This window comes from Arthrobacter sp. K5 (genome assembly GCF_040448525.1).
In the GTDB taxonomy this organism is placed as follows: domain Bacteria; phylum Actinomycetota; class Actinomycetes; order Actinomycetales; family Micrococcaceae; genus Arthrobacter; species Arthrobacter globiformis.
The window spans coordinates 460813-518483 of record NZ_CP159279.1 but is presented as its reverse complement, the minus strand read 5'-3'; the positions used below and the strand labels follow the sequence as shown (position 1 = coordinate 518483).

49 protein-coding genes (2 of these 49 only partly in view) are annotated in these 57671 nt (G+C 66.4%); 27 read left to right on the top strand and 22 right to left on the bottom strand.

Annotation, left to right across the window (positions count from 1 at the left end; translation table 11 throughout):
• A protein-coding gene (locus ABRP34_RS02185) for an amino acid transporter (protein ID WP_353712097.1) crosses the window boundary here: on the top strand, window positions 1-658 show its end. Its footprint begins 1319 nt before the window's first position; only the last 658 of its 1977 coding nucleotides appear in the window; its start codon lies off the left edge, out of view; its stop codon occupies window positions 656-658.
• Between the two features lie 80 nt (window positions 659-738).
• Window positions 739-1359, top strand: coding sequence for an L-threonylcarbamoyladenylate synthase (locus ABRP34_RS02180; protein ID WP_353712096.1), 621 nt, complete (start codon window positions 739-741; stop codon window positions 1357-1359).
• 127 nt (window positions 1360-1486) lie between these two features.
• On the opposite strand, the gene ligD is transcribed toward ABRP34_RS02180, so the two are convergent.
• Complete coding sequence (ligD, locus tag ABRP34_RS02175) at window positions 1487-2509, bottom strand: non-homologous end-joining DNA ligase (RefSeq protein WP_353712095.1); 1023 nt, start codon at window positions 2507-2509, stop codon at window positions 1487-1489.
• A gap of 229 nt (window positions 2510-2738) precedes the next feature.
• Between ligD and ABRP34_RS02170 the strand changes: the two genes are divergently transcribed.
• The gene (locus ABRP34_RS02170; protein WP_353712094.1) at window positions 2739-4712 is read left to right on the top strand and encodes an alpha-amylase family protein; all 1974 of its coding nucleotides are present in this window, start codon (window positions 2739-2741) and stop codon (window positions 4710-4712) included.
• Between the two features lie 12 nt (window positions 4713-4724).
• Here ABRP34_RS02170 and ABRP34_RS02165 read toward each other — a convergent pair whose 3' ends face one another.
• Entirely contained in the window at window positions 4725-4847 is a 123-nt protein-coding gene (locus ABRP34_RS02165) for a hypothetical protein (protein WP_353712093.1), read from the bottom strand.
• Entirely contained in the window at window positions 4844-5017 is a 174-nt protein-coding gene (locus ABRP34_RS02160) for a hypothetical protein (protein WP_353712092.1), read from the bottom strand. The genes ABRP34_RS02165 and ABRP34_RS02160 overlap by 4 nt, the downstream gene beginning before the upstream one ends.
• A gap of 193 nt (window positions 5018-5210) precedes the next feature.
• Here ABRP34_RS02160 and ABRP34_RS02155 point away from each other — a divergent pair, with 193 nt between their 5' ends.
• The gene (locus ABRP34_RS02155) at window positions 5211-5897 is read left to right on the top strand and encodes an alpha/beta family hydrolase (RefSeq protein ID WP_353712091.1); all 687 of its coding nucleotides are present in this window, start codon (window positions 5211-5213) and stop codon (window positions 5895-5897) included.
• A gap of 5 nt (window positions 5898-5902) precedes the next feature.
• Here ABRP34_RS02155 and ABRP34_RS02150 read toward each other — a convergent pair whose 3' ends face one another.
• Window positions 5903-8083 (bottom strand): elongation factor G-like protein EF-G2, encoded by a 2181-nt coding sequence (locus ABRP34_RS02150; RefSeq protein ID WP_353712090.1) that lies wholly within the window; start codon window positions 8081-8083, stop codon window positions 5903-5905.
• Between the two features lie 250 nt (window positions 8084-8333).
• Between ABRP34_RS02150 and ABRP34_RS02145 the strand changes: the two genes are divergently transcribed.
• Window positions 8334-10463, top strand: coding sequence for a glycogen debranching N-terminal domain-containing protein (locus tag ABRP34_RS02145; protein ID WP_353712089.1), 2130 nt, complete (start codon window positions 8334-8336; stop codon window positions 10461-10463).
• Window positions 10464-10548: 85 nt separating this feature from the next.
• Window positions 10549-11580 (top strand): glycosyltransferase family 4 protein, encoded by a 1032-nt coding sequence (locus tag ABRP34_RS02140; RefSeq protein WP_353712088.1) that lies wholly within the window; start codon window positions 10549-10551, stop codon window positions 11578-11580.
• Between the two features lie 17 nt (window positions 11581-11597).
• Here the strand turns inward: ABRP34_RS02140 and hrpB are convergent, their stop codons facing one another.
• The 3 genes from hrpB to ABRP34_RS02125 all read right to left on the bottom strand — a co-directional run bounded on the left by hrpB (window position 11598) and on the right by ABRP34_RS02125 (window position 17038).
• Window positions 11598-14381: an ATP-dependent helicase HrpB gene (hrpB, locus tag ABRP34_RS02135; RefSeq protein ID WP_353712087.1), complete on the bottom strand. Its 2784-nt coding sequence runs from the start codon at window positions 14379-14381 to the stop codon at window positions 11598-11600.
• A gap of 97 nt (window positions 14382-14478) precedes the next feature.
• Window positions 14479-16068: a DUF222 domain-containing protein gene (locus tag ABRP34_RS02130; RefSeq protein ID WP_353712086.1), complete on the bottom strand. Its 1590-nt coding sequence runs from the start codon at window positions 16066-16068 to the stop codon at window positions 14479-14481.
• A 238-nt stretch (window positions 16069-16306) separates the two neighbouring features.
• Window positions 16307-17038, bottom strand: coding sequence for a hypothetical protein (locus ABRP34_RS02125; RefSeq protein WP_353712085.1), 732 nt, complete (start codon window positions 17036-17038; stop codon window positions 16307-16309).
• 167 nt (window positions 17039-17205) lie between these two features.
• On the opposite strand from ABRP34_RS02125, the gene ABRP34_RS02120 reads away from it, so the two are divergent.
• Window positions 17206-17829, top strand: coding sequence for a hypothetical protein (locus ABRP34_RS02120; RefSeq protein ID WP_353712084.1), 624 nt, complete (start codon window positions 17206-17208; stop codon window positions 17827-17829).
• Between the two features lie 48 nt (window positions 17830-17877).
• On the opposite strand, the gene ggt is transcribed toward ABRP34_RS02120, so the two are convergent.
• Complete coding sequence (gene ggt / locus ABRP34_RS02115) at window positions 17878-19704, bottom strand: gamma-glutamyltransferase (protein ID WP_353712083.1); 1827 nt, start codon at window positions 19702-19704, stop codon at window positions 17878-17880.
• A gap of 67 nt (window positions 19705-19771) precedes the next feature.
• The gene (locus tag ABRP34_RS02110) at window positions 19772-21013 is read right to left on the bottom strand and encodes an MFS transporter (RefSeq protein ID WP_083839699.1); all 1242 of its coding nucleotides are present in this window, start codon (window positions 21011-21013) and stop codon (window positions 19772-19774) included.
• A gap of 194 nt (window positions 21014-21207) precedes the next feature.
• On the opposite strand from ABRP34_RS02110, the gene ABRP34_RS02105 reads away from it, so the two are divergent.
• Window positions 21208-23364 (top strand): glycogen debranching N-terminal domain-containing protein, encoded by a 2157-nt coding sequence (locus tag ABRP34_RS02105; protein ID WP_353712082.1) that lies wholly within the window; start codon window positions 21208-21210, stop codon window positions 23362-23364.
• Window positions 23365-23371: 7 nt separating this feature from the next.
• Here the strand turns inward: ABRP34_RS02105 and ABRP34_RS02100 are convergent, their stop codons facing one another.
• Complete coding sequence (locus ABRP34_RS02100) at window positions 23372-24310, bottom strand: 5'-3' exonuclease (RefSeq protein ID WP_353712081.1); 939 nt, start codon at window positions 24308-24310, stop codon at window positions 23372-23374.
• Between the two features lie 67 nt (window positions 24311-24377).
• On the opposite strand from ABRP34_RS02100, the gene ABRP34_RS02095 reads away from it, so the two are divergent.
• Window positions 24378-24965 (top strand): HhH-GPD-type base excision DNA repair protein, encoded by a 588-nt coding sequence (locus tag ABRP34_RS02095; RefSeq protein WP_003805435.1) that lies wholly within the window; start codon window positions 24378-24380, stop codon window positions 24963-24965.
• Window positions 24966-25020: 55 nt separating this feature from the next.
• Here ABRP34_RS02095 and ABRP34_RS02090 read toward each other — a convergent pair whose 3' ends face one another.
• The 4 genes from ABRP34_RS02090 to ABRP34_RS02075 all read right to left on the bottom strand — a co-directional run bounded on the left by ABRP34_RS02090 (window position 25021) and on the right by ABRP34_RS02075 (window position 27615).
• Window positions 25021-25485: a phage tail protein gene (locus ABRP34_RS02090; protein WP_353712080.1), complete on the bottom strand. Its 465-nt coding sequence runs from the start codon at window positions 25483-25485 to the stop codon at window positions 25021-25023.
• 84 nt (window positions 25486-25569) lie between these two features.
• A complete protein-coding gene (locus tag ABRP34_RS02085) occupies window positions 25570-26985 on the bottom strand; it encodes a cytosine permease (protein WP_353712079.1) in 1416 nt (471 codons plus the stop codon).
• Window positions 26982-27146 carry a hypothetical protein gene (locus tag ABRP34_RS02080; RefSeq protein ID WP_003805428.1) on the bottom strand — a complete coding sequence of 55 codons (165 nt, stop codon included), beginning with the start codon at window positions 27144-27146 and terminating at the stop codon, window positions 26982-26984. Before ABRP34_RS02080 ends, ABRP34_RS02085 begins: the two co-directional genes overlap by 4 nt.
• Before the next feature lie 58 nt (window positions 27147-27204).
• Window positions 27205-27615, bottom strand: a complete 411-nt coding sequence (locus ABRP34_RS02075) for a cupin domain-containing protein (RefSeq protein WP_353712078.1) — start codon at window positions 27613-27615, stop codon at window positions 27205-27207.
• A 481-nt stretch (window positions 27616-28096) separates the two neighbouring features.
• Between ABRP34_RS02075 and ABRP34_RS02070 the strand changes: the two genes are divergently transcribed.
• From ABRP34_RS02070 to ABRP34_RS02060, 3 genes are all read left to right on the top strand, one after another.
• Entirely contained in the window at window positions 28097-28474 is a 378-nt protein-coding gene (locus ABRP34_RS02070) for a cupin domain-containing protein (protein ID WP_314195918.1), read from the top strand.
• A gap of 120 nt (window positions 28475-28594) precedes the next feature.
• Window positions 28595-29989, top strand: coding sequence for an NAD(P)/FAD-dependent oxidoreductase (locus ABRP34_RS02065; protein WP_353712077.1), 1395 nt, complete (start codon window positions 28595-28597; stop codon window positions 29987-29989).
• 332 nt (window positions 29990-30321) lie between these two features.
• On the top strand, window positions 30322-30822 hold the full coding sequence (locus ABRP34_RS02060; protein ID WP_353712076.1) for a TetR/AcrR family transcriptional regulator: 501 nt from the start codon (window positions 30322-30324) through the stop codon (window positions 30820-30822).
• Window positions 30823-30898: 76 nt separating this feature from the next.
• Here ABRP34_RS02060 and ABRP34_RS02055 read toward each other — a convergent pair whose 3' ends face one another.
• From ABRP34_RS02055 to ABRP34_RS02045, 3 genes are all read right to left on the bottom strand, one after another.
• Window positions 30899-32152 carry a glutamine synthetase family protein gene (locus ABRP34_RS02055; RefSeq protein WP_353712075.1) on the bottom strand — a complete coding sequence of 418 codons (1254 nt, stop codon included), beginning with the start codon at window positions 32150-32152 and terminating at the stop codon, window positions 30899-30901.
• Window positions 32153-32284: 132 nt separating this feature from the next.
• Window positions 32285-33418, bottom strand: coding sequence for an amidohydrolase family protein (locus ABRP34_RS02050; RefSeq protein ID WP_353712074.1), 1134 nt, complete (start codon window positions 33416-33418; stop codon window positions 32285-32287).
• An 83-nt stretch (window positions 33419-33501) separates the two neighbouring features.
• Window positions 33502-34086, bottom strand: a complete 585-nt coding sequence (locus ABRP34_RS02045; RefSeq protein WP_353712073.1) for a TetR family transcriptional regulator — start codon at window positions 34084-34086, stop codon at window positions 33502-33504.
• A gap of 117 nt (window positions 34087-34203) precedes the next feature.
• Here ABRP34_RS02045 and ABRP34_RS02040 point away from each other — a divergent pair, with 117 nt between their 5' ends.
• Window positions 34204-34557 carry a cupin domain-containing protein gene (locus ABRP34_RS02040; protein ID WP_003805412.1) on the top strand — a complete coding sequence of 118 codons (354 nt, stop codon included), beginning with the start codon at window positions 34204-34206 and terminating at the stop codon, window positions 34555-34557.
• Between the two features lie 32 nt (window positions 34558-34589).
• Window positions 34590-35897 carry an NAD(P)/FAD-dependent oxidoreductase gene (locus ABRP34_RS02035; protein ID WP_353712072.1) on the top strand — a complete coding sequence of 436 codons (1308 nt, stop codon included), beginning with the start codon at window positions 34590-34592 and terminating at the stop codon, window positions 35895-35897.
• 48 nt (window positions 35898-35945) lie between these two features.
• On the opposite strand, the gene ABRP34_RS02030 is transcribed toward ABRP34_RS02035, so the two are convergent.
• Entirely contained in the window at window positions 35946-36554 is a 609-nt protein-coding gene (locus ABRP34_RS02030) for a TetR family transcriptional regulator (RefSeq protein WP_353712071.1), read from the bottom strand.
• 216 nt (window positions 36555-36770) lie between these two features.
• Between ABRP34_RS02030 and ABRP34_RS02025 the strand changes: the two genes are divergently transcribed.
• From ABRP34_RS02025 to ABRP34_RS01990, 8 genes are all read left to right on the top strand, one after another.
• On the top strand, window positions 36771-38210 hold the full coding sequence (locus tag ABRP34_RS02025) for an APC family permease (RefSeq protein WP_353712070.1): 1440 nt from the start codon (window positions 36771-36773) through the stop codon (window positions 38208-38210).
• A 55-nt stretch (window positions 38211-38265) separates the two neighbouring features.
• A complete protein-coding gene (locus tag ABRP34_RS02020) occupies window positions 38266-39081 on the top strand; it encodes a MoaF C-terminal domain-containing protein (RefSeq protein WP_353712069.1) in 816 nt (271 codons plus the stop codon).
• Between the two features lie 30 nt (window positions 39082-39111).
• Window positions 39112-40521 carry an aldehyde dehydrogenase family protein gene (locus tag ABRP34_RS02015; protein WP_353712068.1) on the top strand — a complete coding sequence of 470 codons (1410 nt, stop codon included), beginning with the start codon at window positions 39112-39114 and terminating at the stop codon, window positions 40519-40521.
• A gap of 193 nt (window positions 40522-40714) precedes the next feature.
• A complete protein-coding gene (gene bioB / locus ABRP34_RS02010; RefSeq protein ID WP_353712067.1) occupies window positions 40715-41764 on the top strand; it encodes a biotin synthase BioB in 1050 nt (349 codons plus the stop codon).
• Window positions 41765-42116: 352 nt separating this feature from the next.
• Window positions 42117-43532, top strand: a complete 1416-nt coding sequence (locus ABRP34_RS02005; RefSeq protein WP_353712066.1) for an adenosylmethionine--8-amino-7-oxononanoate transaminase — start codon at window positions 42117-42119, stop codon at window positions 43530-43532.
• Between the two features lie 8 nt (window positions 43533-43540).
• Window positions 43541-44716 (top strand): 8-amino-7-oxononanoate synthase, encoded by a 1176-nt coding sequence (locus ABRP34_RS02000; RefSeq protein WP_353712065.1) that lies wholly within the window; start codon window positions 43541-43543, stop codon window positions 44714-44716.
• The gene (gene bioD / locus ABRP34_RS01995) at window positions 44713-45411 is read left to right on the top strand and encodes a dethiobiotin synthase (protein WP_353712064.1); all 699 of its coding nucleotides are present in this window, start codon (window positions 44713-44715) and stop codon (window positions 45409-45411) included. The genes ABRP34_RS02000 and bioD overlap by 4 nt, the downstream gene beginning before the upstream one ends.
• Complete coding sequence (locus ABRP34_RS01990) at window positions 45408-46625, top strand: cytochrome P450 (RefSeq protein WP_353712063.1); 1218 nt, start codon at window positions 45408-45410, stop codon at window positions 46623-46625. Before bioD ends, ABRP34_RS01990 begins: the two co-directional genes overlap by 4 nt.
• Here ABRP34_RS01990 and ribA read toward each other — a convergent pair.
• Entirely contained in the window at window positions 46622-48493 is a 1872-nt protein-coding gene (gene ribA / locus ABRP34_RS01985) for a GTP cyclohydrolase II RibA (RefSeq protein WP_353712062.1), read from the bottom strand. The two genes, ABRP34_RS01990 and ribA, sit on opposite strands and share 4 nt — an antisense overlap.
• 103 nt (window positions 48494-48596) lie before the next feature.
• Window positions 48597-49472, bottom strand: coding sequence for a LysR substrate-binding domain-containing protein (locus ABRP34_RS01980; RefSeq protein ID WP_353712061.1), 876 nt, complete (start codon window positions 49470-49472; stop codon window positions 48597-48599).
• A 129-nt stretch (window positions 49473-49601) separates the two neighbouring features.
• Between ABRP34_RS01980 and ABRP34_RS01975 the strand changes: the two genes are divergently transcribed.
• On the top strand, window positions 49602-50747 hold the full coding sequence (locus ABRP34_RS01975) for an FAD-dependent oxidoreductase (RefSeq protein WP_353712060.1): 1146 nt from the start codon (window positions 49602-49604) through the stop codon (window positions 50745-50747).
• A 36-nt stretch (window positions 50748-50783) separates the two neighbouring features.
• Here the strand turns inward: ABRP34_RS01975 and ABRP34_RS01970 are convergent, their stop codons facing one another.
• Window positions 50784-51794, bottom strand: a complete 1011-nt coding sequence (locus tag ABRP34_RS01970) for a substrate-binding domain-containing protein (RefSeq protein WP_353712059.1) — start codon at window positions 51792-51794, stop codon at window positions 50784-50786.
• Window positions 51795-51986: 192 nt separating this feature from the next.
• Between ABRP34_RS01970 and ABRP34_RS01965 the strand changes: the two genes are divergently transcribed.
• Genes ABRP34_RS01965 through rhaS form a run of 4 tightly spaced genes read left to right on the top strand, consistent with a single transcriptional unit; the run spans window position 51987 to window position 56721 of the window.
• Window positions 51987-53552 carry a sugar ABC transporter ATP-binding protein gene (locus tag ABRP34_RS01965; RefSeq protein ID WP_353712058.1) on the top strand — a complete coding sequence of 522 codons (1566 nt, stop codon included), beginning with the start codon at window positions 51987-51989 and terminating at the stop codon, window positions 53550-53552.
• Window positions 53549-54571: an ABC transporter permease gene (locus ABRP34_RS01960; RefSeq protein ID WP_353712057.1), complete on the top strand. Its 1023-nt coding sequence runs from the start codon at window positions 53549-53551 to the stop codon at window positions 54569-54571. Before ABRP34_RS01965 ends, ABRP34_RS01960 begins: the two co-directional genes overlap by 4 nt.
• Window positions 54561-55574, top strand: a complete 1014-nt coding sequence (locus tag ABRP34_RS01955) for an ABC transporter permease (RefSeq protein WP_353712056.1) — start codon at window positions 54561-54563, stop codon at window positions 55572-55574. Before ABRP34_RS01960 ends, ABRP34_RS01955 begins: the two co-directional genes overlap by 11 nt.
• Before the next feature lie 49 nt (window positions 55575-55623).
• Entirely contained in the window at window positions 55624-56721 is a 1098-nt protein-coding gene (gene rhaS / locus ABRP34_RS01950) for a rhamnose ABC transporter substrate-binding protein (RefSeq protein WP_353712055.1), read from the top strand.
• Window positions 56722-56775: 54 nt separating this feature from the next.
• Here rhaS and ABRP34_RS01945 read toward each other — a convergent pair whose 3' ends face one another.
• Window positions 56776-57671 carry the final stretch of a bifunctional polysaccharide deacetylase/glycosyltransferase family 2 protein gene (locus tag ABRP34_RS01945; RefSeq protein ID WP_353712054.1) on the bottom strand. It continues 1273 nt past the right edge of the window, so only the last 896 of its 2169 coding nucleotides appear in the window; its start codon lies off the right edge, out of view; its stop codon occupies window positions 56776-56778.

The following is a 57671-nucleotide window of genomic DNA, read 5'->3' as shown; positions in this document are numbered from 1 at the left end:
GCAGCGGAAGCGCACCGCCGGCTTCGGGCTGATCGCCCTGGTGTTCATTTACACGACGGTCGCGAACGTCATTGAGCGGCCCGAGGGTATCCGCATTGCGGCGTTCTTCATCGCCGGCATCATCGTCATTTCGCTGCTGTCCAGGATCGGGCGGTCCTTCGAGCTGCACGCTACCCACGTCCGCCTCGACCGGACGGCCCTGGAATTCGTTGCCGCGGACGAGAGCGGCCCGATCGGGATCATCGCGCACGAGCCGCGCAGGCTGACCGCGGAGGCGTACCGGCAGAAATTGACATCCGCCATCGAGGTCAGCCACCTGCCGGTCCATTACGAGGCGCTGTTCCTTGAGGTGATTGTTGACGACTCCTCGGACTTCGAAACCGAGCTGCAGGTGCACGGGGTGGTGCGGCACGGCTACCGGGTGCTGGAGGTGCACGGGCCCGTCGTTCCGAACACCATCGCGTCCGTGCTCCTGCACATCCGGGACGTCACCGGCCTCATGCCGCACATCTACTTCCGCTGGACGGAGGGCAATCCCGTGGTGAACCTGCTGCGCTTCCTGTTCCTCGGGGAGGGTGAGATCGCGCCGGTCACGCGCGAGGTGCTGCGCGAAGCCGAACCGGAGGTCACCAGGCGGCCGTGGGTGCACGTGGGGTAAGGGCCGGGACTGGGGGCGCGGCTGTGATCGCGCGCGCGCGGGTGCGTGCGTGGACGGCGGCCGGGCCGTAGGCTCAACGCATGGCGAAATTCTTTGATGTCCACCCCGAGGACCCCCAGCCCCGCGCGATCTCGCAGATCGCGGAGCTCCTTCGATCGGGCGGGCTGATCGCCTACCCCACGGACTCCTGCTACGCCCTCGGCGCGCAACTGGGGAACAAGGAGGCGCTGGACCGGATCCGTTCCATTCGGCAGCTGGACGACAAGCACCATTTCACGCTGGTCTGCCGGGATTTCGCCCAGCTGGGGCAGTTCGTGAACATCGGCAACGATGTGTTCCGCAGCATCAAGTCCGTCACGCCCGGCAGCTACACGTTCATCCTGCCGGCCACCAAGGAGGTCCCCCGCCGGCTGCTGCATCCGAAGAAGAAGACGGTGGGTGTGCGCATTCCGCGGCACAATTTCGTCCAGGCGCTGCTGGCGGAGCTTGGCGAACCTTTGCTGTCCAGCACGCTGCTGCTGCCGGACGAGGAGGACCCGCTGACCCAGGGCTGGGAGATCAAGGAGCGGCTGGACCATGTGGTGGACGCGGTGATCGAGTCCGGTGACACCGGCTCCGAACCGACCACCGTCGTCGACTTCTCCGGCGGCACTGCCGAGGTGGTGCGCCGCGGCACCGGCGACCCGTCCCGGTTTGAGTAGGACAGGTTTGAGTTGGGCGCGGTTGAGTAGGGATTGGTTTCAGTTGGGGCGCGGGTTAAGTAGGGACTGGTTTAAGTTGCGCGGGGTTCGGGCCTAGGCACCGCCCCGGGCGGGGCGGTGTGCCCGGCTACTCGGCCTTCTTCGCCCTGCTGGGCTGGACCCGGGGCGGTTCGCCCGGCATCTTGGGGTAGTCCGGCGGGAACGGCAGTTCCCCCAGCCCGTTCTCGCGGTCGCGCTCCCACCACCCCAGCAGTGTGTCGATGGTGCCCGGGTTGGCATGCATCTCCGCCCATGGGTCCCCCACCGTCTTCAGCCTGTCCGGCACGGTGAGGATGGTGAAGTCCTTTGGATTCACGCTCTCCAGTTCGTCCCAGCTGATGGGACAGGACACGGAAGCGTGCGGGAGCGCCCGCGGGCTGTAGGCGCCGGCGATGGTGCGGTCACGGTTGGCCTGGTTGAAATCGAGGAAGATTCGCTCCCCGCGTTCCTCCTTCCACCAGTTCGTGGTCACCTTGTCCGGCATCCGCCGCTCAAGCTCCCGGGCGGCGCCGATCACGGCATGGCGGACGTCCAGGAACTCGCGGGTTGGCTCAATGGGCGCGTACACGTGCAGGCCACGGTTCCCCGATGTCTTGATAAAAGCGTTCAGCCCGGCCTCCGACAGCACTTTTCTCAACTCCAGGGCCGCAGGAACTGCGTCGTCGAAGTCCGTGCCCGGCTGCGGGTCAAGGTCGATGCGCAGCTGGTCCGGGTTATCCGAATTTCCGGCGCGCGAGGGCCACGGGTGGAAGACGACGGTGTTCATCTGCACCGCCCATACCGCGGCCGCAGGCTCGTCCAAAACCAGCTGGGGGTGCGAGCGCGCGCTCGGATAGACCACCTTAACCGAACGGATGAAGTCCGGCGTCCCTTTGGGCGGATTCTTGGAGAAGAACTGCTCGCCGTCGACGTTGTCTGAAAACCGCTGGAGGGACACCGGCCGGTCGCCGTTCGCCCTGATGAAGGCCTCACCCACATCCACGACGTATCGTGCGAGATCCAGTTTGGTCAGTCCCAGCTCGGGCCACAGCACACGGCTCGGGCTGGAGAGGCGCATTTCCCGGGGGCCGTTCGGTCCGTCGACACTGATGGTGGTCTGTTCACTGGCCATGGGGACAACCTACCCCGCGCGGCCCGCCGCGTCAGCAGCATGCCTGCGGCGATTCCTGCCTACGATCGGTGACAGGCAGTTCCATCAGGCAGGTTGCGCCGTCGGCCCCGAAGAAACACCTGCCCGGTCTCTGGGCAGCGGCGGGGCCATCTGTAAGGATGAAACCCACCGGAGGGATGAAACCACCGGGCGCCGCCGGGCGCAGAGTTTCGTCGAAGGAGACCCGTTCATGGTTGAACCCGCGAGTCTGGACGCTGCCCAGGGAGCATTCGCCGCCCGGGGATCCGGTTCGCCGCAGCCGTCCGGGGCATCCCTGGCAGGCAGCCGCCAGCTGTTCAGCACAGTGGCCGGGCTGGCCGGGTTGGAGCCGGGCAGCCAGGACTGGATCGCACTGGAGCAGCGCTTCGACCGCCATTTCCCCGACCTGTCCAGGCTGTTCCGAGCGCTGTACGGATCGCGGCCGGACATCGAGGAGCAGCTGGCGGCCCTCGCCCTGGAGGCCGCCCGTTCCTGGAAGGAGCGGGCCGCAGACCTGAAAAAACTCGACGCCGGCCGCGAAGGCAATACCGAATGGTTCCAGTCCAACCGCATGCTTGGTGGTGTCTGTTACGTGGACCGCTATGCGGCAGACCTGGAGGGCGTCCGGGCCCGCATTCCGTATTTCAAGGAACTCGGCCTCACCTACCTACACCTGATGCCGCTGTTCCTGGCTCCGGAGCCCCTGTCCGACGGCGGCTATGCCGTGTCCAGCTACCGCGAGGTCAACCCGAAGCTCGGCACCATGGACCAGCTGCGGGCGCTTGCCGCCGAACTGCGCGCGAACGGCATCAGCCTGGTGGTGGACTTCATCTTCAACCACACCTCGAACGAGCACGAGTGGGCACAGCGGGCCGCCGAGGGCGACCCGCGCTACAGCGGCTATTACTGGATCTTCCCGGACCGCGCCATGCCCGATGCGTTCGAACAGAACGTGCGCGAAATTTTCCCGGAGGACCACCCCGGCTCCTTTGTGCAGCTGCCGGACGGCCGGTGGGTCTGGGCCACCTTCCACACCTTCCAGTGGGACCTGAACTACTCCAACCCCGAGGTGTTCCGCGCCATGACGGGAGAAATGCTGTTCCTGGCCAACCTGGGCGTGGACATCCTGCGGATGGACGCTGTGGCCTTCATCTGGAAGCAGCTGGGGACACCGTGCGAAAGCCTGCCTGAGGCGCACACCCTGCTGCAGGCCTTCAACGCGGTCTGCCGGCTCGCCGCGCCGTCGCTGCTGTTCAAGTCCGAGGCGATCGTGCACCCGGATGAGGTGGCCCTGTACATCGATCCCGCCGAGTGCCAGCTCTCCTACAACCCGCTGCAGATGGCGCTCACGTGGGAAGCCCTCGCCACGCGGAACGTGTCGCTGCTCGCCCAGGCCCTCGAGCGGCGGCATAGCATTGCGCCGGGAACATCCTGGGTGAACTATGTGCGGAGCCACGACGACATCGGCTGGACGTTCGCCGATGAAGACGCCGCCGAGTTCGGCATCAACGGCTTCGACCACCGCCGGTTCCTGAATTCGTTCTACGTCAACCGTTTCCCGGGCAGCTTCGCCCGCGGCGTGCCGTTCCAGGACAACCCGCGGACGGGCGACTGCCGCATCTCCGGCACCACGGCGTCGCTGTGCGGCCTGGAGGACGGTTCGGCCGAGGCCATCCGCCGTATTCTGCTCACCCACTCGGTGGCCTTCAGCACCGGCGGCATCCCGCTGCTCTACCTCGGCGACGAGGTGGGCCAGCTCAATGACTACGACTACACGCTGGAGGACGGCCACGAGACCGACAGCCGGTGGGTTCACCGGCCGCAGTTCCCAGCAGAAAAGTACGCCAAGCGCCTGGACCCGGCCACGCCCGAGGGCGCCGTGTTTGCCGGTCTGAGGCGGCTGGCGGAGGTCCGCGCGGCCACCCCCGAACTGGCCGGCACCCGCCTCGTTCCGTTCACTACCAACAACCCCGCCGTGCTGGGGTACCAGCGGCCGGGCGAGGGAACGGTGGTCCTGGCCCTGGCCAACTTCGGTGACGGCCCGCAGGTGGTGTCGGCGGAAACGCTGTCCGGATTCGCGGCCGAAGCTTTGGATCTGTTTTCCGAGGAACCGGTCCGGGTCGACGAGGGGCTCGTGCTGCGGCCGCTGGATTACGCCTGGCTCAGGGTGGTGCCGGCCTCGTAGCCAACCGGCCGGCTAGGCATTCACCTTGCTGCGCGCTTTCCTGATCCTTCCGGCGATGAACGCGGTCGCCAGGACGGCGCACCCGGCGATCCCGTCGAGGCCAGCGGCGTCAGCAGTTGCCGCCAGGACCGTCACTGCGTGCCCTGCTGGGTCTGTAAGCCCTGCTGGGTCTGTGAGCTGGCGCCGGCTTCATCGAGGCTGAACGCCGCCGTGCCGCAAAAGGCCGCGACGACCATCGCAACAAGGGCTGCGCCGAGCCTGCCACTGCCGACGGTCAAGGGAGCAATGGGCCTGTACGCGATCATGATGGTTCCTCCTGGCGGATGATGGGCTGTGTCCGGCGTAGCCGGCTTCTGCATCCACTGTCCGGTCCGGAGCTGGCTGGAGACTTTCGCCTGCCTGTGCCCGGGCTGTGCATCACGAACCGGGCATCACGACGCCGGCACCCGGACCGGGGGCCGTCCGGATCAGGGAGCCCAAGTCAGGCATGATGGAGTCATGCCTATCGCTGATTCCCCCGTCACCATCGCCGTCGGCGAAGGCCACGTTTCCGGCGCCTACGCACGGCCAGCCAATCCGTTCGCAACGCTCGTGCTGGCCCACGGCGCCGGCGCGGGCATGGAGCATCCGCTCATGCGCGGGTTTACCGATGCACTGAACGACGACGGCGTCGCCACCTTGCGCTTCAACTTCCCCTACCGTGAGGCGGGCCGGAAGTTCCCCGACCGGCCGCCGGCGGCGATTGCCACCTGGCGGGCGGCCATGGCCGAAGCGGCGGCCCGGGCGAAGTCCGCAGGAGAAGCCGAGCCGCTGTGGGCGGCAGGGAAGTCGTTCGGCGGCCGGATGGCCTCCATGGCCGTGGCAGAAGGAATGCCGGCCGCTGGCCTCATCTACCTCGGCTACCCGCTGCACCCGCCGGGCAAGCCGGAGAAGCTCCGCGACGAGCACCTCTACGGGCTGGAAACCCCCATGCTTTTCCTGCAGGGAACGCGCGACACGTTCGCCACCCGGGAGCTGCTGGAAGGCGTGGTGTCACGGATCGGACCGACGGCCACACTCCAGTGGTGCGAAGGCGGCGACCACTCATTTGCGGTCGCCGGAAACAAACGCAGCGCCGAGGACATCGGCGCCTCGCTCGCTGCGCCGGTCACCGCGTTCCTGCGTGCTAACAACCCTGCCGGCTAAGGATTTCAGGCGTGCGCCGCCGCCGGCGCCACGTTGCCTGGAACCGGTTCGTGCCGCAGGTAGCTGCGGCGGAACCGGCCCGTGCCCGCGGTCAGCGCCCGCAGCTGGACCGCATACCGGAGGAGTTCTCCGTCCGGTACCTCGGCGGTGACCTCCGTGGCATCCCCGCCGGACGACGTCGTGCCCGTGAGCCGGCCACGGCGTGAGGAAAGGTCGCTCATGACCGCCCCGACGTACTCGTCCGGGATGCTGATGGTGACGGCGGAGACGGGCTCCAGCAGCTGGATGCGGCCGGCGGCTGCAGCCTCGCGCAGTGCCAGCGCGCCGGCAGACTGGAACGCGGCGTCGGAGGAGTCAACGCTGTGGGCCTTGCCGCCCACGAGCGTCACCCGGATGTCAACCACCGGGAACCCTGCGGAAACGCCCTTCTGCATCTGCGCCCGCACACCCTTCTCCACCGAGCCGATGAACTGGTTCGGCACTACCCCGCCCACGGTCTTATCCACGAATTCGAAGCCTGCCCCGCGTTCGAGCGCCTCCACCTCAATGTCGCAGATGGCGTACTGGCCGTGGCCGCCGGACTGCTTGACGTAGCGCCCGTGCCCGGCGGCCGGCGCGGCGAAGGTCTCGCGCAGCGGCGTCACCACCGGCACGGTCTGCAGCTTCACCCCCTGGTCCCGCAGCCGGTCCAGGATCACCTCGCCGTGCGCCTCGCCCATGCACCACAGGATGAGCTGGTGGGTTTCGGAGTTGCGTTCCACCCGGAGGGTCGGGTCACCGGCGGCCACCTTGCCCAGGCTCTTGGCGAGGGCGTCCTCGTCGCTGCGGGTGGCGGCCTCGACGGCTACCGGCATGAGCGGTTCGGGCATATCCCAGGCCGTGATCAGCAGCGGGGCATCCTTGGCTGACACGGTATCGCCCGTTTCCGCGCTGCCCAGCTTGGTGATGGCGCAGATGTCGCCAGCCACAGAGTACGGGACAGGCCGCAGGCTTGCCCCCATTGGGGAGTACAGGTGGGTGAGGCGCTCATCGCTGTCATGGTCCTCGTGCCCGCGTTCGGCCAGGCCGCGGCCGCTGACGTGCACTGCGGAATCCTCGCGCAGCGTGCCGGAAAAGACACGCACCAGGCAGACGCGTCCCAGGAACGGATCCATGGTGGTGCGCACCACCTCACCGGCCAGCGGTCCGTCGGGGTCGCAGGAAAGCGGCCCGGCCGGTTGGCCGGCAAGGTCAGTCACGTCCGGCACGGCACGCTCAAGGGGTGTCGGAAACGCCCGGGTCAGCATGTCCAGCAGCTCCGTGATCCCCAGACCCTTCTCAGCCGACGTCGCCAGGACGGGAAAGAACGATCCACGCGCCACAGCCGTTTCGAGGTCGCCCACCAGGACGTCGGCGTCGATGTCCTCGCCCCCAAGGTAGCGGTCCATCAGCGACTCGTCCTCGCTTTCGGAGATGATGCCTTCGATCAGCGCGCCGCGCTCGGACTCCGCGGCGGCGAGCTCATCAACACTCGCCTCACGGACCGCGGGCTCCGGGGACTCGCCGTCGTACTCCGAGACCTGCCCGGACAGCAGCCCGAGCAGTCCCGTGACCCTGCCGTTCGTGCGGACCGGGAGGTAGGCCGGCACCACCGACTGGCCAAAGGCTTGCTGGCAGGCGGCCAGGGCGGCGTCGAAATTGGCCCTCGGGTGATCGAGCCGGCTGATCACCACTGCCCGGGGCGTATCCAACTGGGCGCACTCCGCCCACAGGGCGGTGGTGGCGGCGTCGACGCCGTCCACGGCCGACACCACGAACAGTACCGCGTCCGCAGCGCGCAGCCCGGCGCGCAGCTCGCCGGTGAAATCCCCGTAGCCCGGTGTGTCCAGCAGGTTCACCTTGACGCCGTCGTAAATCAGCGGCGCCACGGACAGGACCACGGAGCGCTGCTGGTGGATCTCGGACGGTTCCGCATCGCTGACCGTGTTGCCGTCAACGATGGAGCCCATCCGCGGGATGGTCCCGGTGGCTGCGAGCAGTGCCTCGAGCAGCATGGTCTTGCCGGCCCCGGAGTGTCCCACCAGTGCGACGTTGCGTATGCCCTCCGGCCTGTCCACCGGTGCTCCGGCCGACGCGTCCGCCCGCCGGAGATCGGAACTGCCGCGGCCCGGACCCTTGCCCCGGCCATTAGTGCCCTTTACCGACATGACCATCTCCCGGCGTGCTAGTCGTGAGCCGCCAAGCGGCCTTGGTAAGAAGATTCGACACCCAAAGCTGCTGATCAGCAAGGGGTCCGGGTGCTGGACGCCAGTCCGACGGCGCGGCGGCGCGGCTTTCCGGAGCCGTCACCGCCGGCGGGCAATAACCCGTTGCGGCCTCATCCAGGTAGGGGGACGATGGATAACGTGGCCGCACGGGCCGGCCCATGCCATCCGACTAGTCACCAGGGAGCGGTCGATGAGTGCGTGGAATGAAAACATCGGTGCAGGATCATCCGGCCTGACAGCTGTGACCGTGGTGGAGGGCTCCTCCTTCTGCATCTCCGCCGAGAGCGGGGACGTGTTTCCCGGCCAGCCGCAGGGCGCCTTCTACCAGGACACCCGGATTCTCTCCTGCTGGCAGCTGACGGTCGATGGCGTTCCGCTGGAACCGCTGTCCGGCCAGACCCGGGAACCCTACCGGGCAGTGTTCGTCGGCAGGCCCCGCGGGGCCAACGGTGCGGTGGAAAGCCCGCTGGTGGTGGAGCACAGCCGGCAGGTCGGACCCGGCCTGCGTGACGACATCAAGGTGCACAACTATTCGGAACAGCCGCGGACCTGCCGGATCCAGATCAGGGTGGACGCGGACCTGAGCGACCTGTTCGACGTCAAGGGCGGAAAGGTGGTGCCGTCGGCCGAGCACAGCCGAAAGGTCCGGCCCGACGCCCTGCAGATTGACGCCATACGCAACGGAATCCACCGGGGCGTGGTCATCAGCGCCCCCGGTGCCGGGGTCACCGAGGACGCCCTGACGTTCGACGCCGTGTTGGCTCCCCGCGGTAACTGGACGGCCACCGTATTCACCACGCCCCTGGTTGACGGTGCCGGTCCGGAACAGCCCTTCACGCACGAGACGGCTCAGCACGTGGGCGCACAGCGCTACGCCGCCTGGGAGGAACATGTTCCCCGGCTCACCGTGACGGACAAGAACGTGGAAAAGGTCCTGACCCGCAGCCAGGAGGACCTGGGTGCCCTCCGGATCTTCGACCCCGACCACCCCGAGCGGGCCGCCGTCGCCGCCGGCGCCCCGTGGTTCATGGCGCTGTTCGGCAGGGATTCCATCCTGTCCTCCTACATGGCGCTCGCGGTGGACCCGAAGCTGGCGGCAGGGACCCTTCAGACCCTCGCCTCACTGCAGGGAGAGAAGGTTGATCCGGACACCGAGGAGGAACCGGGCAGGATCCTCCACGAGGTGAGGCTGGGCGTCACCGCCGGGCTGGCACTCGGTGGCAGCCAGGCGTACTACGGCACCGCCGATGCAACTCCGCTGTTCGTGGCACTGCTGGCGGAACTGGGACGCTGGGGGCTGGCGGGCGACCTGCTGGACTCGCTCCTGCCCCATGCGGACCGGGCCCTGGACTGGGTGCAGCACTATGGCGACCGCGACGGCGACGGGTTCGTGGAATACCAGCGCGCCAACGAGCACGGTCTGCTGAACCAGGGCTGGAAGGATTCCTGGGACGGCATCAACTTCGCCGACGGACGGATGGCGGAGGCACCCATAGCACTGTGTGAGGTGCAGGGCTACGTCTACGGCGCCTACCTGGGACGTGCCCTGCTCGCCCAGCAGCTGGGCGACGAGGAGACCGCGTCCAAGTGGAACCGACGGGCGGCCGACATCAAGGCCGAGTTCAACGAGAAATTCTGGCTTCCCCGGAAGGGGTACTTTGCCGTAGCCCTGGACAAGGACAAGCGTCCCGTGGATGCCTGCACCTCCAACATGGGGCACTGCCTGTGGTCAGCCATCGTCGACGCCGACAAGGCGGCTCTGGTGGCCGAACGGCTGATGTCGCCGGAGATGTTCACGGGTTGGGGAATCCGGACGCTCGCCGCGGACATGGGCGCCTACAACCCGGTCAGCTACCACAACGGGTCGGTGTGGCCGCACGATACGGCCCTGATAGCGGGCGGGCTGATGCGGTACGGCTTCATCGAGGAGGCCACGCGCATTGCCACCGGCCTCTTTGACGCCGCGGAAAAGTTCGACGGGCGGCTGCCGGAGCTCTTCTGCGGGTTTTCCCGGGACGAATTCCCCGACCCCGTCCCCTTCCCCACGTCCTGCTCGCCGCAGGCCTGGGCCTCAGCTGCGCCGGTGCATCTGATGCGGGTCCTCCTGCGCTTCGATCCCCTGCTTCCCCGCGAGGAGGTCTGCCTCGCCCCGGTACTTCCGGCTGAGTTCGGCAGCTTCCGGGCGGACCACGTCCAGATGGGCCCGTCCCGGATCACCGTGCACGCCGCCGGCACCGAAGGGTCCATTGACGGCCTAAGCCAGGGCCTGACCCTGCTGAACAAGCCGCGGCCGCCGCTGGAGCGTTTGATGGCACCCTAAGAGCGGACGCGTAGTCCCACATACAACTAAATGGTCTCAGTAGTTAAGACGGTCTCAGAACATCCGGACAACACGGGAGCTGCGGATGCGTATCGGTTTAATTGCGGGGCCCTGGTATCCGATTCCTCCGGCGGGATACGGAGGCATCGAACTGGTGGTCGACGCCCTGGCCAGGGGGTTTTCCAGAGCCGGTCATGAGGTGCTGCTCGCTGCCGCGGCAGACAGCACCTGCCCGGTGGAACGGCTGCCCGGGATGCACTCCTCCGAACCCGACCTCGTGGGATTCACCTCCTCGGAACTCAGCCACGTGATCAGCGCCTACGCCGGGATGGACGGCATGGTGGACCTGGTCCATGACCACACCCTCGCCGGCCCGCTCTACCGGGGCCGCCCCGATGGGCTGCCGGTGGTCACCACGATTCACAGCGACCTGAGCCCCTCGTTCGCCGCCGTCTATGGCGCGGCAGCCCGGGACACAACCCTGATCGCCATCTCCAAAAGCCAGGTCAGCAGCGTGCTCGCAGACCGGGTCGCTGCCATCATCCCCCACGGCATGGAGGTGGACGCGGTTCCGGTGGGGCACGGGCAGGGCGGCTATGCGTGTTTCCTTGGCCGGATGTGCCCCGACAAGGGCGTGGTGGAGGCCATCAGGGTGGCGCAGTTGGCCGGGGTTCCGCTCCGGATCGCGGCGAAGATGCGGGAACCGGCTGAAATGCAGTACTACCGCGATGTTGTAAAGCCGCTGCAGGGCCCGGACGTGGAGTTCCTGGGCGAGGTGGGCGGCGCAGAGAAGTACAAACTGCTCGGTGAAGCCACCGCCTTGCTCAATCCCATCCAGTGGATGGAGCCGTTCGGGCTGGTGATGATCGAAGCGATGGCTACAGGCACACCGGTGGTGGCCACGCCGATGGGGTCGGCGCCGGAAATCGTTGACGACGGCGTCAGCGGCTACTTGGCCTCGTCGCTGGAGGACCTGGCTGGGCTGCTGCTGCGCGCTGGGACCCTGGACCGCAGGTCAGTGCGCGCCCAGGCCGAAGACCGTTTCAGCACCGAGCGGATGGTCGAAGCCCATCTGGCCCTCTACTCACGCCTGACCGGCGTGGCTTCCACGCGGTAATCACATCCACGCGGTAATCACTTCCGCGTATTGGTCCGCGCGGTCGCCGTCGCGGTCCAGGGGTCCTCCGGCCAGGGGTGCTTGGGATAGCGGCCCCGCATCTCCGCTCGGACCTGTGCGTAGGGGCCGGACCAGAAGGAGGCAAGATCGTCGGTGACGGCCAGCGGCCGCCGGGCCGGCGACAGCAGATGGAACTGCACCGCCACCCGGCCGCCGGCGAGCAGCGGCGTCCGGTCCCAGCCAAAGCATTCCTGTAGCTTGACGGCGACCACCGGCCTGCCGCCGTCGTCCCCGGCCGCCGGATAGTCAATCCTGACGCGGGAACCGCTGGGCACCTCCAGAAACTCCGGCGCGAGCTCGCCCAGCCGGGCGGCGTCGGGCCACGGCAGCAGCCGCCGCAGCGGGTCCGCCAGGTCAATGCCGGAGGTCGCAGCCCCTCCGGCCAGCGCCTCCAGCTCCGGACCAAGCCAGTCGTCGAGCCGGGACAGCAAAGCAGGCTCGGACATGTCCGGCCAGGGGTCCCCCAGTTCCCGGTGCAGCAGGGCGAGACGGCGGCGCAGCGCATCCGCCGCCGTCGACCATCCGATGGTTCCCAGCCCCTGATCCTCCAACGCCCGGGCGACGGCGGCACGGCCGGCACCTGCCGACGCCCGCACCGGCGTGGAGGAGAGGGAGATGGCGCCAAGGCGCCGCTCCCTGCGGGCCGTCACACGGCCCTGGCCAAACGTTGCCTCCACCGAGTCGAGCAGCAGGTGCGCCGCGGCCCCCTCGGCTGTGCCAGCCGTCAGCGGCGCGGCAGAACGGATCACCGCGCCCGTCCCGGCGGCGTCCCGCCCGTCCGCCCGCGCAACTTCGGCCACCGCCAGCCACTCGTGTCCGGCAAGCGGACTGCCAGCGGGAAGTCCGGCCCGCGTGCCGGAGGTCAGCAGATAGCGTTCCGGCCCGTCTCCGGGGACGCGGCGGGCCACCCGGTCCGGGAACGCCAGGGCGACGACCAGACCGATCTGCTCCGCGGTTCCCGCCGGCACGTCGAGCACTGGCATATCGACGGAGGAAAACCCGACGCCGGACCCCGTCTGGCGCGCCAGGGTGTCCAGCCGTCGTGCCTCATCGGCCCACCGCCTGGAGGCGGGATCCTTGCCGGAGCGGAGGGCCGACACCAGCCGGGGCAGGTCGGCCCCGGTGGCGCGCTGGTCCCCGGCGACGGCGGCAACCACCTCCGCCGCCAGCCTGTTACGCGCAGCCCCGTTAGCCGCAGTCGCGTTCCCAGTAGTCCCAGACCCTGTGCGGCCGGCATTCGCTCCACCCAGCAGCGCCGAACCGACCAGGAGGGCGCGTCCCAGGCGGGGGTCGGCGGGAATGCGTGCCAGGGCCTTGCCCAAGTCCGTGGCGAGGCCATCCTCCCCCACGGCACCAAGTTCGCGCAGCACCTCGACGGCGTCGCCCATGGCAGCCTGCGGCGGGGCGTCAGGAAGGGCAAGCCCGCGGCCGCCGGGCGAGCCCCAGCACGCGAGGATCAGGGCTGCGCCCGTCAGGTCGGACACGGCGATCTCGGGCGTTTGGTGCGCCGGCGCTGCGCCGAGGGTCTTCTGGTCATAGCAGCGGATCACCTTCCCCCGCCCTTGCCGGGCCGCACGTCCGGCGCGCTGTTCCGCAGAGGCCCGGGAGCAGGAGACGGTGACCAGGCCGGTCATGCCGCGGCCGGCGTCGCGGCGGGGTTCGCGGGAGAGCCCGGCGTCGACCACCAGCCGGACGCCGGGCACTGTCAGCGACGATTCGGCGAGCCCCGTGGACACAATGATCCGGGCGGGATCCCCGGGCTTGCGGCCGGACACGGCGCGGTCCTGGGCCGCGGGGCTGACCTGGCCGTGCAGCTCCAGGATTTCGACGCCGGGACCCACCCGGGCGCGCAGCCGGCCGGCCACATGCGACACCTCCCACGCGCCCGGCAGGAACACCAGGGCGTCGATGCGGGGGTCGGCGGCGAGGGCATCGGCATATGACACGGCGGCGGTTTCGGCCACATGATCGAGGAAGAGGCGCGTCACTCCGCGTCCGTCCAGCCGCGCCACCGGCGCGGGCGTCCAGGCCGTTTCCAACGGGTGAAGAGCGGAGGGGCAGTCGACGACGGGAGCAGGCCCGCCGCCGTCGGCCCCCTGGGTTTGTTCCCCGCCGGGGTCCGTGCCGAGCAGCGCAGCGAACCGCGGCGCGTCCAGGGTCGCGGACATGGCGACAAGCATGAGGTCGCCGCGCAGCTGGCGCACCTCGGCGAGCAGGCCCAGCAGCAGATCGGTTTCCAGGCCGCGCTCGTGCACCTCATCAAGGATGACGGCGGCCGTGTCCTCCAGACCGGGATCGGCCAGCAGGCGGCGCAGCAGGATGCCCGGCGTCACAAACTCGATGAGGGTGGCCGGGCCCGCCTGGCGTTCACCGCGGACGGTGTAGCCCACCCTGTCCCCCAGCTTCGTCGCGTCGAGGTCAGCGAGGCGCCGTGCGGCCGAGCGCGCGGCCACCCGGCGGGGCTGGGTCACCACGATGCGCGGCTTGCGGTCGCCTGCGGCAGCCTGTGCCAAGTTTGCAACCAGCGGGGGAACCAAGGTCGTCTTGCCAGTGCCGGGCGGGGCCTGGACCACCGCGGCTCCGTCGGCGCCCTGCCCACGCAACACCCCGGCCAGCTCCCCGAGCGACTCCGCGAAGACCAGCCCGGAGCCGATGGCCTGCAGATCGAACGGGGCGGAACGGCCCAGGGCGTCGATTGGGGCGTCGATTGGGGCATCGTGCGGGCGGGGTGCGGAAGTCACCCTTCCATTGTGCCGGTGGCAGGCATGGGACCGGACACGGACAGGCTTGGACCGGGGCATGCCTGACGGCGGACGAACTTTCGGGGCAGACGGCTTCCTAGGCTGCTGTGGATGACGACCAGTATGGCCATGGATCCACTGGCAGCGGTGGTTCAACGCCGTCGAAAGCAATCTGGCTCCCAACTCCGTCTAGGTCGTCGGGAGATTCCGGAGGTTCGGGATCCTGGTCAAACCAGTCCGGCAGCCCCTGCCATTCCTGGCCGGGCGGCGGTTCCGGCCAGGTGGGTGGTTCCCAGTCTTGTTGTTCCGCTGGGTAGGACCGTCCGGTGGGTGAGATCCAGCCGGGCGGGCTCTCACGGGTCACGCCGACCGGTCTCCACGCTGTGGCGTGTTTGAGTCTGTGGTGTTTGGGGCAGGGCTGGCCGAGGTTGGTGACGCCGGTGGTCCCGCCGTCGGCCCAGGCGAGGATGTGGTCGGCGTCGTTGTCCAGGGAGTGGTTGTTGCAGCCCGGGAACGTGCACCGCGCGTCCCTAAGCCGCAGCCACTGGCGCATCGGCTTCGTGAGCCGGTAGCTGGTGCGTCCGATCTCCAGTGGTGCTCCGTCCCTCGGATCGGTGAGCACTCTCAGGAACGACGCAGCGCCGTCGGCGACGAGCCGGCGGGCCATCGACGGGGGGATCGGCCCGTACCCGTCGAGTGTGGCTGGTTCCTCGGTCAGGCCGAGCAGCGAGAACACCGGCACCGTGACCAGCACCTGGGCCCTGGGGGAAGGCACCTTACCGGGCGGGACGGATCCTGCCGGCGCAGAGCCTGCGGGCATGCGGTGAAGACGCTGGCCCGGGCCGAGCAGCCATGCGGCGGCCACGTCCGCGCGCAGTTGGGGGAGGGTCCGTGTTTCGGCAGGTCCCTGCAGGGTGCGGGCGGCGGCGGTGGTGCGGTCCCAGATCCCGGCCGCCTGGTCCGCGGGCAGGTACGCCGAGAGCCAGGCCATGCCGTCCCGGTCCGGGGCATACTCCAGCCGCCGGTCCGTCACACACTTGTGGTGCCGTTTTTCAATGCTGACCGGATGGTGCCGTTCCCGCCAATACCGGGCCTTGGCCCGGAACCTTGCCGGGGTCAGCTCCCCCGCCGCGCAACCCCGTGCCGGGTTTGGTGCGTCCGGGTCCAGGAAATGCGCCTCAAACGCCGCCGCCGCTTCCGGCGACAGACCCTCGGTCTCGTCACACATGATCCGCCCGTGCTGCCACGACAGCGTTCCCGCTCCGAGCGCGGCAAGGGTCAGCGGCAGATCCGTGCTCAGCCTGGCGGACTCTTCTAGAAAGCGTGCCGCCGCTCCTTCGCTCACGGTCAGCGCGCACGCGACCTCGGCGGTCACCGACATCTCCAGCGCGTCCCGCTCCGAGACAGACGCATCAGGAGCCGCCAAAGCCGCCGCGGCAGCAGCGAAACCAGCCGCGGCCTGGACCTTCAACGCAGCCACCCTGGCCTCTAGCCTGGCCGTCCCGGCCAGCACATCCAGCCACGCATCCGCCTCATCCCGCAACGGATCAGCAACGGTCAAACCCCCAGAACCGGTCACCGACACGGAACCCGCCACGGCGCCGGCCGCCTCATGGACAAAAACAGCCAGCACAGCAACAGAGGACCCGATGCCCTTCACCGTCTGCACCGCTGCCTTCGCATCCATACCCACAGCATGACAGGGGGCTATGACAATAAAGGGTCGAAAATGCACAATATACGGATCGGACCGAAAAGATTTTTTAGACTTCTTGAGAACGAAAACCCGGTAGCACATCAGGGCGTACCCAGCGCTCAGAACGCCCTGATCTGCCACCTACTTGGGCACTTAGAGAAAACGCAAAGCCCACGTCCTGACCTGCACGGCCTAGGAAAGCAGGCCGTGCAGGAGCTTGGGAATCCCGCTACCTCCGGACCACGACGTCGTCGATGTAGCTGTCGCCCATCTGGCGCGGGTGCTCGGCTCCGAACTGAACCTTGCTCAGGCTCGTGGCTCCGAGGACAAGCCGGTTATTGGAGTACACCCGGGCGCCGTCGAGCCAGATCTCAATGGAGGACTTGTCGCCTTCGGCCCGGACCTGCATCTGCACATGGTGCCAGGTATTCAGGGTCATGTTCCGGGCCAGGAGCTTGGTGTAGGAGAACGTCCCGTTGGGGTTGGTGGTCCGCAGCCAGGGCGTGCCCGTGGCATTGTCGCGGAAGACGTCGGCGATGCGCGTGCCGCCGGAGAAGAACCGCACGTAGGGAACGTTGTTCCCGCGGAGTCCGCCCGACACGATGTTGACCCAGGCTTCGGCGCTGGCCCTCTTCGTGCCGGCCTCGAGGCCGTACCCCATGTTCGCCACGGACCCGACGGTATCGGTCGCCCGCAACCGGACCGAACACGTGCCGGTGTGGGCCCTGGGGCTGGCCACGGCCACAATTCCGTTGCCTGACCGGGTGGCCACGAACGGCGCGATGGTATTGCCTTCAAAAGTTGTGGAGGTCAGCACCTTGCCCCCGAGGTTGCTCACCGGGACTGCCGTTCCGGGACGGCAGGTGGCCGCCAGTGCGGCCTGTGATGAACCGAAAATCAGGCTGCCCGACAGCAGCAGCCCAAGGCTTCCGATCGTGCCGAGTTTCCGTAGCTCGCCCATGGCATGTCCTCACTGTTGTTCGGTTTGGTCTCCGTAGCCATCCAGCTTGCACCCCGGGCCATGATCGGCTCCGGAGGTTGGGAAAACCTTGGGGCACCCTATGTGGCGCATAATTGCATGACCGAGAGGCAAGAATTCCGACGGCGGCCAGGGCAAAGGAGGTCCGGATGCTGAGGCTTCCGCGCATCACGGTGGAGGTTCCGGTCCTCAGCGTCGGCGCCAAACCCGCTGACTACGAACAGCTCGCTGCCTACGCGGACGGGCTGCGCAGGCCGCAGGGCCTTCACATGACCCTGCTCCACATCGGCATCCTGGAGGACTTCGCCGCCGACGTTGCCGACTGGACCAAGGGCGCCACTGACCCGGCCGCGGCCGCCGTCAAGACCGCGGACTGGCTGCGCGGCCTGCCCGTGCTGGAGGGCTTCTCCGGAACGGCCGAGCGGCTCGTTCTGTTCGGCGGCGGCCGGGTTTCCGGCCTCGAGGTGGAGGTGCCCCAGCACGTGAGGGATTTCCAGGTCGGGCTCGTCCAGGCCCTCCATGAGTTGCTGGACGACCTGCTGGTGGACAACCCCGATGACTTCATCCTCAGCTCCCGCGCCCTGGGCTTCAGATATCCGCGGTGGCGCCCCCACGTTGCTGTAGGCAAGCCAAAGTCGCAGGGCCCCTCATGGGAAGGCCGTCCACGGGAACGCAGCGGCTCCTGGGAAATCCGTCCGCTCACGGTGGAGTTCGGACCTTCGCAGATCAGGAACCGGCAGCTGCTGCCGGGACCGGCCGACGGCATTCCGTAGCGGTTCGCCTTCCGTGACGGCTGGCTTTCCAAAGCACGACGGCGGGACTCACCTCGCGGGTTTGACCACCATGGCGGAGCCTCCCCCGCGCCTGACCGGCTCGGCGGCGGCGACCATGCGCCCGCCCGACTTGAACTCGATGGCGGTGGCCGCCCCGATCTCTGCTGCCGAGGTGAACGCGTCGCCGGACGGGGTGAACACGTGGCCGAACGGCATCAGCGGCTTTTCGTAAAGCGCGATGAACCCGGGCTCGGCCGTGACCTTGGCCGAATTCCGCTGCGCCGCCCGCGGAGCCGCGATGGCATCAGAGATGTTCATCCCCAGGTCCACCCTGTTCAGGATGGTCTGCAGGACGGTGGTGATGATCGTCGAGCCGCCGGGCGAGCCGAGGGCGAGGAACGGATCGCCGTCCTCGAGGATGATCGTCGGCGACATCGAGGACCGCGGCCGCTTGCCGGGCTCAATCCGGTTCGGGTCCTTCGGGTCGTACACCGTGGAGAAGTCGGTCAGCTCGTTGTTCAGCAGGAATCCGCGGCCGGGAACCACAATGCCCGATCCACCGGTCTGTTCGATGGTGAGGGTGTATTCGACGACGTTGCCCCACTTGTCGGCGACCGTCAGGTTGGTGGTGGAGATGTTCTCGGTGTCCTTCTCGCTGGCGGGGGCGGCCGCGGGTGCTGGGCACCCGCCGTCGTAATTTGCCACGTCACCCGGCGCGACGGGCTTCACTGCCGCCAGCTTCGGGTTGATCTCGCACGAGCGTTCCTTGCCGAACAGCGGGTCCGTGAGTGCGTCGGTGGGAACGTCGACGAAGGCGGGGTCGCCCACATACTTGCCGCGGTCCGCAAAGGCGAGAGCGCTGGCTTCGAGGTAGTGATGCAGCGCGCTGGGCGTGGACATCCCGGCGAGGTCGAACGGCTCAAGGATGTTCAGCGCCTCGCCCACCGTGGTGCCGCCGCTGCTCGACGGTGCCATGCCGTAGACGTCCAGGCCGCGGTATTCGACGTGGGTGGGCGACTGGTTCAGGGCGCGGTACTGGGCGAGGTCCGCTGTGGTCAGGTGGCCGGCCGGGACGGGCAGCTTGGTGGTCTTGGTCTTCGGCGGGGCCTGGACGGTTGACGCTATCTCCTTGGCTAGCGCGCCGTGGTAGAAGGCGCGGGTGCCCTTGTCCGCCAACAGCCGGTAGGTTGCCGCGAGGTCCGGGTTCCTGAAAATACTGCCGACGGCGGGCGCGTCACCGCCGGGCAGAAAGAGCTTGCTGGTGGAAGTGAACGCCGCAAAGCGGAGCTTGTTATCGAGTGTCTGCTGGCGGAAGGTGCCGTCCACCACGAAGCCGCGGTCCGCGACGTCGATGGCCGGCTCGAGGACGTCATCCAGGTCTTTGGTTCCCCACCGGTCAAGCGCGCGCTCCCAGGTGGCCGGGGTGCCGGGCACGCCCACCGATACGCCGCTGGTGACGAGCTCGGGCGTGAAGTTGTAAGGCTTTCCGGTCTTCGGATCGATGAAGGCATCGTGCGGCATGGCCGCCGGCGCCGTTTCACGGCCGTCGATGGTGCTCACATGCCCGCTGTGTGCGCTGTAGAAGACGAAGTACCCGCCGCCGCCCACTCCGGCGCTGTACGGCTCGGTCACCCCGAGGGTGGCCGCGGCGGCGACGGCGGCGTCCGCCGCGTTGCCTCCCCGGCGGAGGATGTCGATGGCCGCTGCGGAGGCCTCGGGGTCCACGGTGCTGACGGCGCCGCCGTATCCCGTGGCCGTGGCGGTCTTTTTGGTCTCCCGCTGGTCAGCAAAAGCGGGAGTGGTGACGGACCCCGCCGTCACGCTCAAGGCCAGGGCCGTGGTGACGGCGGCTACTCGGCTTCTCAGGTTTGGCATGGTCGCTCCGGGGTGGGTGTTATACGGGTTGACGGTACTGTCACGCTACTCCGCCGGGGAAGGACACTCAACGGCCGTGTGCTTCATCGGCAGCGGCGCGCTGGCGGCGGCTGGCGTACAGGAACGGCACCGCGGCCAGCTGGATCACGCCGCTGACGGCCAGCGACGCCGAGTAGCCGTAAACATCGGCTGCCCGGCCCAGCAACGGCTGCACCACCACACCGCCGCTCGAACCTGTGAGCGAGGCGAAGCTGAGCACCGTGGCCCGCTGCCTGGAGTCGATCATGTCGTTGAGGTAGGCCTGCCCCACCGGGGTCCCCACCTCGGCCACCAGCGCCCACACCGCCAGAAGTACCAGGGCCACCCAGAACTCACGGGTGAACCCGAGCGCCACCAGGATCACTGCACTCACGGCGCCGCTGAGGATCAGCACCGTGGTGCGTTTGCGGACCAGGCGCCGGAAGCGCGGCGCCAGCCAGCCGCCGAGGACCTCGGCCCCGGCCACGATGGCCGCTGCCAGGCCCGCGATGCCGTAGGCGCCGCGGTCGCCGAACAGCTCAAGCAGGAACGGCTGCAGGGCGTAGAAGACGTAGATTCCGACGCCGGCAGTGAACGGGGCGGCCAGCATCACGTAGCGGACGGGCGGGTTCTTCAGGCCGTTCTCGATGGAGGCAGCCAGGACGGCGCGCGTCGCCTGAAGGGGACGCGCCGAGTGCTCGGGGGTGAAGCCGACGTCGTGCATGAGCCACAGGGCCACCCCGAACATGGCCAGCAGCACGCCCACGCGCAGCAGGAACGGCACGCCGAGGTCGGTGGCCTGGGCGATGGCGCCGCCCGCGACCGACCCGATGAGCATGGCGGTGCCGGAGATCATCTGGCCGCGCCCCAGCACCGTTTCCAGCGCGCCGTCGTAACCGGAGAAGTGCAGCGCGTCCACGAGCCAGGCCTCCACGGCGCCGGAGAAGAAGGTGAAGCCCAGGCCGAGCAGCACGGATACGACTGCCCACGCCCAGAACGCCGCGGAAAGCTGCCACAGCAGGTAGTAGAGGAGTGTCGAGACGGCCAGGGTGGCGGTGCCGAGCAGGAAGGAAACGCGGCGCCCCCAGCCGTCTGCCACCACACCGGTGGGCACCTCGAAGAGAACCATGCCGGCGGTGAAGAAGGCATTCGCGGCAAAGGCTTCGAGGTTGCTGAGCCCGGCGTCCAACAGGAAGAGCGTGTTGATGCCCCAGATGAACGAAGCCGCAAGGGTATTGCCGAGTGTCAGCGTCAGGTAGATGCGCTGCACCTTGCGGGCCGCCGGGTTCATCGCCTCGCTGTCCGTCCCGGCGCGAAGTTGGGGCACGAAACCCATTCTCGTCGTCTTCACCGGAGGCCGCCAGAGACCCTTTTATCGGGAGGCGTTCGAGCGTAGCGTCATGCCCAACGGAGTAGGCGGCGAACGGCAGTGCGGCTCCGGTCCGCACAGCGCCGCCTCATGCTGAGCCGTCGAAGGAGGCGGGCATGGCTGCTGGCTGGAACGCTGATACGGCTGCCGGTCCTGTGGGGTCGGACACGGTCACCTTGGTGGAAGGTTCGTCCTTCTGTATCTCCTCGGCGAACGGGGACATCCATCCGGAGCACCCGCACGGGGTTTTTCATGAGGACACCCGCATCGTGTCCCGCTGGAACCTGTCCGTGAACGGCCTGCCACTGGAGGCGCTGACGGCAGAAACCAAGGAGCCTTACCGGGCGCTGTTCATTGGCCGGGTTCCCCGCTCCGACGGGTACGCGGACAGCCCCCTGATCGTGGAGCGCCTGCGGGAGGTCGGTGCAGGAATCCGCGAGGAGATCACCATCCGGAACTATTCCGCGAAGGAGACCGAATGCGTCGTTTCCCTCAACGTGGAGTCGGACTTCGCGGATCTCTTTGAGGTGAAAGAGGCCCGTGTCCAGCGGCGCTGGGAAGAATCCCGCCGGCCAGAGGACGATTCCCTGGTGATTAGTGCCGGCTGGCAGGACCTCGTCAAGAGCGTCGTCGTCGATGCAGCCGGCGCCGAGGTCACCGCCGATTCCCTTACTTTCCGGACGGTGGTCCCGCCGCGCGGTGCATGGAGCTCCCGGGTGAGCGTGGCGCCTGCCGCCAACGGCGGCGGGGTCCCGCCGTCGTCGTTGGTCCGCCCGGCAGCGGGTGATCTTTCCCCGAGCGACCGCCGGCGGCAGGAATGGGTGGCCAAGATACCCCAGCTGCACATGGGCAACCGCTCTATCGAGCGCACCCTGCGGCGCAGCTACGACGACCTTGGTGCGCTGCGCATCGAGGATCCCGCCCATCCGGAGCGGATCGTGGTGGCTGCGGGTGCGCCGTGGTTCATGACGCTGTTCGGCCGGGACTCGCTGTGGGCCTCGGAGATGGCGCTGCCGGTTGATCCGTCCCTGGCCCTGGGCACGCTGCAGACGCTGGCCGACCGGCAGGGCAAAGTGGTGGACCCGATGAGCGAGGAGGAGCCTGGGAAGATCCTGCACGAGGTCCGGCTCGGTGTCTCCAGCGGGTTGGCGCTGGGCGGCAAGAACGCCTACTACGGCAGCATCGACGCCACGCCGCAGTTCGTGATGGCGCTCGGTTCGGTGAGCCGCTGGGGCTTTGGCCGGGACACCATTGCCGAACTGCTGCCGCATGCGGACCGGGCGCTGGACTGGATCCGGAACTACGGCGACAAGGACGGCGACGGGTTCGTCGAGTATGAGCGGCTCAACGATCAGGGCCTCATCAACCAGGGCTGGAAGGACTCGTGGGACGGTATCAACTTCGCGGACGGGACGCTGGCGGAGCCGCCGATCGCACTCTGTGAAGTCCAGGCGCTGGTCTACTCTGCGTTCATGTCCCGGGCGTGGATGGCGTACGACGCCGGCGATGCACCATTGGCGGCGCAGCTCACGGAAGAGGCGGCGCAGCTGAAGAAGAAGTTCAACGAACAGTTCTGGCTGCCGGACCGCGGCTATTACGCCGTCGCCCTGGACCGGGACAAGCGGCCCGTTGACGCATGTGCGTCCAACATGGGGCAGTGCCTGTGGCACGGCATCATCGATGAGGACAAGTTGCCCCAGGTGGCCGAGCGGCTGATGTCACCCGAGATGTTCAGCGGCTGGGGCGTCCGGACGCTGGGCAGCGACATGGGAGCCTACAATCCGGCGAGTTACCACAACGGGTCGGTCTGGCCGCACGACAATGCCATCATCGCGGCGGGCCTGCTGCGCTACGGCTTCGTGGACGAGGCGCAGCGGATCGCGACCGCCCTGCTGGAGGCGGCCGACTACACGGACGGCCGGCTCCCGGAACTGTTCTGCGGCTTCAGCCGGGACCAGGTGACCGAGCCGGTGCCCTATCCGACGGCGTGCTCCCCGCAGGCGTGGGCAGCCACCACGCCCATCATGCTGGTGACCAGCCTGATGCGGTACGACGCGCACGTATCCCGGGGCGGCATGTGGATGGACCCGGTCCTGCCCGAATCCTTCGGCGACCTGCACATTACCAACGCGCCTATGGGCGGCGGCCGGATCACCATCAACATCACGGGTTCCGAACCTTCCGTGCAGGGGCTGCCGGAGGGACTGACCTTCCACCGCGAACACCGGCCGTGGCTGACAGAGCTTATGGCTGAAGCCGGGCTGGGTAGGTGACCTCGGCCTAGGTCCGCCGGTCCAGCGCCTCCAGCAGCCGGCGGACGGAGCCGCCGAGGTTCCACTCAGTGGAGAGCCGCTTGAGTTCTTCCCGCGCCGCACCCGTGACGGGGTGCAGTTCCGCGCCCGCTTCATCGAGGGACGGCAGCTCCAGATTCCGCACCACGTTGACGACCGCGGGCGCGACGTTGAGATAGTCCGCGGCCGCAGCGAGCTTGGACCGCACCGGGCCCGACACTCTGCCTTCAGGGTCCGCCGCAGCCGCGAGCAGCCCGTCGAGCGTGCCGTGTTCCAGGAGCAGCGCCGCCGCGGTCTTCTCGCCGATGCCGGCAACACCGGGCAGCCCGTCCGAGGCATCGCCCCGGAGGGTGGCGTAGTCGGCGTACTGCGCGGGGAGAACCCGGTACTTCGCCACTACGACGGCGTCGGTCATGACTTCGAGGTTCTTCATCCCCCGGGCAGTGTAGATCACCCGGACCTGGCGGGCGTCGTCGACCACCTGGAAGAGGTCCCTGTCCCCCGTCACCACGTCGACCGGAAGGTCAGCGTGGCTGGCGTAGGTGCCCACGACGTCGTCGGCCTCATGCTCCGGAACACCCACGACGGCGATGCCGGCGAGGTCCAGCACGTGGCGGATCAGGGGGATCTGCGCCTCAAGGGCGTCCGGCACCACCTCCACGTCGGCCGCACCCGCCACCACCTCGGCCACGCGGTGGGCTTTGTAGGTCGGAATGAGGTCGACCCGCCACTGCGGACGCCAGTCGTCGTCCCAGCAGGCCACAAGATGCGTGGCGCCGTAGTCGGTGGTGAGCCGCGCGATCATGTCGAGCAGGCCGCGGACGGCGTTCACCGGGGTGCCGTCGGGGCGGCGGATGGTGTCGGGCAGGCCGTAAAACGCACGGAAGTACAGGGAGGCGGTGTCGAGCAGCATCAGGCGGTTGACCATGACTGATCCTGACATGGAATCGCCGCGCGATGCCCGGGACACGGGCCGGAAGTGGGAGGATGGGCGCATGGAACTGCACATCACCGGCGACGAAGCCGCCGACAAACTGCTCAGCGATGACGCCTTCGCGCTGCTCACCGGCATGCTGCTCGACCAGCAGGTGACCATGGAGTCGGCGTTCGCCGGACCCGAAAAGATCCGCACACGCATCGGGTCCATCAGCCCTGCGGCTGTCGCCGAACATGACCCGGCAGGCTTCATTGAGGTCTTCAAGGAACGCCCGGCAGTACACCGCTTCCCCGGCTCCATGGCCGGCCGCGTCCAGGCGCTCGCCGAGGCCGTGCAGAGCGAGTGGGGCGGCGAGGCAACTGCCATCTGGACCCGGGACGAACCCAACGGCAAGGAAGTGTTACGCAGGCTGAAGGCACTGCCGGGATTCGGCGAACAGAAGGCCAAGATCTTCCTGGCACTGCTCGGCAAGCAGTGCGGGCTCCAGGCGCCGGGCTGGCGTGAGGCCGCGGGCCACTACGGCGAAGAGGGTTCATACCTCTCGGTCGCGGACATCGTGGACCCTGAGTCGCTGACGAAGGTGCGCGCCAGCAAGCAGGCAGCAAAGGCCGCCGCCAAGGCAGCGAAGGCGCCGGCCGCCGGGTAGTTAAATACGACGGCGGCCGGTGGCCTTGGCGGGGCTGCTCAGTATTCGGGGCTGCTCAGTATTCGCCCTTGATCACGAAGTAGGAGCCGCGGATCACCCCGGCCAGCTTCGACTTCTGGCGTGCGAACTTGAAGCTTGCTGCCAGTTCCTCCGGGACGTCCTGGCCTTCCGAGAGCTTGAAACCCACTGCCCGTTTCGCTCCGTCTTCGATGCCGTACATCACGTTGATGGCCAGACCGGATTCGTAGAACACATAGGCCATCCGGAAACCATCCACTTCGAAGGAAGTAACCTCGAGCGGACGGGCGGAGATGACGATGTTGCGCTCGTCGGAGAGGATGCGGTTCACCCAGTCGAGCGTTTCCGGCGCCTCACTGGCGGGCCGGACGGTGAACGCGTGGTCGTACTTGTTCTTGTAATAGCGCGCCTCGTTGGCACGCAGCCCTGCCAGCGGTTCCGCCACTGGAGACGATTCCACGCCGACGGTGGACACGTTCTGGAAGTCTACGGTGTATGGCATGCGCCCTCCTGGTAATGGTTCGTCGCATTCCTCACCCTAATATCCAGGGCCGCGGCCCGGCTTCTCGATTCCTGATCGCTTGGACTAGTGCGCGACCGGCCCGAACGCCTTGGGCTGAAGCCGTGCCAGGAGCACATAAACGACTACCGTGGCCAGGGTTGACGGCAGCGTAGCGGTAGTGAAGGCAAACACGGGAGCGGAGGCAAATGTGACCGGGTCAAGGAGAAGGAAGTAGACGACGATTCCAACGCCCATGCTGACGAAGCCCGTCACATTCAGGCCCTTCCAGTACCAGTACGCCGAACCTGCGCCGTCGTTATACAGGCCATCCAAGTCCAGACGCTGCTTCCTGATGATGAAGTAGTCGGCGATTTGAAGCCCGCACAGCGGGCCGAAGACAACGGCCGAGAGGGTGAGGAACGTTCCGAAATTGGCGTAGAAGGGCTCCGCCAGGAAGATGATCACCACGGCCACAGTCAGTCCAGCCACCGTGGTGGAGCCTCTCCAGCTAAGGCGGGCGTCGATGGCAGGCTGCTGCTTCAGGGAAAGCGCCGCCGTGTAGGTTCCGACCATCGCCGTGCCGACGTTGGCAACGATGATGAACGCGAATGCCGGCAACGCCAGCCACACGCCGCCGATTTCCAGCAGCCCGGGCAGTGGATCTCCACCTGAATCCGGAAAGACCAGCCCGGTGTAAAGGCCAATCAGGCAGATGACCGCGAGGGCGAGGCCAAGTCCCAGCGTTACAGGCAGTACGGACTTCTTGGTGCTCTTTGAGAACCGCGTCATGCCACCGACGTAAGGCCACCAGGACAGGGCCGTAGCGAGCATGAGTTCGATGGCCGTCGTGTAGTCCAAAAGCTTGTTGCCGCTTGCGGCGCTCGGCTTGGCCTCGAGGAGAGCACCCCAGCCGACCTTGGCAACAATAACGATGATCACCATGACCCCGAGAGCAAGGACCGAGCAGGCAACGATCACGCCGACCCTTCGAAGAATGCCGGGGCCGCGGCTGATCAGCGCCCACACCACCAGGAGGCAGATGAGGCTGCTCACAGACTGGGCGATTGGCTCGTTAGCCTCGCTGACGACGCCGAGAGTAACCAGCAGCAACGCAGCGGACTTTCCGCTGAAAATCATCAGGGTGGTCCCCCACCCGATGGTGAAGAGAAAGGTGAGGGCGACGGTGAAGAGTGAACCACGGGTTCCGAAAACGGGCCGGGTTGAGCGGACCGCCTCCAGCCCGTACCGCGTTGCCATTGGCACCGTGGCCAGGAAAACCAGGAACATTCCTGCCAGCATGGCCGCGATCATCACCACCGACCCTTGCGCTGCCGGCAGATAGAAGGCCACATAGCCGCCGATGATGAAGCACCAGGTGGCTACGGCAGCCTGGGCGGAGCTGAAGAACAGGGACTTGGGGCTCCAGTTCCGCTCGTGGCTCAGCAGCGGAAGCGATCCTTCAGTTCCCGACGTGGAGATTTCGTCCGTGGTCTGGCTCACAGGAACCACCCCAGGATCAAGGCGATAACGGGAAGGGCCAGGGTGACGGCGTGCAAGGTTCGCATGTCGGTGAACCTGAAAGGGGGTTCCAGGCTGCCCGCTTGCCACTCGGCCAGTCTGGCGTTCAGTTCTTCTGCGTACTGCTCTTTAAGTGTGCTCATGTTGTACCCACGTTCAAGGAGTTGGAGTGGTGGTGGACCGCGGCGCTGCGGCCAAGACTTAGATTTCGGAGTAGCGGAAGGAGTGTGACTCCGCACCGTCGCGGTTGGGACCGTAAATAGTGACCATGCGCGCGTAGACGGGCGCCCAGTACCGGCCGGTCCGTCCGGGATTTACCCGTGCCGAATCGCCGGGCCTCAGGATGACAGTCTGGCCCTCGCACTCGATGTGGAGTTCGCCTTCCAGCACGAAGTTGGTCTCGGTATGGGGGTGGAAGTCTTCCCAGCCACACGCCTCCAGCTCCCACTCCGAGAGGATGAACTCGTCCCAGGGGCCCACGGGATCGGAGTTTATGAACCTGCAGCGCAATCGCTGCCATTCGTCCTTCATGACCTTCTTCGACTTCGCAGGCCAGAAATCGATCGCCTCACCTGTGGTGGACGTCAGGTTCTGAGGGGTGGTTGTCGTCATTGTCTTTACCCGTTTCTCACGTAGGGACATCTGCTGTGCGGGGATCTGCTTTGGGAATCTGAATCAGATTGAGTCATCGTGATCTGCGTCACGGCGCTTTCAATACAGTGACAGGGACGCTTGTTCCAGTCAATGGTTCAGAACTAAAGATCTCGAAGCGCTCAGGAAAAAGCCCCGCCCGACGCTCCGGGAAAATCTTCAACTTGAACGCTTGACTCGGACAGCTGTCCATGTGAAAGTTTTGGAACACGAATACGTGACTTGCTTCACACCGGCCGGGCTCGACGCGGAGCCAGCCGGGCCTCTCGACACAGAGATTGTCGCGTTGACCACGGTCCCCCCGGAGCCCCAACCCCGGCTCTGGCTTGATCCCGACACAGTCCCTTTGGCGCCAACGCCCCTTTGTACCAAAGCACCCCCGTCAGCGCCAGGCTGTTCACTTCAGAGAAATCCCTTACAACACCACTCACAGGAGAAACCCATGGAAACTCTCGTAGGAACCCTCACCAAGGCCGGATCCATCCACAAGGTCGAAGGCGGCTACGTCGGCCTTCCGCCGATGAACGAGCCCGGAACGGTCGCCGCAATCGGCGACTCCCTCCACAACCCCACAGGGTCGGTCATGAGCGCCGGCTTCTTCGAGCTGAAGGCTTCCGAGCCGCTGGTGTACACATACACCTACGACGAAATGAAGGTCGTCATCAAGGGCGAGTTCATCCTCACCGACGAGACCACAGGAGAAGTCACCCACGCGAAGGAGCGCGACGTGCTGTTCTTCCCCAAGGGCACCACGGTCAAGTTTGAGACCCCCGAGTACGGCCTGGGGTTCTTCACCGGCCACCGCTCCTTCGCTCCGTAGGCACAGCACCGTAAGCACAGCTCAGCAAGGACTCCCCCGCGCACATTGCGCACCCCGCCTAGCGCAACCACGGCGTCGCAGAGCAGCGACCCACACGAACCATTGGAAGAGGAGAGAAGCATGACATTACGAGTCGGAATCATCGGTGCGGGGCCCAGCGGCCTGGCACAACTGCGGGCCTTTGAATCAGCGCGCCAAAAAGGCGCCGACATCCCTGAGATCCTGTGCTTTGAGAAGCAGAGCGACTGGGGCGGACAGTGGAATAACAGCTGGCGGATAGGGCTGGACGGCAGCGGCGAGCCGGTGCATTCCAGCATGTATCGCCACCTATGGTCCAACGGTCCCAAGGAGTGCCTGGAGTTCTCGGACTACTCCTTTGACGAGCACTTCGGCCGCCCTATCTCTTCCTTCCCGCCCCGCGAGGTTCTCTTCGACTACATCAAGGGCCGCGTGGAAAAGTCGGACGTCCGCAAGTACGTCAGGTTCAACACCGTTGCCCGCCACACCACCTACAACGAAGCAACGCAGGAATTCACGGTGACGGTTGAGGATCTCAAAACCAACCTCACTGAAACCCACGTCTTCGACAAGCTTGTGGTGTCCACCGGCCACTTCCACGTTCCTTCCGTCCCCGAATTCAAAGGGATCAAAACCTTCCCGGGCGAGGTCCTGCACGCGCACGACTTCCGCGGAGCCGAGCGCTTTTATGGCAAGAATCTGCTCATGATTGGCAGCAGCTACTCCGCGGAGGACATCGGCATGCAGTCCCACAAGATGGGCGCCGCATCCATCACGCTCAGTTACCGCACGGTCCCGATGGGCTATCACTGGCCGGCCAACACGGTGGAGCGCCCGCTTGTCACCCATTTCCTGGGCCCCACCGCCCACTTTAGCGACGGCACCCAGGGTGACTTTGACGCCGTCGTACTTTGCACCGGATATCAGCACAAGTACCCGTTCCTGCCCAGCGAGATGTCGCTGAAGTCGCCGAATGTGCTGTACCCGGGCAACCTGTACAAGGGCGTTGTGTGGCAGCAGAACACCAATCTGTTCTACCTGGGTGCTCAGGACCAGTACTACACCTTCAACATGTTCGACGCGCAGGCCTGGTTTGCCCGCGACGTCATGACCGGAGCGATTGACCTGCCGTCCTTTGCCGACCGCGAGGCGGACATCCAGCTCTGGCTCGAGCGCCAGGCCACCCTGCCTGATCACGACGCAGAGGCCGATTTCCAGACGGACTACCTGCGGGAACTCATCGACGCCACCGACTACCCGCCGTTCGACCTGGACGCAGTGTCCCAATTGTTCAAGGACTGGATGCGCCACAAGCATGACGACATCCTGGGTTACCGGGACATGCTCCACCGCTCCGTGGTGACCGGCACCATGGCCACTAAGCACCACACCCGCTGGCTCAACGCCATGGACGATTCCATGGAGCGCTACCTCAACGGACCTTCCCAGGACGCTGATAATGGCGCGACCGTCCCGGACATCGTGGCCGCCAGGTAGTCTCTGGCCGAGGCCACACTCTATGCACGGCCTGGCACCCCGGACCGCGAACACTCTCCCGAGAAGTGACGCGGCCCGGGGCCAGGCAGCCCCGCTTAACCACCGCCGGCTCCCGGTACGCATTCCTCAACATGACACCCGTTCCAGTCAATTGTTCAGGACAATGGTGTGAAACCTTTGTCCAAGCAATAGTCTTAAGGAAAATGTCCCTACGGGGCCAGAACCGGGAGACGGGAGAGTGAGCCATGCGGATATCGTCAGCCGATCGTAAAGAACAGTTAATTGCCGCGACCGTGGAACTGATGCGGCGCGAAGGTGTCCAGTATGTGACCATGCGGGCCATCGCCAAGGAGGCCAACGCGCCCCTGGCCGCGGCCCATTATTGCTTCAGCGACAAGAGCGAACTCATGGACGCCGCCGCAGAGGCCTGGTTGAAGAACCTGAACCGCTATTCCAGCGACGTCCCGGTCCATCTGGGACTGCGAAAGGCTGTGGAACAAGTCGCGGAAAACTACTGGCGCGCCTTGGAGGAAGAGCCCGGCAGCCTGCTTGCGGAAATCGAACTCATTCTGTGGGCAACGCGCAATGCGGCCTCCAGCCCACTGGCGGGGAAGATCTATCCCGCCTATGAAGTGGAGCTGGGAAACCTATTCGCTGCCGCCGCCCAGGGCAACGGTGACAAGTGCCTCATAGACGCCGCAACGCTGGTTCGGACCTTTCTGATGATCTACGACGGAGCGGCCATTCAGTACATGACCGACCCGAAGGCCGCCGACCACCGCGGCAATTTCTTTCTGGTGCTTGATGCTCTCCTGGCCAAAGCCGGCGTCTAGCTCCCTGCACCGCACGCTGGCGTCCAATGTCGACGGCAAGTGCCACAGACTGCAGGCCGGTTCACACTAACGCCGGCTAGTATCGCCAGCGGAGGGCGGCAATCACAGCCTCACGGTCGAGCTTTGCAAAACGCTCCGCCTCGCCCCGCCGCACAGCCACATAAGCGTCCAGCAGTTCATGGCCCAATGCTGTGCGGAGAAAACTGCTGCCTTCCAGATCGTCAAGGGCTGTGAACATGTCAGGCGCAAAGGCACGGATATCGAGGCGCTCCCTCTCGGCGTCGCTCAACGTGCCGGGGTCGACCGTGACCTCTGCCGGCAGTTTCAACTGACCCCTGAAGCCCTCCAGTGCGGCTGCAAGAATGGCAGCCACGGCAAGGTATTGGTTCGCGGAGCCGTCGCAGCATTTCACCTCCACATTCGATTGCTTGTCCTCGTAGCCCCGGAGGCCCGGCACGAAGCGGACAGCGGCCTCGCGGTTGCCCGTGCCCCAGCAAATGAAACTGCCCGCCCACTGTGCCGGCTGAAGCCGGGCCAGGCTCAGGGCACTGCCTCCCAGTAATGCTGAGCTTTCAGCCAGCCTCCCGAGCACGCCGGCGATCATGCTCTCCCCTGCCGGGCGCATCTGCGTGCCGGCTGCAGCGTCGTAGAAGACGTTGCCGTCCCCGCTCCTCGCGGAGAAATGGATGTGGCATCCGTTGGTCGCAGTAGTGGAATCCGCTATTGGCGAGTAGGAAACGTGCAGTCCATGCTGGCGTGAAACACGGGCGACAATGAACCGGGTGAGGAGGTAGTCATCAACAGCCTGAACCGGGCTCCTGGGGGCCAGGGCGATCTCCACCTGGCCCCTGCCATATTCCGGGTGAACTTGTTCAACCGGAACCCCGGCCTCCACAAGGGCTGTGAGCACGTCCAGATGCCACGCTTCCAACTGGAGGAATGCAGTCGCAGCATAGCCCGGACCATCATGCGCCAGAACAGGCGAGTCCCGAGTACCGCTAAACACCGTGAACTCCAGTTCGAAGCCCACCGATACCTCCAGCCTGGCTGTTCCCCATTCGGCAGCAACACGTTTAAGTGCTGTGCGCTGGCAGGTTGGATAAGGCGCACCCTGCAAATCCACCAGGTCGGCCGGCGCCCAGGCGAGGCCACTGGTCTTGTCGACGACGGCAACCGCTGTGCGGTCCGGCATGCCACGCAGGTCACCCACTATGGGGTCGATCTCCGATGACCGGGTGACGTGGTCGTCAGACGCCAACAGGACTCCGACGCTGACCGAGACACCGCAGCCATTATCGAAAGCACCCTCGACCTTGGGTCCCGGCAGCACTTTAACCCTCGAGACGCCTGCGTTGTCCAGGGTGGAAATGACAAGGGCCCGCACGTGCTGGAGATCCATGTCTGCCTTTGGATTCGAAGTCACTACTTTCCTCCCGTTGTTCACGCGACCGACATTTGGGCTTCAGGCGTCCAATTTATAGACGCGTTTGGCGTTATCGGAGGCAGCCATCGTGGCAATTTTCTCGGCGTCTTTCGGGGTTGCCCAGCCCGAGCCAACCCATTCGTCCATCAGGGCCGCGAACGAAGTTCGCCAGTTAGCCGCGCTGACGGCGTAGTGCTCGCCAAGTCCGTAGGAATCCGACGAGTAGAGAATCTTGCTGAACGGTGCAATTTCCATTGCCTGGCGGACTGCTGTACCGGAACCTGGGCCCAGGTAATGCGAAACCAGGCCCACATCGAGGTATACGTGCGGAAAGATCTGGGCGAGGATTCCGGCTTCCCTGACGAACGGGTAGCAGTGGAGCAGCATGAAAACGACGCCCAGTGACCTGGTGGCGTGGAAGAGTGAAGTGAGCCGGGATGGATCAGCCCGGAAAAGCTCAATGTCGCCGTCGCCGTATCCCGTGTGGAGCTGAATGGGCAGTCCTGTGTCGATCCCCGCCCAAAGCCCGAACCTCAACAGGACCGGGTCAGTGATCCTGAATGTTCCCGTCGTCCTGGCGGCACGGAACCATTCGTCAGCGGCTTTGAGCGCTTCACGCCCGGTTGGCCGCTCGGCGGGGATGTCGAAGCCATGACGGTAGGCAATGATGGATTTCAGCCCCACCGCCTCCCGGCTTCGGGCTGCCAGCGCCTCCGGGAGTCTTGAAACGAAGCCGGCCGCCGTAGATTCGGAAGCCAGATGCTCCGCGACTGTCTCGATGCGGACAATTTCGCGGGTGCGGGCACCAGCACATGCCGCCATGGCGGTGGGGTCAAGAAGCTGCGCGTCCGGTATGCCGGTGTCAAGAAGGAACTCGGTCGTTCCGGTGCTGCGGAGCAGCCGCCTGTTCGCCGCGCTGGCGCCAATGTCCCTGCGCTGCGCGAGGTATTCATCAATCGGCACGAGCGGCTCAAGTCCGAGGATCGGGGCACAAAGACGCCGCACCGCCAGCCCGAAGGGCGAATCAAGGCTGTCAGTGCCTGCCGGTCCCGGCCAGTCGGATTCTGTGGCCAGGCTCCGGAACTCGTCGTCGCTCAGTTCCGTCTCGACCAAACCATGGCAATGGTGATCGATGAGGGGCAGGTCAATCCTGCGGCTGCTGGTGTCAGTCATGATCCCCGCCAACTGTTGGTGTTCGGCCACCCTTAGATTGAGTATGGGTCTGATGCCGCGGGAGTGCCATGCGGCGGGGCATATCAGCCGGCGCTGACGGCCGGAGTGTTGACGTGTCCGCCCAAAGCGGCCCAGAGATAGCGGATCGCAGCCTCGACGCCTTTCGTATTGGCGCCCGCCAGGAGCTGCAGGACCAGGCCGTCCAGGGCGGCGAAGGCAGCCTGGGCGGCACCGTCCTGGCCGCCGAAGCCGATCCGCTCCAGGCCGTCAGACAGCGCCGCAATGTAGCTTTCGTAAAGGTGCTGTACCGGCCCTGCCAGTTCCGGGCGCCGCCGCGATTCAAGGATCATTTCGTACTGGAAGATCTGGATGTCGGGGTTGCCTTCGATCAGCGACAGGATGCTCCGGCAGAACTCCTCCTCGGTGGCAGGCAGCGCTTCCAGCCGCGACAGCCCGATCGATTGCTGCACGGACCATTCGAGTGCTGCCCCGATGAGGGCATCCCGTTTGCCGAAGTGATGCACGACCAGCGTGTTGTTGACGCCGGCGCGCTCGGCGACAGCGCGGAATGTCAGGCCCCGCAGACCCTTTCGCGCCACCACATGCACCGTGGCAGCCAGCAAAGCTTCCCGCCCCGTGCCGTAGCTGCCGTGTTTCTCCCCGCTCATGTCACCGATTCTAGCTGCCGAAAACTGGGGCTTGACTCCAAACCTCAGCAAATGCTTAGCTGTGATGCACCACACAACTAAGCAGCTGCTGAGTTGTCCAACGTCCAGGAGGCACCCATGTCCACGTCCGCGAACGCCGTCGAATTCACCGTCCACGATGCTTTTGACCCGCAGAAGTACGAGCCATTCATCCTCGGCCAGGTCCAGTGGGTCCGCCGGCCGGGAGACGGGAACCGCCCCGCCCTGTCCGCCGGCTTCTGGCACGTCACCACTGAAGAGGCCCCGGAACCGTTCGACCTGCTGATCGAGGCTGACGAAACCATCCACATCATCGAAGGCCACCTGCGCATCGAGGTCGACGGGGGCGAGGGCTTCGACCTGGCGCCGGGCTCGGCTGCTTCATTCAACAAGGGTGCGCAGACCCGCTGGACCGTCATCGAAGACACCACCGAATTCTTTGTCTACTCCTGACCGGCAGCAGGATCCGAAGCAGAAGGCTCACCGTGACTGACACCATCAACAAAATCCAGCAGGCCGACGTCGTCATTATCGGCGCAGGCTTCGCCGGCCTTACGGCCGCCCGTGAACTGCGCCAGGCCGGCCTTTCCGTGATTGCCCTCGAAGCCAGGGACCGGATCGGCGGCCGCACCTGGCTGGACGACCGGCTTGGCCGCCCGCTGGAAATAGGCGGCACCTGGGTCCATTGGACCCAGCCCTACGTGTGGGCGGAAATGAAGCGCTACGGAGTCGGCACCGTTCAGAGCCCCGTCCCGGAGCGTGCTTACTGGTGGGCAGGCGGCGCACGGCACGAGGGCACTCCGGATCAGCTGCTGAACGAAATCGATGCACCGAACCGGAAGCTCGTTGAACAATCGCGAGAGTACTTTCCCCAGCCATTCGCTCCGTTCACCAACCCTGATATCAAGGTCATCGATCATGTTTCGCTGCCCAAGAAGATCGCAGAGCTGGAGATCACGGATTACTCCCGCGACATCCTGGAATCCTTCTGGGCACTGAATTTCAACGGCCCGATCGACGACGCCGCCCTCACCCAGGCCCTGCGGTGGGTTGCACTGACCAACGGCGACTGGACGGTCAACTTCGAAGCCTGCGCCACCTTCAAAATCCAGGGAGGCACCGGCAAACTGATCAGCGGCATCGGCGCCGGGACAGACGTCCGCCTCGGAAGGACTGTTTCGGCGGTCAATTGTGCCGGCGGCAAAGCCATCGTCACCACCACCGACGGCGAAGAATTCCAGGCAGCGCACGTGGTGTGCACTCTGCCGCTCGGTGCCCTGGGAGCAGTCACCTTTGAACCGCCCCTGCCCGCACCCGCCCGGAAGGGCATATCTGAAGGCCAGGCCTCCCGGGGGATCAAAGTCTGGATCACCGTCAAGGGCGAGGTTAAGCCGTTCGTGGCACTTGGCTCTGCCGAATGGCCGCTGAACTTCGTCCAGGCCGAATACGAACAGGACGGAAACACCATCCTCGTTGCCTTCGGACCGGATGCGGGGCGCCTTGACCCCGCCGACATCCGGCAGGTCCAGCCGGCCATTGATCTGCTGGTGCCGGACCTTGATGTACTGGACGTCGCCAGCCACGACTGGACCAGCGATCCGCTGTCGGGTGAAACCTGGCCAATGCACCGGACAGGCTTCCTGACCGAGTCCATGGGCAGCTTCCAGCAGCCACACGGCCCCCTTCTGTTCGCGGGTTCGGACTATGCGAACGGCTGGGGCGGCTTCATCGACGGCGCCATCGAAAGTGGGCTGGAAGCGGCCCGGGGCATCCTGAACGGGCGCACGGCCTGAATTTCCTGCCCGCGGAGAGACCGAAGGGTCTGACTCCGCGGGCAGGCGTTACTGCTTGGCCGGCGAGAGGCCGGCACCGGTCGCGTCGCCGGCAATGCCCGAACGCTCGAGGAGCCTGCCAACCTGGACGACGGCGGACCTGATCTTCCCCGGATTTCCAAAGGTGAGGAACTGGAGCATCAGTCCGTCGAGCGCAGCAAAGACTGCCCTGGAAAGTTCGTCGTCCGTATCTAGGGAACGCTCGCGGAGAGCCCTTTCAACGGTTGAGATGTAGTTGTCGTACAGGCGATCCAGCAGGGCTTTCAGCTCCGGCTTTCGCCGCGCCTCGAGAAGCATCTCGAACTGAAAAAGCTGCAGTTCCGGCTCGGCGGACACCGAGGCAAGGAGGGCGTCGGCGAACTTCTCATCGAAATCCGCCACGCGGGCAAGACCAGTTTCGTCAATCGACCGCTGCACGGCCCACTCAAGGGTGGCAGCCAGCAGCCCCTCGATGGAACCGAAGTGATGCGTGATCAGCGTATGGTTCACACCTGCCCGGGCGGCAACAGACCTGTAGGTCACGCCCCGCAGGCCCTTCTTGGCAACAACATCAATGACTGCCGCCAGCAGGGCGTCGCGGCCATCCCCGTAGGGCAACCGTTGGGAATCCAGACTCATAAGCCGATTTTAGCCCCGCCGTTCCAGTCGCCTAAGACCCTTGACACATGAAACTAAACACTTGTAGAGTTTCACTCGTGATCCGGCTCACGTTCCGATGATCACAGTCGCTTCCGCCGGAAGACGCGCACGAGGGGGTGCGCCTTCAGCCGGTATCCACACGTACTCACACCGCATGACACTCATGAGTCCATGCCCTGGCGAAAGAGCCACACCATGAATCAACAAACCGGACAGATGCCCTCCTTGCAGCACACCACGGTCCCTTCTGCCCGCCTGCGGCCCGACAAGCTGGGGGTCGTCGCAGTGGCCTTCTTTGCCATCGCTGCTGCCGCACCCATGGCGGCCGTTGTGGGCGCAAGCCCCGTCCTGTTCGCGGCCAGCGGCCCAGGAACCCCCGTTATCTACGTCATCGCGGCCCTTCTCGTGGCCCTCTTTTCCGTTGGCTATCTTCGGATGAGCCACAGCATCACCAACGCGGGAGGCTTTGTCGCCTACATTGCCAAGGGACTGGGAACGAAGTGGGCCACCGGCGGTGCAGGCATCGCGATCCTGACATACGTCAGCCTCCAGGTGGGGCTCTGGTCCCAGTTCGGCGTCTTCGCCCAGCAACTCGTCGAGAGCCTGACGGGCCTGGGGCTCCCGCCGTACTTTTGGATCGTCGTCGTGCTGTCCCTGGCCACCGCCCTGACCATGAAGGGTGTAGATGCGAGCCTGAAGGTACTGGGAGTTCTGATCCTCGGCGAAACCCTGGTGGTTGCTGCTCTTGTTGTCTCGCTGATCGCCCAAAAAGGGTTCGGGATCTTCACCTTCGAAGGGTTCACCGGCGCCAACATCGTGGGACCCGGACTCGGCATCTCACTGCTGTTCGCCTTCGCCTGCTTCACAAGCTTCGAAGCGACAGTCGTGTTCGCTGAGGAGGCCGTGAACCCCCGCAAGACGATTCCCCGCGCTGCATACCTGGTCATCGCCTTTGTGGGCTTCTTCTACATGATTTCAACCTGGGCCATCAGCGGCGCGATCGGCGTCGACCGGATCCAGTCCGAAGCCGCCGGGAACCCCGCCGGCATGATCTTCGATCTGGCCCAGAGCAGTGCCGGCTCCTGGCTCAGTCTCTCCATGCAAATCCTCGTGGTCACCAGCTTCATCGCCATGATGCTGGGGTTGGCCAACATGTTTTCCCGGTATCTCTTCGCCCTGGGCCGCGCCGGAACCCTGCCCGCAAAGCTGGCGTCCGTCTCCAGGACCGGCGCCCCCACCTTCGCAGGGCTGGTCAACGGCGTCGTCGTCCTGGCCATCATCAGCGCCTTCCTGATCTCCGGGGCCGATCCCATCACCACGGTCTTCGCGTGGTTCGTGGCCCTCGGGACCGCCGGCTTCATCAGCATCCTTCTCCTGACATCGGCAGCGATCGTCGTCTACTTTGCCAAAACGAAGACGCGCGACAACCTGTGGGTGACCGTGATCGCACCCGTCCTGTCCTTCGTTTCATTCATCGTCATCGGCTACCTGACCCTGGACAACTACGATGCGCTGCTCGGCGGCGCCGGCGGCATTGCCCGGTGGCTCCTCCTCGGCATCCCCCTCGTCCTCGTCGCAGGAATAGCCCGGGGAACGCAGAAACCGTCAATCAACTACGCCTCCGAAGTCGTCTGACGCACCGCCCCCAAGAGACCATTCAGCACAATCCAGCCTCAACCAAAGGACAACCATGACCGCGACTGAAATTCAGGACTACGTTCCCGAAAACGAATGGCCGTCCGTGGCCACCATGCTCGACGGATTCGGGGACCAGACACTGCCCGCCTCAGCGGCCCTGACCGGCACGTCATTGCAGATCCCCCACGACGGCGAACACGCCGCCACATACACCTTCCATGACGCGCATTCCCTGACATGGATGGCTACAGACGGCGACAATACCCAGGGCGACAAAACCCAGGGTGCAGCCAGGTACAAAGCGATTGAAGCGCGCCCCGGGATATTCATCATCGACTTCGTCAAAGGCGAAGACCGCCAAGCAGAAAATGTCACCATCGTCCTCGACCGGAACACCGGCGCCGTCACAACCGCCGTCAGCTCTTTCGTCGTCGAAGGTGACAAGACACGCAGCACCACCACCTTCAGCCACGGAAACGTGGAAGGTGCGGCGGCCCTTCATTCCCGCTCCGGCGGACTGGTCGGCAAGCGCATCTATTACCGCTACAGCGACGTCGAAACCTACGAACACATCTACCTCAACTCCGGCACCTTCACCTGGCACTGCCTCCGCGGCGGCGAGGCCGGACTCGCAGACACCGACCGCTGCCTCACCTTCGACGTTGGCGACGGCCTCTACCTGTTCTTCTGGACCGAAAAGGTGATGACCGTTGACGCGGTCCTCCTCATCGACCTGCGCGAGCAACGCTCCATCGGGCGGATGTTCGGCTGGGACGAACCCGCCGCCGAACCTGTGGTCCTGCCTTTCAACTCCCGCCTCACCATCCTGAACAGCACCGAATACCCGCAGGACAACCACAAGCACTAGCCGTTCATATCCACTGCACAAGGAACACCAATGGAAACCTACGATTCACTGCTTGCGAGCATCACCCCCGGCTCCGGCGAGACCCGGACTATCTTCGATCCGGCCACCGGCGGGGTGGTCGGCGAGGCGCCGGTCCACACCGTTGAAGACCTCGAGACCGCGGTAACCGCCGCGGTCGCTGCCCAGCCGGCATGGGCCGCCCTGGGCCACGACGGCCGGTCCGCGGCGCTGCTCAAAGCCGCCGACGCCGTCGAACGCTCCGCCGAAGAACTCGCCCAACTCCTCTCCCGCGAGCAGGGCAAACCCCTCAACGGCCCCAACGCCCGCTTCGAAGTCGGCGCCTGCGCCGCCTGGCTCCGCGCCACCGCCACCACCGAACTCACCCCCGAAGTCGTCGTCGACGACGGCGAAACCTACGCCGAACTCCACTACAAGCCCATCGGCGTCGTCGGCGCCATCGGCCCCTGGAACTGGCCCATGATGATCACCATCTGGCAGATCGCCCCCGCCCTGCGCATGGGCAACACCGCCGTCGTCAAACCCTCCAAAATGACCCCCCTCTCCGTCCTGGCCCTGATCAAGGTCCTCAACGACGAACTCCCCGACGGCGTCCTGACCGCCATCGCCGGCGACCGCGAAGTCGGCGCCCGCCTCGCCGAACACCCCGCCATCGGCAAAATCATGTTCACCGGCTCCACCGCCGCCGGCCGCGCCATCATCAAATCCTCCGCCGACACCATCAAACGCCTCACCCTGGAACTGGGCGGCAACGACGCCGGCATCGTCCTGCCCGACGCCGACCCCGCCGCGATCGCCGAAGGCCTGTTCTGGGGCGCGTTCCTCAACACCGGCCAAACCTGCGCCGCCCTCAAACGCCTCTACGTCCACACCGACATCTACGACGCCGTCTGCGACGAACTCACCAAGGTCGCCGCCGCCATGCCCATGGGCAACGGCCTCGACGAAAACAACGTCCTCGGCCCCCTGCAAAACAAAGCCCAATACGACATCGTCGCCAACCTCGTCGAAGAAGCCCGCGCATCCGGCGCCCGGATCCTGCTCGGCGGCAACCCCGACACCGGCCAGCCCGGCTACTTCTACCCCACCACCCTCGTCGCCGACATCGACAACACCAACCCCCTCGTCACCGAAGAACAGTTCGGCCCCGCCCTGCCCATCATCCGCTACAGCACCATCGACCAGGCCATCGAATACGCCAACGGACTCGACGTCGGACTCGGCGCCTCCGTCTGGTCCCCCAACCTCCCCGCAGCCCGCGAAGTCGCCAACCGCATCCAGGCCGGCACCGTCTGGATCAACAAACACGGCAACGTCGACCCCCGCATCCCCTTCGGCGGAGCCAAACAATCCGGCTACGGCCTCGAATTCGGCGTCGAAGGCCTCAAAGCCCTCGGCGTCCCCCAGATCATCAACGGCTAACCCCACCCACCACAACAGCAAGGGCCGCCGCCACCCGCGACGGCGGCCCTTTCTCTTGGGCCCGGTTCAGGTAGGGACCCGGCTAATGTCCCGGCGATCTGCTTGTGGGGACCCCACAAAATCTTGCCCCCGATGGGGAATTAGCGTCAGTTCGGAGGAATATCCGCAGCCATCAGACGCAAAGGACCCATCAATGACGATTCAGGCAAACGCGAGCGAAGCCACAGGCGACGCTACCTTCCCGAAGACCTTCCCCATCCTGGAAACCGCCCGCCGGCAGGTCCTCGAGGACGGCATCGGGCTCAGCCAGGCGCAGCTCGAGGAAGTGCTCCGCCTCCCGGACGAGGCCCTTCCCGCGGCCCTGCAGCTTGCCCACGAGGTCCGGCTCAGGCACTGCGGCGAGGATGTCGAGGTGGAGGGCATCATCTCCATCAAGACCGGCGGCTGCCCGGAGGACTGCCACTTCTGCAGCCAGTCCGGCCTCTTTGACAGCCCGGTAAGAGGCGTGTGGCTCGACATTCCCGAGCTGGTCAAGGCCGCAAAGGAAACCGCTGCCACCGGTGCCACCGAGTTCTGCATCGTCGCCGCCGTCCGCGGCCCCGACATCAAGCTGATGAACCAGATCAAGTTCGCGATCGACCGCATCAACGAGGAAGTCGACATCAACATCGCCTGTTCGCTCGGGATGCTCACCCAGCGCCAGGTGGACCAGCTGGCCGAGTGGGGCGTGCACCGCTACAACCACAACCTGGAAACGGCCCGCAGCTACTTCCCCGAAGTCGTCACCACGCACAGCTACGAGGAACGCCTCGACACCTGCAACATGGTCAAGGCAGCCGGGATGGAACTGTGCTGCGGCGCCCTGATCGGCATGGGCGAAACCCTGGAGCAGCGTGCCGAACTCGCCGCCCAGCTCGCAGCCCTCGAGCCGCACGAGGTCCCGCTGAACTTCCTCAACCCCCGTCCCGGCACCCCGCTCGAGAACCAGGGCATCATGGACGGCAAGGACGCCCTCCGCGCCATTGCCGCGTTCCGCCTGGCCATGCCCCGCACCGTGCTGCGCTACGCCGGCGGCCGGGAACTGACCCTGGGCGACCTCGGCACCCGCGACGGCCTCATGGGTGGCATCAATGCCGTCATCGTCGGCAACTACCTCACTACCCTGGGCCGCCCCGCCAACGCCGACCTTAATCTGCTGGTCGAACTGAACATGCCGATCAAGGAACTCCAGAAGACGCTATGATCCCCAACGGCTCCCTAACCTCGCAAGTCCCCACCGGCTCCCAGCCTTCGCAAGCTCAGGCCGGGGCCCTCGCCGGTGTGGGCCCTCGGCCAGGGAACCCGGCGGTCGTGGCCCCAGTTCCGACCGGAAACGCCGGGGCTTCGGCAAGCCCAACCAGCGGTACCTTCTGCGGGCACTGCGGTGGGCAGTCCGACGGCGGCGACGGGCCGCCGCCGTACGCTCATCGGACGTGCGGGGAACGCCTGGCCATGGAACCGCCGCGCTACTGCACCGTCTGCAGGCGCCGGATGAAGGTCCAGGTCACGCCGCTGGGCTGGTCCGCGGAATGTTCCCGCCACGGGGTGCTGGTCCCGTGACGCCGGCTTCGCAGCAGACGGACCTGATCCAGCGGGACCGCGCCCGGCTGTGGCACCCTTATGCGCCGGCCGCAGCGGACCTGCCGCTGTGGGAAGTGGAGGCTGCCGGCGGCGTGAGGCTGCGGCTCCGCGGCGAAGATGGAACCCGCCACGAGGTGATCGATGCGATGTCCTCGTGGTGGTCGGTGATCCATGGCTACCGCCATCCGGCCCTGGATGCCGCTGCCAACGGGCAACTGGCAAAGTTCAGCCACGTCATGTTCGGCGGGCTCACGCACGCCCCGGCCGTGGAACTGGCCGAGCGCCTGGTGGACATGGCCCCTGCCGCGCCCGGCCGGCCGGGGCTGGAGCGGGTGTTCCTCGCGGACTCCGGCTCGGTCGCCGTCGAGGTTGCGCTGAAGCTGGCGGTGCAGTTCCAGACCGCGGCCGGGCGTCCGCGGAGGCAGCGGTTCCTGAGCCTGCGCGGCGGCTACCACGGCGACACCTTCGCGGCCATGGGTGTCTGCGATCCGGTGGACGGCATGCACTCGGCCTTCCCCGGGCTGCTGGCCGGCAACGTCTTTGCACCCCGTCCGCCGGCGGCTTCGGCCACGCCGGAAACCGTCCAGGCGTGGGCTTCGGGCGTGGCGGAGCTCGCGGCCGCACACTCCGGAGAACTTGCGGCGATCATTGTCGAACCGGTGCTCCAGGGCGCCGGTGGCATGCACGCCTATCCCGCCGAATGCCTGGCAGCGCTGCGCCAGGTGGCGGACCGGCACGGGCTGCTGCTCATTTTCGACGAGATCGCCACCGGCTTTGGCCGCACCGGTGAGCTGTTCGCGGCCGATCATGCCGGCGTCGTGCCTGACATCATGTGCGTGGGCAAGGCCCTGACTGGCGGGTACCTGACTCTCGCCGCCATGCTCTGCACCGCCGAGGTGGCCGCGGCTGTTTCCGGCGGCCAGGCAGGTGCGCTGCTGCACGGCCCGACGTTCATGGGCAACCCGCTGGCCTGTGCCGTGGCCAACGCCAGCCTCGGCATGATCGAAACCGGGACCTGGCGGACCGACGTCGGCCGGATCGGCACCGGCCTGGCGTCCGGGCTCGCCCCCGCGATGGAACTAGGGGCCGTCCGCGACGTCCGGACCATCGGCGCCGTCGGGGTCATTGAGCTGCACGACGCCGTCGACGTCACCGCCGTGACTGCCGCAGCCATCCGCCACGGCGTCTGGGTCCGGCCGTTCCGGAACCTCGTTTACACCATGCCGCCGTACATCAGCACGGCGGCGGACATCGCACAGATCACGGAAGGGATGACCGCGGCCGTCGCCGAGGTCCACGAAGCCCGGCTCCGAGAAGCCGGCGGCCGCGAAGCCGGCGGTCCTGAACTCCGGGGCCAACGCGTCCCGGTCCGAGCGGGTAGCGCGTCATGAGCGGCTCGATGACCCAGTGGCTCGAGCGGCAGGCAGCGGTCCGGGAACGCCGGGGCCAGGTCCGCCGCCCGCTCCCCCGCACCGCGCATGAACGGTTCATCGACCTGGCCAGCAACGACTACCTGGGCCTCGCAACGGACCCGCGGGTCGCCGGGGCAGCAGCAGAGGCCGCATCGCGGTGGGGTGCGGGCGCCACCTCATCGCGCCTGGTTGCCGGCACCACCCAGCTGCATCTGGACCTCGAGCAGGAACTGGCCACGCTGGCCGGGATGGAAGCTGCGCTGGTCTTCTCCTCCGGCTACCTGGCCAACATCGGAGTGATCACGGCGCTGGGTGGTCCCGGGACCCTGATCATTGCGGACGAGCACTGCCACGCCTCGATGATCGACGGCTTCCGGCTCAGCCGGTCCCGCACCGAATCTTTCGCCCACAACAGCGTCGGCGAAGCCGGCCGCCTGCTGGCAGACCGCAGGGAGCCGCGGGCGGTTATCGCCGTCGAATCCGTCTACAGCGTCCTCGGCGATGCGGCGCCGCTCGCCGACCTGCTGGCCGTGGCTGAACAGCACGATGCCGTGCTGCTCATCGACGAAGCCCACAGCCTCGGCGTCACCGGCAGCGGCAGTTTTGCCGGGCGCGGTGCCGTGGCCGGGACCGCCCTCGCCGGCCACCCCAACGTGATCGTGACGGCCACGCTGTCCAAGGCGCTGGGCAGCCAGGGCGGAGCCGTCCTGGGATCCTCCCTGCTGCGGGAACACCTCCTCAACCGGGCCCGCAGCTTCATTTTCGACACCGGGCTGGCGCCGGCGTCCGCCGCCGCGGCTCTCGCCGCCGCCCGGATCATCAGGGACGAACCGTGGCGTGCGCACTCCGTCCACAGCAACGCGGCCGCACTGGCCGCCGGGCTGGCCCCAGCCCTTGCCGGCCGGGGCACTGTTGGCCAAAACGGCACGGCCCCCGACCGGACAGCAGGGGCCGTCCAGTCCATCCCCATGCTGTCCGCGGAAACAGCCTTGGCCGCCGCCGAATCCGCGCGCCGTGCCGGCGTCCGGGTCGGCTGCTTCCGCCCGCCGTCCGTTCCGGACGGGATCGCGCGGCTGCGGCTCACCGCCCGCGCCACGCTTACGCCCGAGGAAATCGAAGCCAGCTGCGCAGTGCTGCGCGGCATTTTGGAGGAACTTCCATGAACCTGTCCCCCGTCATCCTGGTCACCGGCACGGACACCGGCGTCGGCAAAACCATCACGACGGCGGCCCTCGCCGCCGTCCTGTCCGGAACGGGACGCAGCGTGGCGGTGTACAAGCCGTGCCAGTCGGGTGCCGCCGACGGCGATTCCGATGCCGCCGAAATCGTCCGGCTGGCCGGCGCCGTGACTGCTGAGGCCGGAGTCGTCCTGCAGGAACCCATGGCGCCCGTCGCGGCTGCGGCCATCGATGGGACGCCGCTGCCCTCGCTGGCCGCGCACGCAGAGCGGATCCGCGAGCTCGCCGGCGCCCACGACCACGTCCTGGTGGAGGGCGCCGGCGGCCTCCTCGTGGAGCTGGACTCGGTCGGCGGCACCCTGGCGGACCTCGGCTCCCTCCTGGCGGCGGCATTTGTGGTCGTCGCCCGGCCGGGACTTGGCACACTGAACCACACCGCCCTGACGCTCGAGGCGCTGTCCGCCCGCGGGCTCGACGTCCTCGGCGTGGTCCTCGGAAGCTGGCCGGCCAGCCCCGACGCCGTACACCACAGCAACCGGCAGGTTCTCGGGACGCTGCCGGTGCCGCTCCTGGGCGCCCTTCCTGGCCGGGCGTCCGAACTCTCCCCGGCTGACTTCCGTGCCGGCGCAGCCGCCTGGCTGAACGGCGCAGCCGCCCGGCTGAACGGGGTGTCCGCATGATGCCGGTGGCGGTCCTCGCCGGCACCGCGGCAACACTGGCACCGGCGGAAGCCCCCGACGGATCCAGGTGCCCCTATCACGTGGTCCGGGACCCGGAATCGGTGCGGGAGGTCCTGCACCGGCCTGCCGATTTCAGCCCTGCCAATGCCTTGGTGGCCGTAACCCCGCTGGAGGGACCTGCCCTGCGCGTGCTGCAGCGCGCGGGTTTTGCGCTGCCTCCGGTCCTGGCCAGCAACGACACCGGCACGCATAGCGGCATCCGCAAGGTGGTGGCGGGTTTTTTCACGCCCGCCACCATCGCCGCCCTGGAGCCTCGCATCCGGGAACTGGCCAGGGAAGCGGCGGCGAATACCGCCGACCGGCTCAAGCGGTCCGGCCACGCGGACCTCGTGCAGACGGTGGCGGCTTTTCCCCCGGCAGTCATCATGTTCGAGCTCCTCGGGATGCCCGTGCGGGACCTTGCCGAGCTCAAACGCTGGGGCCTCGACTCCATGGAGCTGTTCTGGGGCTGGCCGGACGGGGACCGGCAGCTTGAGCTGGCCCGCAGCGCCGCCGAGTTCTATGGCTGGCTGCGCCGGCTTGTTGCCGAATCCGTGGCGGCCCCGGGACGCAACCTGTTCAAGTCGCTGGCCGAACATGGCCTGACCAGGACCGAGATGTGCTCGCTCGGCTACTTCCTGCTGATCGCCGGCCAGGAAACCACCACACAGCTGGTCAGCACCACACTGTTCCGGCTGCTGGAGGGGTCCGCGCCCGTGGACTGGGCGGAAGCGGCCTCGGAAGCCGGCTCCCGGTCCATTGTCCGGCATGTGCTCGCCACCGAATCGTCCGTTCCCACCTGGCGCCGCGTGGCAGCCCACAGCACAGACCTCGGCGGCGACCGGATCCCGGCCGGGACAGAGCTACTCCTTGAGCTGTCGGGCAACCTGATCACGGCCGGCGCCGGACCCGGGAGCCGGTCCCCGCAGGCCCAGGCGGGCAGCCGATCCTCAACCGGCCTGGTCTTTGGTTCGGGCATCCACCGCTGCCTCGGGGCCAAGCTCGCCGAATTGGAGGCGGCCGTCATCGTCCAGGAAGCCGCGGCGGCGCTGCCCGGGATCCAACTGCGGGACCATGAGCCGGACTGGATCCGGCTCCTGTCCTTCCAGGCACCCCGGACCGCCACTGTAACGAACGGGCCGAGCTGGCCGGGGGCGAAAACGGGCGTGGGCTAGAAGGACGAAACCGTGAAGCCCAGGCCCAGCAGGCCCCGGCCCGCCTGCTCAAGGATTGGATCCAGGCTCAGCGTCGGGTGGTTGAGCAGGACATTCACGTCGCGCTGGATCCGCTGCAGGGGATGCGACAGCCGGTGGGCACTCCCGCCGGAGCCCGCGACAATGAGCCGGACCGCTTCCTCTGCTGCCTCACCGCTGAGGGCAAGTGAGAGCCGGTGGCTGGCGCGTTCCTCTTCCGTCAGTACTGATGGCCGGCGCCGATGGGACTCAGCCACCGCCCTGACCGCGTCCTGCCAGTGCAGGCGCGCGGTGGCCACCAGTCCGTAGGCTTTCGAGTAGCGGGCCTGGGCCAGCGGTGAATCCGCCTGGCGGTTGTCAGCCGTGTTCTTCACCTTGCGCACCAGCATCTGCTCCCGGAAGACGCCGACAGCGTACTCGGCGGCTCCCAGCGCGGCCGCGGGTGCCACCAGGTTCAGCAGCGTTGCCATGGGCGTGTGGATCAGCGGGTCCTCGTGGATCAGGCTGCCGGGGTTGTCCTCGGCGCTCAGGAGCGTCCAATCCATGGCCCGGTGTTCGGGGACGAACAGGTCCTCCGCGCGCAGATCGTTGCTGCCGGTCCCCCTCAGGCCGTCCGTGTGCCACACATCCAGCAGCTCCAGCTCGGCCACCGGAACGAGGCACTGCAGGCGGACGCCGTCGGACTGCACCGCCAGCAGGGCCCACTCCGAATGCATGATCCCGGATGCGAAGCCCCATCGGCCCGAGATCGAGAATCCTCCCGGGACCTTCCTGGCCGCACCCACGGGGGCACTCGTGGCGGCAGCCAGCGGAGCGGGTCCGTTGGCGAAGACTTCGTCCTGGACGCGCCGGGGCCAGCGGGCCAGCATCCAGACGTGCTCGATCAGGTGCCCGGCTGTCCATGCCGTGGATGCGCAGCCCCGGGCAAGCCGCCGGATGACCTCAGCATAGGTTTCCACGCCCATGCCGAAGCCGCCCACACTCTTCGGAGCGAGGATCCTGAAGACGCCGGCCCCCTGCAGTTCCTGCATGGTGGAGTCCGGGAGGCAGCGCAGCTGCTCTGTTTCCTCCGCCCGCTCCCGCAAACGGGGAACCAGATCGTCAACACGGCGGAGCATCTCGTCGTGGCTGGGAACGGTGCCTGCCGGCACAGGCGGTACGGGCCCGACGTCGGCCCTCGAAAGTTCCAGCGTATGTGCGGTGCGGTCCCGCTTCGCCGCAAGATAGCCGTGATTGGCCGGCGAGAGGTACACGCCGGTGGGAACCTGTTCGGTGACGCTGATGCCCAGGGCTGTCAGTTGCGCGGCCTTGTCCGGGTTGTTGCTGAGCAGCCGGATGCTCGTGGCGCCGAGGGCGTCCAGCATCTGGGCGGCGGCAGTGTAGTCGCGCTCGTCCTCGCCGTGGCCCAGCGCCAGGTTGGCGTCGTAGGTGTCGAGCCCTGTGTCCTGCAGGGCATAGGCGTCGAGCTTGGAATACAGGCCGATGCCGCGGCCCTCCTGGCGGAGGTAAAGCAGGAATCCGCCTGCCGCCGCGATCTCCTCGACAGCCTCGCGCAGCTGCGGACCGCAGTCACAGCGCTGGCTGCCGAACACGTCGCCGGTCATGCATTCACTGTGCAGCCGGACCAGCGGCACGTCATGTGCGAGGAGCTGCTGTTCCCACTGTCCCAGGGCAAGCAGCAGGTGCTCCTTGCCGTCCGCAAGGCCGCGGAACGTCAGCACCTCAGCCGTGGTGCTATATCCATCCGGAAAGCGCAGCGGCACGGTTACCTGGCTGCGCACCGTCACCTGGCTGTGCGCGGTGGCGGACAGGGCCGACGCCGGCGGAGCGGTTTCAACACATGCGGTCATCTGGGCCTCGACCTTCCGGCGAATTTACTTGAATCTTGAACTAACCGTAGCAGTTTTTAGTTAAGGCTTCAAGTAAATTGTCATGCCGCCCTCCTGGGCGCTGTTACGGTAGCCCTCCCCGGAGGCACCGGACGAAATCATCCACGGCGGGAGCACTGCCGCCAGCCCGCGCAACGTGGAGTTCCGTCTGCGGCCTGCCGACGAAGCGGCGCGTTGTGACTCCCGGCATCTGAAACCGCTGCACCGATTCGGGCAGGACGGAAATCCCCAGACCCGCGGCGACCAGACCGAGGACGGTTTCCTGATGGATGGCCTGCTGGGCCACGATCGGCGGGGTTGGCAAGGAGTCGAAGAGCCTGAGGACCCTCGCCACGAAGCCCGGCATCAGGCGGTACGGGAAGAGGATCATGGGTTCGCCTTCGAGCTCCCGGGGATGGATTTCCTGCACCGCCGCCAGCTGGTGCGCCTCGGGGAGGACCACCACCAGGTCTTCAGTGCTCAGCAGTTCGAGGTTCAGCCCCGGCACATCGCCGGGGTCCCTGATGAGCCCCAGATCCAGATTTCCGTCCAGCAACTGTTCGATCTGTTCCCCGCTGGTGAGCGGATGCAGCACAAGGTCAATGCGGGGGCGCTGCTGGCGGAAGGCCCGGATGGCCTCGGGGACGGTGGTGTAGCTGGCCGAACTCACGAATCCCACCCTGATCTTGCCGCTCCTGCCGGCAGCGATGTCGGCAACATCACCGGCGGCGTCGTCCAGTTCCGCAACGGCAGCCTGGATCCGTTCCCGGAACGCCTGGCCGGCCGCCGTCAGCGTCACCCGGCGGGTGGTGCGGTCGAAGAGCTGGACACCAAGTTCCCGCTCGAGCCTCCTGACCGCGACGGTTAGCGGTGGCTGGGTGATGTGCAGCCGTTCCGCGGCGCGGCCGAAGTGCAGTTCGTCGGCGACGACGAGGAAGTACCGGAGCTGCCGGAGTTCCATGGCGATTCTTTCGATGGACGCTAATAATTACTAGTCAAATGATATTGGACCGGCCGGCTTTCCGGGTGAGTTACTGGATGTGAACAGGGGCGCCGCCCCGCCGCCTGTCCCTCACCGAAGGAGCCATCCATGGAATCGACCGAATACGCCGTCGTCGGTGCCGGGCTGTCCGGAGCTGCCACTGCCTGGCAGCTCGCCGCCCGCGGGCACGATGTTGCCCTGCTCGAACGTTCAACCCCCGCCAACGACGCCGGCAGCTCCCATGGCTCTGCCCGGATTTTCCGCTACGCCTACCCGGAGGACTTCTACACCGGCCTGGTCCAGGAGGCGAAGACCGGGTGGGACGAACTGGCCCGCCTCAGCGGCAAGCAGCTCATCACGCCCACCGGCGCCGTGGACTACGGCTCGATCCGCCAACCCGAACGCCTCGCGGCCGTGCTGGCGGCACGCGGCATCGACCACGAGCTGCTCACCCCCGAAGAAGCCCGACGCCGGTGGCCACAGATCGCCTTTGACACCCAGGTACTGTGGCACCCGGACGCCGGTGTGATCGACGCCCAGGAATCCGTCGCCGCCATGGTTGACCAGGCCGTAACCCACGGCGCGGAACTCCACAACAACTGGGCCGTCGCCTCGATCACCGCCTCAAACGGCGGCTACCTGCTGACCTCCGGGGACGGCCGGACCTTGCGCGCCGCAAACGTCATCGTCGCCGCCGGCGGCTGGCTCCCCCAGCTGCTGGGATCGCTCCCGCTGCCCCCGTCCTTCCTCACCGGGATGCCCCGGATCGAGGTACGCCAGGAACAGGCCTACCACTTCCCCTACGCCGACGGCACGGACCACAAAGCAGCGCCCTGGCCGACGTTCATCCACAAACGCGAGGACTGGCAGGCCTACGGCTTGCCGGGCGGACGCGACGCCGGTTTCCGCGGACAGAAGGTCGCCCAATATAACGGCGGCAAGGTCCTGCCGTCCGCAGCGGAACAGGACGGAAAGATCAACCCGGACAACCGCCGTCGGGTCATTGAATACGTCGCAGAGTACCTGCCCGGCCTGGCTCCGGAACCGTACGCCGAAACCACCTGCCTATTCACCAACACCCCCACCGAGGACTTCATCCTGGACCGGGCCGACGGGATCACCATCCTCTCCCCCTGCTCCGGCCACGGCGCCAAATTCGCCCCACTGATCGGCCAGCTCGCCGCAGACCTGGCCTCCGGCGCGGGACCCGCCCCTGACCGGTTCCGGCTCGCCGCCCTGGCGCAAACACATTAGGCAGACGCTAGGGCATTCACACCAGGGCAGCCCGGCCTATGCCTGGCGGCTGCTGTCCCTGACGACAAGCTCGGGAGTGAACACGATCTGCTGGTGCACATGACCGGCGGGGTTTTCGATCTCATCGAACAGGAGTTGTGCCGCCCGCTCCCCGATCAGCTGCCGGGGTTGCCGCACTGAGGACAGCGGGATGCTTGACTGCGAGGCGAAGTCAATATCGTCAAAGCCGATAATGGAGATCTCCTCGGGCACCCGTATTCCCGTGGCCGTGAAGGACTGCAGGAGGCCAAGGGCGAGCTGGTCATTGGCCGCGAAAACGGCGTCGGGGCGCTTCGACTGACGAAGGTCGCCAATGAGGTCGCCGATCTGACGTCCGCGGTCGAACTTCAGGTTGGGAGTTTCAAACACCTGCAGCGTCAGGCCCGCGGCTGACACAGCGGCCAGTGCACCGGCGTGCCGGTCGGAAACCTGCTGGAGCGTGAAAGGGCCACCGACGAACGCCGGCCGCCGGGCTCCGCTCGCGATGAGGTGCTCTGCCGCAGCCCGGCCACCGGCCACATCGTCAACCGACACCGAGCAGAATTCCTTGGACCCCGCCAGCCGGTCCACCAAAACAGACGGGATGCCGCGCGAGTGCATCGCCTCCAGCCGCTGGAGGACGTCAGTGAATGGCGTGATCAGGATGCCCTGGACCCGCTGTTCCTCGAACAGGTCCAGGTAGGCCTGCTCCCGCCCTGCATCCTCACTGCTGTTGGCCAGGATGAATGAGTGCCGATGGCTCTCGGCAACGTCCTCGGCGCCCAGTGCCACATCGGTGAAGAACGGGTTGCGCACGTCCAGAACCAGCATCCCCACACTGCGGCTGGACCCTGAGCGGAGCGACCTTGCCGACTCGTTGCGGACGAAGCCCAGCTGGGCAATTGCCGCTTGCACCCGCTTTCGCTTCTCCGGTGTGACCTGCTCGGGCCGGTTCAGCACATTCGAAACCGTCCCGACAGAGACCTGCGCCAGCGCAGCAACGTCCTTGACGCTGGGTCCGGTCGTCATCGGGGGGCCCTTCCTATGAATCGAATCAAGTGTGGGGACCATACTACGCATGGGCAGCCGCCCGCCCTCCACTGTGGACAAAAGACCGCTTTAAGGCGGGCCATCCCCTGGACTATTGACAGCCGCCGGAGAGGTGACCTAGCGTGTGAGGAGATTCACAGATGAATCGATTCATAAAGAGGAGCAGCGGCCATGGACGACAGCTACGACGTCGATCTCCGAAGCAGCCCGAACACCGCAGCCACGGCCGCCCCGGTCCTGGAACTGCGCGATATCCACAAGTCATTTGGCGCAGTCAAAGCGCTGCGCGGTGCAAATCTGAGCCTCCACAAGGGACAGGTCACGGCGCTGGTCGGCGAGAACGGCGCCGGGAAATCCACCATGGTCAAGACTCTCGCAGGGCTGCACCAGCAGGACCGCGGACAGGTCTTCCTGGACGGTGAAGAGGTGTCCTTCCGCGACCCACTTCATGCCCGCGAAGCCGGGATTGCGGTGATCTACCAGGAACCGACCATGTTCCCCGATCTGACAGTCGCAGAAAACATCTTCATGGGCCGCCAGCCGGTCCGGTCCCTCCGGCGCATCGACCGGAAAGCCATGCGCCAGCAGGCCCTTGAGCTCTTCCACCAGCTCGGCGTCAAAATCGATCCCGACCGCGCCGCGCAAGGCCTGTCCATTGCCGACCAGCAGGTCGTGGAAATCGCCAAGGCCATCAGCCTCAGCGCCCGGGTCCTCATCATGGATGAGCCGACTGCGGCGCTCAGCGGAGTGGAGGTCGACCGGCTCTTCGCCGTGACCCGCACCCTGCGGGAACGCGGCGCCGCCGTTCTGTTCATCTCCCACCGTTTCGAGGAAGTCTTCGCCCTGGCGGACTGGATCACCGTGATGCGCGACGGAGCGCACGTGGCAACCTCGCCGGCCGCTGGCCTCGCCGTCGACGAAGTGATCCGGCAAATGGTCGGCCGAGACGTGGCGTCGCTCTTTCCCAAACAGGACACGGTCATCGGTGACGTCGCCCTTGAGGTCAGGGGCCTCAGCCGGAAGGGTGTTTTTTCCGACATCTCCTTCAACGTCAAGGCCGGCGAGATCGTGGGGCTCAGCGGCCTCGTCGGAGCCGGACGCTCCGAAGTTGCCCGGGCCATCTTCGGCATCGACAAGTACGATTCAGGCGCAATCCAGGTCCGTGGCAAGGCACTGAAACCGCTCTCCCCGCGGGACTCCATGGCGGCCGGCCTCGGCTTCGTCCCCGAAGACCGGCGCAAACAGGGCCTGGTCATGGAACTGAACGTCAGCCGCAACCTGACACTGACGCTGCGGAAGAAACTCAGCCGCTTCGGGCTCCTGACGAACCAGGCGGAGGCCCAGTCCACCAGGGAATGGGCCAGGAAACTGCAGATCAAAGCAGGAGCACCGACTTCCCCGATCTCCACCCTGTCCGGCGGCAACCAGCAAAAGGTCGTCCTCGGCAAATGGCTCGCCACCGGCCCCAAGATCCTGATCATCGACGAACCCACACGCGGCATCGATGTCGGCACGAAATCGGAGGTGCACCGCCTTATCTCCGAACTCGCCGGAACGGGCCTCGCCGTCCTCATGATCTCTTCCGAACTGCCGGAAATCCTGGGCATGTCCGACCGTGTGCTGGTCATGCACGAAGGCAGGATCACGGCGGAGCTCAGCCGCAGCGAGGCAACAGAGGAAACCGTGATGACTGCAGCCACCGGAGCTGATCCTTCCACCAAGGAGACCCCAGCGTGACAACATTAGCCCTCAACCGCCAGCCGTCCGCGGCGTGGCTTGGAACGCTGACCCGCTCACGCGAGTTCAGCGTCTTCCTGGCGCTGGCAATTCTTGTCGCGGCCACAGTGGCAGCCAATCCCCGGTTCCTCAGTGCACAAAGCACCAAGGACCTCCTGCTGAATTCCTCGATCCTGGTAATCCTCGCGGTCGGCCAGGCCATCGTCATCGTCACCAAGAACGTCGATCTGTCCGTGGGGTCCGTCCTGGGCCTGACCGCCTTCGCCACCGGCAAGATCTTCATCGCTCTGCCCGACCTGCCGGTCATCGCGATGCTGGCCATTGGCATCGGCCTCGGAGCCCTCCTTGGGGCCGTCAACGGTGCGCTCATCGCCGTGGCCAAGGTGCCTTCGCTCGTTGTCACTCTCGGAACCCTGTACATCTTCCGCGGCGTCGACTTTGCCTGGGCTCAGGGTCAGCAAATCAACCCCTCCAACCTGCCGGAGTCCTTCCTGGCGCTCGGGAGCGGAGCCGTGCTCGGCCTCCCGTACCTGGCTCTCATCGCACTGGCAGTCGTCATCGCCTTCGGCCTCTACCTGCGGAACTACCGCTCAGGACGCGAGTTCTACGCCATCGGCTCGGACGTTCTGGCGGCACGGCTGTACGGAATCGGCGTGGGCCGGAAGGTCTTCACAGCATTCGCCATCTCCGGAGCCCTCGCCGGACTGGCCGGGGTCATCTACGCAGCCAAGTACGGCAACCTCGACGCGACGGCCGGCCAGGGCCTGGAACTCAACGTCGTGGCAGCGGCCGTCGTCGGAGGCGTGGCCATCGCCGGCGGCGTGGGCACCGTCTACGGGGCAGCCATCGGTGCCGTCCTCCTGACAACCATCACCTCGGCACTGCCCGTCCTGGGGGTTTCACCGTTCTGGCAGCGGGCCATGATCGGGGCCCTCATCCTCGCATCCATCGCCCTCGACCGTTACCTTGCCCTGCGCACCGAGCGCCGCCTGAGAGGACACGACAAACATGCTGGCTGAAACAACGCGGCCCGCGGCCGTCCGTGACACAGCCCCGCGCCTTGGCTTCCTCCGCAGCTGGGACACGGCCATCATCATCGCCGTTCTCCTCAGCATTGCGGTCGCCTCGGCAACGGTGACGGGGTTCGCTTCGCCCCGCAACACCGGGTTCCTCCTCATCGACCTGATTCCCATCCTCCTGCTCGCTCTTCCCATGACCCTGATCATCCTCACCGGGGAGATCGACCTGTCCGTGGCCAGCGTCGCGGGATTCGTCAGCTGTGTGTTCGGATCCCTGTGGGGCGCCGGCCTGTCGCTGGAGCTGATCATCCCCCTGTGCATTGTGCTGGGCGCAGTCTCGGGTGCGGTCAACGGCGTCCTCGTCTCCGTGCTGGGGCTGCCTTCCCTCGCTGTCACCATCGGCACCCTGGCGCTCTACCGCGGCCTGGCATTTGTGGTGCTCGGCGACCAGGCAGTCACCAGCTTCCCGCGGGCCATTACCAGCGGCCTGCAGGCCAAGATCGGCGCCTCAGGCATCCCGGTGTGGATTATCCCCGTGGTCATCCTCGCCATCATCTTCGGCGTCGTTCTTCACTTCACCGGGTTCGGCCGGTCACTTTTCGCCATCGGCTACAGCGAGGAGGCCGCCCGCTTTGCCGGCATCCGTGTTGCGCAAACGAAGTTCTGGCTCTTCATCATCTCCGGTGCCGTGGCCGCGCTCGTCGGCATCTGGTGGACCCTGCGCTATGGCAGCGCCCGCGGCGACAACGCCACAGGCCTCGAACTGTCCGTCATCGCGGCCGTCCTGCTCGGCGGCGTGTCGATCTTCGGCGGCAAAGGAAACCTGCCCGGCGTCATCGCAGGTGTGGTCCTCCTCGGCATACTGCGCAACGCACTCCAGCTGGCCCGCGTCCCCGAGGACACGCTGTCCATGCTCACCGGCGGCCTGCTGATCCTCGCGGTGGTGGCCCCGAATGCCATTGCGTGGAGCCGCACCCTCTCCCGCAGGCCCCGCACGCCCTAGCCCGCGGTCCCATACCAACAACAACGATGTTCAGTTGAAAGGCAAAACAATGAAACTCAGCTCCAAGCCAGGGGCCCGCCGGGCCACGCCGATCGTCGTCGCCCTCGTTACGGGACTGTCCCTGGCGCTCACGGCCTGCGGCGGCACGACGGTCAATTCAGGATCAAGCGGCGGTGCGGGCGGAAGCACCGCCACCGCTTCCGCGAATCCGGACGCACCCCTGAAGGAGGGCCTGAAGATCGCGTTCCTGCCGAAGCAGCTGAACAACTCCTACTTCACGGTCACGGACCGCGGCGGGAAGACAGCTGTCGGCGAGTTCAAGGGCGTCTTTTCCGAAGTGGGGCCGTCCGAGGCCAGCGCATCCAGCCAGGTCAGCTACATTAACACCCTCACGCAGCAGGGAACGGACGTCATCGCGACGTCGGCCAACGATCCCAAGGCGATCTGCTCGGCCCTGGACGAGGCACGCAGCGGCGGCGCCAAGGTGGTGACCTTCGACTCCGACACCGATCCGGAATGCCGTGACATCTACATCAACCAGGCAACGGCAGAAGGCATCGCCGCCACCCAGGTGAAGCTGATCTCCGAAGCCATCGGAGCCGACGGCGGGGACATCGGCATCCTGTCGGCCACGGCCAACGCGACAAACCAGAACGCCTGGATCGCGCTGATGAAGAAGGAACTGGAAAAGCCCGAGTACTCCAAGCTAAAGCTCGTGGCCACGGTTTATGGCGATGACAACGCCCAAAAGTCACAGCAGGAAGTCCAGGCGCTGCTGCAGCAGCACCCGACGCTCAAGGGCATCATCTCCCCCACCACCGTTGGCGTGGCTGCCGCGGCGCAGTACCTGTCCGGCTCTGAGTACAAGGGCAAGGTCCAGCTCACCGGCCTTGGCTTCCCCAGTCAGCTCAAGGAATTTGTCAAGAACGGCACCATGAAGTCGTTCGCGCTGTGGGACGTCGAGAAGCTCGGTTACCTCACCGCGTACGCCGGCGCTGCCCTCGCTTCCGGCCAGATCACCGGCGCCGAAGGCGAAAAGTTCAAGGCCGGCGACATGGGCGAATTCGAAGTCGGGGCCAACGGCGTTGTCCTGCTCGGGAACCCCACGGTCTTCACCGCCGACAACGTGGATAAGTTCAACTTCTAGCAGACAGCCGGGCCGAGTGGGGAAGGCGGTACCCACCCGGCCGGCAACGCTGATTCACACGCCGCGGCTTTGCTCCGCCCCAGGCTCCCTCTGGGGCAAAGGCGGGACCCGCAGGCTGCCGTACCGTTCCATGCGGTGCCAGCGGAGATGCACACCCGCCAGAGCCGTGACGACGGACTGTATGACCACCAGGTACATCAGTTGCCGGTAAACGAACTGCTGAAGCGGGAGCGTCCACAGCGGTCCCAGGCGCTCCTTGTCGAGCCGGAACGCGTAAGCGGCCATCAGCACCTGAACCGCCAGGAACACGAGCCACAGGACAGCGATGCGCAACGGGTCCAGGAACAGCAGACCGTAGATGGCGAAGACGTCAACGACAGGTGCGAACAGCGGAAGAAGGACCTGGAGCACCAGAAGGTAGCCGAGGCCCCGGCGCCCGAGCTTCCCGGCCTGTCCGCCCTGCACGATCGCGCCGCGGTGCTTCCACATGGCCTGAAGGGTTCCATAGCACCAGCGGTACCGCTGCTTCCACAAAGCGCCAAGCGTGGCCGGCGCCTCAGTCCATGCCCGCGCGTCGTCCTGATAAACGACGCGCCAGCCATCGCGGCACAGCGACATCGTCAAATCCGTGTCTTCGGCAAGAGTCTCGTCGCTCACCCCGCCCACCCGGATGAGTGCCTCACGGCGGAACCCGCCGATGGCTCCCGGTACGGTTGGCATGCACTCGGCGACGTCGAACAGGCGGCGGTCCAGGTTAAACCCAACGACATATTCAATGTGCTGCCACGCCCCGAGGATGCCGCCGCGGTTGGCGACCTTCGTGTTCCCTGAGACCGCGCCCACCCTGGGATCCGCGAACGGCTGGATCAGCGCTTGGACAGTGTCGGGCTCGAACACGGTGTCGCCGTCGACCATGACGACAAGATCGTGGGCGGCAGCGGCCAACCCGG

Coding starts and splice junctions, on each gene's coding strand:
- bioD (WP_353712064.1), top strand. CDS start 44,713: ATGAACCTGTCCCCCGTCATCCTGGTCACCGGCACGGACACCGGCGTC.
- ABRP34_RS02040 (WP_003805412.1), top strand. CDS start 34,204: ATGTCCACGTCCGCGAACGCCGTCGAATTCACCGTCCACGATGCTTTT.
- ABRP34_RS02060 (WP_353712076.1), top strand. CDS start 30,322: ATGCGGGCCATCGCCAAGGAGGCCAACGCGCCCCTGGCCGCGGCCCAT.
- ABRP34_RS02090 (WP_353712080.1), bottom strand. CDS start 25,485: ATGCCATACACCGTAGACTTCCAGAACGTGTCCACCGTCGGCGTGGAA.
- ABRP34_RS02160 (WP_353712092.1), bottom strand. CDS start 5,017: ATGATCGCGTACAGGCCCATTGCTCCCTTGACCGTCGGCAGTGGCAGG.
- ABRP34_RS02155 (WP_353712091.1), top strand. CDS start 5,211: ATGCCTATCGCTGATTCCCCCGTCACCATCGCCGTCGGCGAAGGCCAC.
- ABRP34_RS02170 (WP_353712094.1), top strand. CDS start 2,739: ATGGTTGAACCCGCGAGTCTGGACGCTGCCCAGGGAGCATTCGCCGCC.
- ABRP34_RS01970 (WP_353712059.1), bottom strand. CDS start 51,794: ATGACGACCGGACCCAGCGTCAAGGACGTTGCTGCGCTGGCGCAGGTC.
- ribA (WP_353712062.1), bottom strand. CDS start 48,493: ATGACCGCATGTGTTGAAACCGCTCCGCCGGCGTCGGCCCTGTCCGCC.
- ABRP34_RS02080 (WP_003805428.1), bottom strand. CDS start 27,146: ATGAGCACACTTAAAGAGCAGTACGCAGAAGAACTGAACGCCAGACTG.
- ABRP34_RS02075 (WP_353712078.1), bottom strand. CDS start 27,615: ATGACGACAACCACCCCTCAGAACCTGACGTCCACCACAGGTGAGGCG.
- ABRP34_RS01980 (WP_353712061.1), bottom strand. CDS start 49,472: ATGGAACTCCGGCAGCTCCGGTACTTCCTCGTCGTCGCCGACGAACTG.
- ABRP34_RS02000 (WP_353712065.1), top strand. CDS start 43,541: ATGACCCAGTGGCTCGAGCGGCAGGCAGCGGTCCGGGAACGCCGGGGC.
- ABRP34_RS01990 (WP_353712063.1), top strand. CDS start 45,408: ATGATGCCGGTGGCGGTCCTCGCCGGCACCGCGGCAACACTGGCACCG.
- bioB (WP_353712067.1), top strand. CDS start 40,715: ATGACGATTCAGGCAAACGCGAGCGAAGCCACAGGCGACGCTACCTTC.
- ABRP34_RS02110 (WP_083839699.1), bottom strand. CDS start 21,013: ATGAACCCGGCGGCCCGCAAGGTGCAGCGCATCTACCTGACGCTGACA.
- ABRP34_RS02180 (WP_353712096.1), top strand. CDS start 739: ATGGCGAAATTCTTTGATGTCCACCCCGAGGACCCCCAGCCCCGCGCG.
- ABRP34_RS02070 (WP_314195918.1), top strand. CDS start 28,097: ATGGAAACTCTCGTAGGAACCCTCACCAAGGCCGGATCCATCCACAAG.
- ABRP34_RS02120 (WP_353712084.1), top strand. CDS start 17,206: ATGCTGAGGCTTCCGCGCATCACGGTGGAGGTTCCGGTCCTCAGCGTC.
- ggt (WP_353712083.1), bottom strand. CDS start 19,704: ATGCCAAACCTGAGAAGCCGAGTAGCCGCCGTCACCACGGCCCTGGCC.
- ABRP34_RS02030 (WP_353712071.1), bottom strand. CDS start 36,554: ATGAGTCTGGATTCCCAACGGTTGCCCTACGGGGATGGCCGCGACGCC.
- ABRP34_RS02015 (WP_353712068.1), top strand. CDS start 39,112: ATGGAAACCTACGATTCACTGCTTGCGAGCATCACCCCCGGCTCCGGC.
- ABRP34_RS01955 (WP_353712056.1), top strand. CDS start 54,561: ATGCTGGCTGAAACAACGCGGCCCGCGGCCGTCCGTGACACAGCCCCG.
- ABRP34_RS02095 (WP_003805435.1), top strand. CDS start 24,378: ATGGAACTGCACATCACCGGCGACGAAGCCGCCGACAAACTGCTCAGC.
- ABRP34_RS02150 (WP_353712090.1), bottom strand. CDS start 8,083: ATGTCGGTAAAGGGCACTAATGGCCGGGGCAAGGGTCCGGGCCGCGGC.
- ABRP34_RS02025 (WP_353712070.1), top strand. CDS start 36,771: ATGAATCAACAAACCGGACAGATGCCCTCCTTGCAGCACACCACGGTC.
- ABRP34_RS02105 (WP_353712082.1), top strand. CDS start 21,208: ATGGCTGCTGGCTGGAACGCTGATACGGCTGCCGGTCCTGTGGGGTCG.
- ABRP34_RS02045 (WP_353712073.1), bottom strand. CDS start 34,086: ATGAGCGGGGAGAAACACGGCAGCTACGGCACGGGGCGGGAAGCTTTG.
- ligD (WP_353712095.1), bottom strand. CDS start 2,509: ATGGCCAGTGAACAGACCACCATCAGTGTCGACGGACCGAACGGCCCC.
- rhaS (WP_353712055.1), top strand. CDS start 55,624: ATGAAACTCAGCTCCAAGCCAGGGGCCCGCCGGGCCACGCCGATCGTC.
- ABRP34_RS01965 (WP_353712058.1), top strand. CDS start 51,987: ATGGACGACAGCTACGACGTCGATCTCCGAAGCAGCCCGAACACCGCA.
- ABRP34_RS01975 (WP_353712060.1), top strand. CDS start 49,602: ATGGAATCGACCGAATACGCCGTCGTCGGTGCCGGGCTGTCCGGAGCT.
- ABRP34_RS02065 (WP_353712077.1), top strand. CDS start 28,595: ATGACATTACGAGTCGGAATCATCGGTGCGGGGCCCAGCGGCCTGGCA.
- ABRP34_RS02145 (WP_353712089.1), top strand. CDS start 8,334: ATGAGTGCGTGGAATGAAAACATCGGTGCAGGATCATCCGGCCTGACA.
- ABRP34_RS02100 (WP_353712081.1), bottom strand. CDS start 24,310: ATGGTCAACCGCCTGATGCTGCTCGACACCGCCTCCCTGTACTTCCGT.
- ABRP34_RS02020 (WP_353712069.1), top strand. CDS start 38,266: ATGACCGCGACTGAAATTCAGGACTACGTTCCCGAAAACGAATGGCCG.
- ABRP34_RS02050 (WP_353712074.1), bottom strand. CDS start 33,418: ATGACTGACACCAGCAGCCGCAGGATTGACCTGCCCCTCATCGATCAC.
- ABRP34_RS02130 (WP_353712086.1), bottom strand. CDS start 16,068: ATGGATGCGAAGGCAGCGGTGCAGACGGTGAAGGGCATCGGGTCCTCT.
- ABRP34_RS02140 (WP_353712088.1), top strand. CDS start 10,549: ATGCGTATCGGTTTAATTGCGGGGCCCTGGTATCCGATTCCTCCGGCG.
- ABRP34_RS02125 (WP_353712085.1), bottom strand. CDS start 17,038: ATGGGCGAGCTACGGAAACTCGGCACGATCGGAAGCCTTGGGCTGCTG.